Source organism: Rhodococcus aetherivorans (assembly GCF_025722975.1).
GTDB lineage: Bacteria > Actinomycetota > Actinomycetes > Mycobacteriales > Mycobacteriaceae > Rhodococcus > Rhodococcus aetherivorans.
On record NZ_CP106982.1, the window covers coordinates 1,025,348 to 1,083,018 of the forward strand.

The following is a 57,671-nucleotide window of genomic DNA, read 5'->3' on the forward strand; positions in this document are numbered from 1 at the left end:
GTGATTCACGCACGTTTCCTCTGCGGTGCACAGCTCCTACCCGAAGCGCTCGAAGAGCCGGGGTTCGTCATCATGGGGTAGGACAGCCCAAGCGAGAGGTTGCGGTTCGCAACGCGTACCTCCGTTGCCCGGTTCTCGGCCCGGTCGAGAAGACCGTCGCTAACCCACCGCTAACCCAGTACTCCGCCCCAATCGGTTGCGCTCGGCGCCCACGATTGTCACGAGCCCTGCTTGGCGACGCTGCACAGAGGCGCGAGCGCGTTTGGAGCCGATCCTGTCGAGCCCAAGGCCGCTTACGGCGGCTCGGGTTCAGCTGTCTACATGTTCGTGTGCCTGGCGGCGTGATGGTTGACACAGACCGAGTTCCTATAGATGATTTAGAGGGTCTCATCACGTACCGAGTCAGGAAGGATTGTGGTGCCGTGAGCAAGTACAGGGTTATCGACACCGATACTCATCTCATCGAGCCGGCGAATCTGTGGACCGATCGCCTGCCCAAGGCGTGGGGTTCGGACGTTCTGCACGTCAAGTGGGACGACAAGACCCAGTCGGATCTGTGGTTCTTCGGCGACGAGCCGCTCAAGGGCGCATGGACCTGGGCGAACTGGGGGTGGAAGCACTACAACTCCGACGTCCACGACGGCACCGGGCCGGCGCGGCTCGAGGAGGCGAACCCGGCGGCGTACGACGTCGACGCCCGGGTGGCGTTCATGGACGCGCAGGGCTTCGAGATGCAGGTGCTCTACCCCAACCTCGCCGGGTTCGACTGGAAGCCGTTCGTGCAGCATCCCAACCCGCAGCTGGCGATGGCGCACCTGGCCGCGTACAACGATTTCCAGCTCGAATGGGTGCAGAAGTACCCGGGCCGGTTCATTCCCATGATGGTGATCCCGTACTGGGATCTCGAGGCCACCCTCGCCGAGATCGAACGCCTGGCGGACGCGGGTTTCGGTGGCATCGTCACCACCGGCGCCCCGCACGAGCACGGGCAGCCGCCGCTGGGCAGCCGCAAATGGGATCCGCTGTGGAAGGCCTGCGAGGAGGCCGGGCTGTCGGTCAGTTTCCACACCGCCAGTGGCGACTTCCGGGAGCTGCTCAAGCGCAACGAAGAGGACGAGGTCACCGGCGGTGCGCTGATCGCCCGGGACGGGCCGCACATGTACCTCGCCAACGCGGTCATCGTCGGTGACCTGCTGATGTCCGGCATCCTCGCGCGGTTCCCCACGCTGCAGTTCGTCTCGGTGGAGAGCGGGATCGGCTGGGCACCGTTCGTGCTCGAAGCGCTCGACAAGCGTTTCCAGAAGAACGGGGTCTTCCGGTCCCATCCGGAGTTCGGGGACATGCTGCCCAGCGACTTCTTCAAGCGGCAGGTGTCGTTGAACTTCTGGTTCGAAGAGCTCGACGACTACCACCTCGAGACGCTCTCGCTGCGCCCGATCCTGTTCGAGACGGACTTCCCGCATCCGACCGGCTACCACCGGCCGACCCTCGAGGAGAACATCGAACTCGTCCTCGGTCGGCAACCGGAAGAGGTCCGCCGCGCCGTGCTGTGGGACAACGCGGCCCGGCTCTACGCCAAGGCCCTGGAAAAGCAGGGCGTCAACCCCCACCAGGCCGTCACCGTCTGACACCACGCCACTGCGGCAACACACCCCCGCGGCGCTCTGGGGCCCCCACCCCACACCCCAGAGCGCCGTGCCTGCTGGCACATCCATCTCCCAGCTGTGTCACCGCCAGCGCATCACCGCAAAGAGCCATTCAACGATCGCCGTCAGACGCAGGAGCGTTCGACAGTCGGGAAGGGGAGCCAGATGCATTATAGGCAAAACAAGCTACTCCACTTACTGCGTGTGGGCCAGCTTGCGATCGGATGTAGCCTCAACGAATCACGTGACCCCGGAACGATTTACGCGATGGCATCCGCGGGTGCGGATGTCGTGTTCATCGATCAGGAGCACAACCTCCGCAATTCCGAGACCGTGTTCGATCTCGTGGCGCACGCGCACGGAGCTGGAATCACCCCATTGGTCAGGCCGCCGCACATCGACTATGCGTGGATCACGCGATTGCTCGATGCCGGCTGCCAATCCCTGCTCATTCCGCATGTCCGACAGCCCTCAGAAGTGCGTGACCTGCTCGAGCTTGCGTACTACCACCCACAAGGCCGGCGTGGAGTTGCGATCGTAGGCGGTGCGAATGTCAACTATCAGGCGATAGACGATCCGGTCGAGGCGATGCGACAGGCGAACGACAACCTACTGCTTTCACTCGTAATCGAGACGCCGGAAGCGGTCGATTCCCTCGACGAGCTTCTAGTTCCCGGCATCGGAATGGCGTTGGTCGGGAACGGAGACCTGGCCCAGCTCTACGGGGTTCCCGGAACTACGAACCATCGACTCGTCGTCGAAGCGCAGGAGCAGGTCCGAAAGATGTGCGCCGAAAAAGGTATCGCGTATGGAGTGTTCCAACCGGACCCGAACGCGATTACCGATGAGATCGCGCAAGGTGCACAGTTCATTGTGCACGGCGGAGTACTTCTGTTCATCCGCCAGGCCGTACGACACCTCCGCGAGACGGCGAACAAGGCCGCCTTGGAGAGTCGAGGTGCAGGTGTGCCCGACACCGTACTTCCCATAAGCCGAGCAACATTGAGATCTTCCTAGGGTAGTCCCCATGCCAAGCGAAGTCGTCATCATCGAGGCCGTCAGAACCTCCCTCTTTCAGCAAACTGCACCCATGCCCGGCTCGCCTCCGCCGGATATGCGCCGGTTACGAGCTGAGGTAGTTTCCGGCCTACTCGAAAGAGCGAAGATCGACCATTCATACATCACATCGGTTATCGAAGTCACCGAGCGCCGAACACACCACTGCCGACGAGCGCCCAACAACTTGCGGCCCCACGGCAACCGTAGGATTATCCGCGTCCGGTCCTCCATTGCTGCGGTTCAACACGCACAGAGTCTCGTTCAGCGAAAACCCGAGACAGTGGCTGTGATCAGCGGCGTCTCTGCCGGATGGGGCACGACGTCCGAGGCAGTCCTTGATAGGTCGCAAACGGTGCCACAACTTTGCCGAGAGCAGGTGGCGAATCGATGGGGAATCACCCGCGATGACCAATGGGACTATGCCTTGAATTCTGTTCAGCGCGCGGACGAGTGCGCTCGATCCGGAGACTTCCTGCGAGAGACCATTGGGCAAGACATCGTGCCGATGCTGGGAAGCTCCGGGCGCATTGCCGGCCAGCGTACCCGACGCTCGAACACGGTAGCCGGTAGTCGATTGATCGAGCCGACACCTATGCGATGCATGTCCGAGTATTCCTATGCCGCGCCGGCACAAGACAACCCTATGCCGAATGATGCGTGCGGTGCTGTAGCGCTGTTGATTATGACTGCTGAGCGCGCTGACGAGTTGGGTGTCCACCCTCGGGCTCGGCTTGTCGGAGTTGAAACTCCGAGGGAAGCAACATTGCCGGGTGATCCTGCAGCAGGATTTCATAGTGTGCGCGCCTTCCTCCATTCGAACGAACTCACGGTCGATCGAATCGACCACTTCGAAGTTCCCGAGACGGGGGCTGTCTCGCCGCTGATGTGGTTGAGGGAATTCGGTGTAAGTCCCTACATGCTCAACCCTCGCGGCGGCGCGCTCGCATTCGGTCTGTTGGGTGCGGCGGAGGAACTGCGCTGCTTGGCCACGATGATCACAGCGCTTAAGGACACCGGCGGAGCGTATGGCCTGGTGGCTTCGTCCAGATTGGAAGGGCCCGGAACGCTACTCATCGAGTGCCTGCACAACGTGTGACACAGATGCCGTACCGGAGTATCGATAACACGCGCGTCCAATGAACGCGGAGGCCGTCAAGCCGCGGGTAGCGAAATTCTCTCCAGAATCTGGCTCAGTGTGCGCTCGGTACGCGGTCTGGTGCTTGCGGCTCCGCGCCAATCCAGTCGGTCTTCTCCTGAAACATGTAATGAGAGAGAGCTCAAGTGAAAGCCATAGTCATCGACCATAACTCGGGCGGATCGATTACGTTCGCGCACCTTCCCGAGCCAACGTTGAAGCCAGGCCAGGTGAGGATCCGGGTGCACGCCGCATCCGTGAATCGTGCGGATTTGCTCCAGCGGAACGGCGCCTATCATTCGACCACCAGCGCCCCAGCGCTGCAGCCCCTCGGTTTGGATGTTGCCGGGGAAATCATCGAGGTCTCGTCGGATGTGGGCGGTTTCGTTCCGGGAGACCGAGTAATGACGATGGTGGGTGGCGGGTACGCAGAGCAGGTGGTCGTAGACGCCTCGATGCTACTTTCACTTCCGAGAAACTGGTCGTACGTCGAAGGCGCCGCCGCAGTAGTCGGCTTCATGACGTCACACAACGCGTTGATCACTGCGGCGCGCATGGCCAGTGGTGAGACAGTGTGCGTTCATGCCGCCACCTCGGCTGTCGGTCTTCAATCCGTCCAACTCGCCAGATACCTGGGAGCCTCCCAGATCATCGGAACCTCGCGGTCAGGACGCGGCAGAGACCTGCTGAAACGCGTCGGGGTAGACGAACTGGTCGATACCAGCGTCAGCGACTTCGCATCCAGGGCTTTGGAGGTCACTCGGGGGCAGGGACTCGATGTAATTCTCGACTACGTCGGGGGTGGCCTGCTTCCCGATAACGTGGCAGCCGCAGCGATTCAAGGGAGGATCATCGGGATCGGTAGACTCGGCGGCTCCGAAGGGACGCTGGATATGGAGGCACTGGCGTTCAAACGTCTGGAAATAGTCGGAGTCACTTTCCGTACCAGATCCGCAGCTGAAAAGTCTGACGTAGTTCAAGCGCTACGCAGAGATATTCCCACATTCCGGCCCGACACGGTTGATAATCAGGCTCCCGAAGAGTTGAGGCCCATAATTTATCGGGCGTTACCCTGGTCCCGTATCGATTTCGCACACGAGCTCATGGAAGAGAATAAAGCCTTAGGCAAGCTCGTGCTCGAGGTGGAACAGTGACCCGCATGGCCGCGAAAGTCATGAATATTTGCGATATCGCCCCTTACAGCCCGATAGCCGGCATGACCGGGCGGGGGATCCTCGGCGAGAATCTGCAGCTGACATACGTGCTTTTCGACCCGGGCACGGAGGTCCCGATCCACACGCATCCGCAAGAACAGATCGGAATGCTCTTGCGGGGCGAGGCCACGCTGCTGGTCGAGGGGGAGCAGCGCCAACTGACTGGACTATCCGGATACGTAATCCCGAGTGGCGTTGAGCACGGATTACGGGTCGGCTCCGAGGGAGCAATATTTGTGGAAGGGTTTCACCCGCTGCGTCAGGACTACGTGGACTTCGACCGTGGAGTTACCGGCGTGCCGTTCCAATGAAACGGTGTCCAATGGCGCAGGAGGGCCGACTGTGCCTTGGCGACAGTAACGCTACCGATCGCATGCCGTCGCCGCGCCACCTGCGTTGGAAGCACCGCAAAGAAGTGAAGTAGTCCAAATTCATTCAAGGAGCAGATCATGGTATCGAAAATATTTATTACGCCGGTGTCTTGGGCGTTGGCTGTCGCAGTAGTCCTTGTCGACAAAGCGCTGTCAACCGCTGTGCACGACGCTCCCGATTTCGACGATAGATATTGAGTCTGAAATGCTCTGAGAGCCAGACGCTTGCAGCTGAGCCCTCCGCGCCTGGTCACCGTCGCTCTGCCCCGGGTGGTGGCACGTCGACCAAACGGCGATCCGAGGTCGGGCCCGTTGATTCGGTCCGCTCCGACCTGGTGAGGTGGGTATCGAGCTAGCGCGGACCGGTGGCGTGCTGGCTCGGGCAATGAACGACTCCTAGGCCGGCCATCGGTTTCGGTGGTTGTTCGACCGGGCTGTCGGTCGCGCTCTATGTACATTCAACCTACGGTGTGGCGGTTTGCGGACGAGAAGGTGGAATCCGTGCGCTCCTGTGCGGTTAACGGCCATCTTGATGTGGAATCTTGCCCACATTCGGTGAAGGCAATGGGCGTCGTTGGCCAGCACTGACATCGGTGGTTGAGGATCGTGCGGGTGCGCTGCAGACGGCGGGATGGATTCGTCCCCGCATTTGGAGAGTGTCGATGTTTTCGACGTCCGGTGGGTTGGCGCGACCATCCGCGTCGAGGCTCTGCCGCGGGGTGAGCGGGCGGTATGCCCGCGTTGTGACGACAGAAGCGCGTCGAGTGCATTCTCGATATCGTCGCGAGCGTGCCGATACCGCAATCGGCGGGTATCCGGTTCGGATCGACATTGGGGATCCGGGGATTCTTCTGCCATACCCTCGACTGCGCCACAAAGGTCTTCGCTGAGCAGATCCCCTCAGTTTTACGTAGTCGTTGAGCCGACGCACCCCGCATCGGCGGCCATGATCGAGGTCCCTAGGTCTGCACGGGCCGGTGCCCGGCTCGCGGACCAGCTCTGAGGGCACGGTGGGTCGCGCCAGCGTGCTGCGGGAAGTACGTGCGATCCCCGACGGGCCCATCGACCAGGTCCCGGTCCTGGGTATCGATGACTTCGCGCTCCGTCGAGGCCACGGCTCGTCCGCCGCGCCAAGGGCACGGTCGCGACGTGGCTGCGAGAGCGTCTGGGGGTAAGGTCGTGTGCCGGGATCGGGCTGGAGCGTACGCTGACAGCACCGGTACCGGTCCTCCCGAGGCCGTCCAAGTCGCCGATCGCTGGCACTTGTGGCGTGACCTGGTCGGTGCGGTGAAGAAGACGGTGGTCCGCCACCGCGCCGACCTGAACACACCGACCGGCACCCTCACCGTCGACCGGAGCGAGACGGCACCGGCCCGCCCGGTGGACAGACGACCGGAGTGGTCGAGGGCTGCATTGCCACCCGCACCAGCGAACGTCACTTCGCTGTACACGAGTTGCTCGCCCAGAGACGGACGATTTTCGACATTCCCCGCATCCTGGGCCTGGATTGCAGGAGGATCTGCTTTCCGCCCGCGCTCCCGATGCGCACGACCTGGTCGCCAATGTGCGGACGGGCCGCAGCTGTTTTACCGCGAAGGCGGTGTGAGTGTGTTTCGGTCGCCTCGCTCGTACGGCAGGATCCTCGTGCGTATCGCCGCCAGGTGCCTTTGAACCTCGTGAGGTCATTCATCTTGATGTGGGACCACCGGCTTGAGGAGCTGGGCGTACGGATTGCGCCTTCTGTCCAGAGATCAGGAGGCGCAGTCACTCGGAAAAAGGTCGTCCCTAATGTGAGTCGGCACTAGGGACGACCTTTTCGCGCTCGTCATTGGCAGGGGGCAGTGAGAGCGCGGTGTCGCCTGGCGAGGTGACACTCCGGACCGCCCGCGACGGCTGCAGGATCCGAGCGTGCAGACATCTGTCGCAAATACCTGGGCGGGTGCCAAAAGCGTACCGCCGTCCTCCCCGGCAGCGGCCTTTTGGCCGGTTTGATTATATCAGATTGCTTTTGTACCCAACGTATTTGCTGATTCGGTTGGGTCCTTCGGTGGACCGTTGCCTGGGTTTGGGATGGCCACCTCGCGGGCTCGACGCGATGTGAAGACCCCGTGCTGGTAGTTGATGGATCGCTGGCACCAGAGAAATAGAGCGTTGCCCGCACCCAGCGCCGCACAGTGCCTTTTCGGCGTTCATCGAGGCCTGGATGAACGCCGACAACGGCCGCTGCCGCAAACCAGGCTGGCAGTGGTGCCGAGGCGCGAGCCAAGTTCGGTCCGGACCGGCCGATCCGGTTCGGGACCGAGTCTCGGCTTCTTGCCTGGACCAAAGGTGGCCCTGCTGAGACTAGATGGTCCAGGGCTTGCCGTAGGTGGTCACGTTGTCGCCGTTCGCGGTGATGGCGCGAACGAACGGACGGACCTGGACGGCGCCGATGACGCCGGAGGCGGCGCCGTGAACGTTGGAGACCTGCACGGACTTGAAGTCACCGTCGAACTCGCCCTCGGCGACGACGAGCTCCTCGATGCCCGGAGCCGGGGTCAGCTCGAGCTCGGCGTAGGCCTGCGGGAGGATGTCGGTAATGGTGGCGGTCGGACCGTCCGCAGCCGAGAGCTCCAGTTCGAGGCCCGGGGTGGAGTAGGTGACGCCGATGGCGCCGTCGATGCTGCCGGCCCACGCGAACTGGTAGCCGAACTGGAACGTGGTGCCCTCGGCGTCGGCAGCGTCCTCGCCGATCAGGTTCGCGGTGCCGCGGCCGTTGTGGAAGAACTCGCGGTTGAACGGGCTGCCACCCAGGGCCGGAACACCCTGGATGAAGGTGTCCTCCTGGGTCACCACGACCTCGTAGCCGTCCGTGGAGACGATCCGGTTCTGATCGTCGACCGCAGCCTGCGCGGAGCCGGTCGCACCGAGGACCAGGCCCAGGACGGCGGCACCGGACACCGCGGCGTTACGTGCGGCCTTGAAGCCACGCGACTTGATTCCCATGATTTCTCCGTATTTCTTGGTGGGGATTACTGCGGGGTGGGGCGAGCAGGACTAGATCGTCCAGACCTTGCCGTAGGTGGTGACGTTGTCGCCGTTCGCGGTGATCACGCGGACGAAGGGGCGGACCGAGATCGCGCCGATGACGCCGGTGGCGGCGCCGTAGACGTTGGCGAATCGCACGTGCTTGTAGTCGCCGTCGACGACGACGAGGTCTTCTCTGTAGCTGGTCAGGATCGCGCGACACGGTGGACAGTCCGCGGTTGCAGGATGAGAAAGCGGCAGCTCTGGCGAGGCGCGGTCACTTAGGGTTTGTGCTCCGCTAGCAGCTGGCCTTCAAGGGCTGATGTCGACAGCTGTGGCAGGCTCTGTTTGCGCTGCGGACCAGATGTTCTGTAGCGCGACTAACCCGATTTGAGGGGATACGTGAGGGCAAGCAAGTTCACGCTTGACATGTCGAGTCCCAACTCATCAATATGACGCCAAAGTTGCTGTATGAAACGACCTCTCGTCATTCCGTACCTGACGAATATTTCCTCGTCGGGTGCGCCGCCATAGGAGATCCAGGCCTCGGCGAACTCAAGCATTCGCGCGCCCTCCTCGCAATGATTGAGGGGCGTCCGAGGTCGTTTGGTCGACCTGACTTTTTGCTCTCGGGGTGGCTGAGCCCCTGTAATCCAGAAGTCGATATCAGGGGACTGATTGTCTTTTCGGTGTAGACGTGAATTCATAAGATTATAGCGGTTCGAAGGTTGCGCTCAATATCGATGTGGAGGCGGTTGCCAATCCGTTGTTTAAACAAATATTTCAAGTGGCACAGGTGTCTCGTCAGTTGCGGAGTCGCACTCGCCGGTCCAGGCGTCGAGTGCGACCCCGCAGCGGGTCAGGAGGTAGTCGATTGCTCCACTGGGGCTTGCCCGACTGGTTCCTTCACGTCGGAGCGTTTTGCCGGCTCGAACACGCCTGTGGGTTTTGCGGGAAGAAGCAGGCAACTCATCGCTACAAGAACGCTCACGCCGATGCCCATAACAAACACAATGGTGAACGAGCCCCAGCTCGGTGCGTTTTCGGTCGACCCGGTGGCGAGGATACTTCCGGCAAGCTGGACGCCGAGCGTTCCACCCACAGCTTTCACCACAAACGCTAGGCCACTGAATGCCCCGATTCGGCTGGCCGGGGATGTAAGGGCTACTGTATTCATTGCCTGAGTGAGTGTGATACCACCCGATGCGCCGATGAGAATTGTTGCGCAAAGGACCACAATGAAATTGCCGTTGGCCACGAGGAGCAAGGCAAACGCGACACCTGTCAGCAGTACGCCACCGATCATCGTGAGCCGTCCGCCGATCCGCCCGTCAAGCCACCCGGTAATCGGCGCTGCTACGGCCCCGACCAGCCCGATCGGCAGAAGGAGCAGGCTGGTTGCGAATTCGGTGGCTCCTAATCCATATCCAGTGATTGCGGGCTGCTGAACCAACATCGGCACCGCAAGAAACAGAGCGTTGGTGCCGAAGCCGACCAACATATAGGTTAGGCAGCTAACAGCAAGCGGTCGGGTCGCGAGCAACCTCAGTTCGATAAGTGGCTCAGGCGAGCGCAACTCCACAATGGCGAAAGCCGAGAAAAACGCAACGCAAATCAACAGTGCTGCCCCGAACTCGACAGACAGCCACCCCCAGTCAGGAGCTTTCGTAATCCCGACAAGGATGACCGCCATGCCAGTGCCGAGAAGTGCCGCCCCGCTGTAGTCGACGCGCCCATGGTTTGCGGGCGGACAGGGCGGGACGAAGCGCGTAGCAGCAAAGAAAATGATGACAAGGATTGCAAATGGGATGGAGAAGAGCCACCTCCAAGGGAGGATGCTCACCATCAGTCCCGATCCCACAAGCGCGAAGGCGGTGCCGGCATAGATAAATCCGATCACAGCCCCATTTCCGGACTTAATCCGTTGCTCGGTCTGTGTATCGCGGATGATGCCGAAAGTAAGGGGAACGACTGCGAGCCCCACGCCCTGCAATAATTGACCGATTGTGAGCATCAGAACCGACACGGAGAGCCCTGAGACGGCAGTCCCGAGAGCGACAATGCCCAGCACCCACAATAGAATTGTCTTCTTGTCTCGAATATCTGACAGCCTGCCGACCAGCGGGGTGGCCACAGCGCCCACCAGTAGCACGCCAGTAATGACCCATGCGATTTGTGCTTCACTGGCTCCAAGCGAGGTTTGGATCAAGGGTAGTGCAGGGGAAAGAATAGTTTCGAGGCCCTTGTAGGCAAACACTGATGCAATAACGACTGCCAGTGTCAGCGTGGGGCTGATGCTGGGCCGACACGATTGGTCGGATCTCGTCACTTTGGTCCTCCGATACGTGATGGCGCTCGTCGATGCACCTTGGCGGCACTACCGATGATGGCCGAGTAGGTCATGGTGCCCGCGGCTTCTGCTGTACTTGTATTCGAGTCCTGTCAGGCGCATGGCGGGCGTACCCGCTGTTGAATGCCTGTTGCGTGGGTCGGACTCGGATGTGCAGATCGGAATGGTGATCCGCAGCACATAGCTGACAGTATGCCTACAGCGGTCACCAACAAATGTCCATGGAGGACACACTCTTCTGTCTGTCATATCCTCCGAGGACCGTGGTGTGGAAGGGGGCCTTGGCCGGTGTCGAGGAAGGGTTGTATGGCGACGGACGGTCCCCGAGGTTGACTACACCGGGCTTCGCGGTGAGGTGGAACGGTGAGGTGGAAAGAGGTGCGGATGTTCCCCCGCTTCCGGTGGCCGATCCTCGACGAGATGTCGGCTCCCGACCACGATCTCGCGCACGTCATCGCGCAGCCCGTCACAGTCCCACGCACAAAAGTTCAGCAGCCGCTGCATGCCCTCCCGGGCCCGCATCACCGGCCGTCTCGGCCATCGCTCACTGCGGCGCACGTTGCAGACCATCACGCGACCGGGCCGGCCACGATGGGAATCGATAGTCGTCTGCTTCCGCTCGCCGGCTGCGTCGACGCCGCGGTGGCCGCCGGGTTCATCCCGCACCCCGTGACCGTGGCCGGAGCGACCGGAATGCCGAACTACGGCCGAATCGCCGTGCGCGAGAACACCGCCGTGGTCGAGATTTCGAACAGCTGCGGGCTGACCACCTTACCGGGCGGTCGGAAAGCGCCACTGGATGCGTCGAGCCTCGGACTGGGCCAGGCCATCGGGCACGCCCTCCGCCACGACCCGAACCGACTGGTGCTCGCATTGAGTGGCAGCGCCAGCAACGACGGTGGCGTTGGAATGCTGGCGGCCTCGGGCTTCACCTTTCACGACGCCGACGGCCGGCAGCTCCGGGCCTGCGGGCGTACCCTGCCTCTGATCCACACGATCGACTCCACACGGACGGTGAACCTGGCGGGTATCGAGATCATCGTCGCCGGTGACGTCACCCACCCACTGGTCGGACCCACCGGAGCGGCAGCGGTGAACGGACCGCAAAAGGGAGCCACCCGAGCCGACGTGCGGTTCCTCGACGCCGGCCTCGACAACCTCGTCGAAGCATTCGTCCGCAGCGGGTACCCCCACGCCAGGGACATCGCGAACGCCCCGGGTGCGGGCAACGCCGGCGGCATCGGCTTCGCAGCGATGCTGCTCGGTGCCCAGATGATCTGCGGAGCCGAGTACTTCATCGATCTTGCCGCCTTCGACTGATCCCTCACCGATGTCGGCCGAGACATCGCACTGGCTCTCGATGCGGCCGCGACCGAGTTCTACACCGAAGGCATCGGCTACCTATCCGTCAGTGACGACCTGTTTGTCACCAATCCTGAGCCTCTGGAGAAGTAAATCGTCGAAGGTGCCGCCAACGCGCTACTGGCGAAAGTGAACTAGTGCCGCATCAGGCTACGTTTGCCCTGTCGACGATCTCGCGTAGCCGCTCGTCCTCGGCGTGCTTGTTGCGCCAGATGATGTAGCGGCGAATCATCGACGCCTGCTCCCGGTGACTGCCGTGGTCGGTACCGTCGAGCGCGAAGTACCGCAGCGCCGTGAACTGCGCCTCGATCCGGTTCAACCACGAACTGTTCGTCGGGGTGTACGCGAACTCGACATTGTTCGCCTCCGCCCACTCCGCCACCCGCCGGCACTTACTGGTGGTCAGATGCGGGGCGAAGTTGTCGCACACGATCGCCACGCGCACCGCGGCTGGATACAGACTGCGCAGATAGCGGCAGAACTCGAGGAACTTCGTGCGGTTCTTCGTCGCCTTCACATGCCCGTACAGCTTGTCCTTACCGAGGTCGTATGCGGCGAACAGATGCCGCACCCCGTGCGGACGGGTGTAGGTCGCCCGCCGGCGGCGCCTCGGCTCCCGGTCCGGGTCCTTGTGCTTGCCGCCACGCTCGGCCCACTGCCGACCCGGATGGGGCTGCAGGTTCAGCGGACCGAACTCGTCGAGACAGAAGATCACCTGCGGCTCACCGGGATCGGAGACGACCTCGCCGTCGGCGATCGCGTACAGGTGCTCGACCCGAGCCTTCTTGACCGCATACTCCGGGTCCTTGGATCGCTTCCACGTTTTCACTTTTTGAAACGAGACACCCTCCTCGCGGAGCAGCACGCGCAGACCTTCGTGACTGATGTCGACGGGTCACCCCCTCGGCGACCAGGAACTCGGCGAGTTTGGTCAGACTCCAGGTCGAGAACGGCAGACCGTGCTCGACGGGGGCGGACTTGGCGATCTTCTTGATCTCCCGCCGTTCCGGGAGGGTGAACTTCTTCGGCCGACCACCGGCATACTTCGGATACAGCGACTCGAACCCGTCGGCATTGAAGTTGTGGATCACGTCGCGGACCCGGTCGGCGCTGGTGAAACTGACCTCGGCGATCTTCGGCACCGCCATGCCCTGCGCCGAGAGCAGGACCATCTGCGCCCGTCGCCAGGTCACCACCGACCCGGTGCCGCGGCGGATGACCCGCACCAGGCGTCTGCCCTCGTCGTCGTCGATCTCCCGCACCCGTACTCGTTCAACCACCCGACCAGCGTGTCACACCATATCGAGGCGAAGGTTCACTGACGCGGCACTAGAGCGGCACGCTCACCGAGACTCTCGACGCGATCGACCTCGCCCACCGCCACGGCTACAAGATGATGACGAGTCACCGGTCCGGCGAGACCGAGGACACCACCATCGCCGACCTCGCAGTGGCTGTCGGCAGCGACCAGATCAAGACCGGAGCTCCTACTCGCAGCGAGCGTGTTGCCAAGTACAACCAGCTAATGCGCATCGACGAGAACCTCGCTGTCAGCGGTCATGTAATTCCCCAGGTTGAGGGGTTCGTCCGTCACGTAATTCCCCACCCGGCCGTCACGTAATTCCCCACCCTGGGGCGTGTCGGCCGGGGTTCCGGCGCTGCTGCAGGTTCGCTCCTGACTGGGCCACCGACAAGGCCCGGGAAGGGGCCTGACGGTGGCAAGGAGAACGTGGACGATGATCGATCTGATGGAGTTGTTCCGGCATTGGCATGCCGGCCGGTCTCAGGTGCAGATCTCGACGGCCCTGGGGATCGACCGCAAGACGATCCGGAAATACCTGGCACCCGCGTTGGCGGCCGGGTTGGCGCCCGGCGAGGGCGGCAAGTTCGACGACGCGCTCTGGCGGGAGCTGATCTCGGGATGGTTTCCCGAGGTCGGCGACCCGGCAGCGCGGGCGGTGACGTGGCCGGCGATCGCCGCGCACCACGACTGGATCGACGCACAGTTGAAGGCGTCGGTGACGGTCGCGACGATCGCGCAACGCCTGCGGGACGACCACGGTACCGCGGTGTCCGAGTCGACGGTACGTCGTTATGTGGCAGCGCAATTCGCCGACCAGATCGCGGAGACGAAGGTGACGGTGCCTCGTGGCCCGGTCCCGCCGGGCGACGAGGCCCAGGTCGACTACGGCAAGCTCGGCATGTGGCGCGATCCCGCCACCGACCGGCGGGTGGCGGTGTGGGCGTTCGCGATGATCCTGACCTGCTCGCGGATGCTGTTCGTCCAGCCGGTGCTGCGGATGGACCAGTCCTCGTGGTGCGCCTCGCACGTCGCGGCGTTCGAGTTCTTCGGCGGTGTCCCGGCCCGGATGGTGTGCGACAACCTCAAAACCGGGGTGGACCGGCCGGACCTGTACGACCCGAAGATCAACCGCGCCTATGCCGAGCTCGCCCTGTTCTACGGGCTGTTGATCGATCCGGCCCGCGCCGGCAAGCCGAAGGACAAACCGCGGATCGAGCGTCCGATGCCCTATATCCGCGACTCGTTCTTCAAGGGCCGCGAGTTCACCGGCCTGGCGCAGATGCAGGACGCCGCCCTGACCTGGTGCACCGACGTCTACGGCCGGCACCAGCACCGCGGTCTCGACGGAGCACAACCGACAGCGGTGTTCGAAGCCGCCGAAAAGCACCGTCTCACAAAGCTGCCACCGCGACCATTCGAACCGGGTCTCTACCAGGTCGGGAAGGTCGCCCCGGACTGCCATGTCAAGGCCGGTAAGGCCCTGTATTCGGTGCCCTGGCGGCTGATCGGCCAGCAGGTGCTGGTCCGCACCAGCGGCGACGTGGTGCAGATCTTCCACGCCGAGCAGGTGGTCGCCACCCACGTGCTGCACCTGTCGGGGCGGTCGACGAACCCTGAGCACTATCCGCCGCACAAGATCGCCTACACGCTGCAGACCGTGTCCTGGTGCCGGGCGCAGGCCGAGCAGATCGGCCCGGCGGCGGTCGCAGTGGTCGCCGAGTTGTCGCAGGTCAACGCGTTGCACCGGCTACGGGCGATCCAGGGCATTGTCCGGCTGCGGGATCGCTACGAGGATCGGCGCCTGGATGCGGCGTGCGCCCGCGCCCTCGAGGTCGGTGACCCCAGCTACCGCACCGTCAAGGGCATCCTCGCCGCCGGCACCGAGCACGACGGACAGCCTGCCCCGGCCGCCGCGCCGACGTCGGCGTTCCTGCGCGGACCCGACGCCTTCGACGCCGAACGCACCGCCTGACCGTGACCCCGCCCCAAACTGTTCCTGCAATCACGTTGAACCAGTGAGGTTTCTGTGATGACCATTCATGATCCCAGCCTGCGGGCTGCGCTCAAGACGTTGAAGTTGACCGGGATGCTCGACACGCTCGACGCCCGGCTCGCCCAAACCCGGGACGGGAAGCTCGGACACCTCGAATTCCTCCAAGTGCTGTGTGAGGACGAGATCGCCCGCCGGGAAACGGCGGCGCTGGCCCGTCGGTTGCGGCGGGCGAGGTTCGAGCAACAGGCCACCTTCGAGGACTTCGATTTCAGCGCGAACCCGAAACTCCCGGCGGCGATGCTGCGGGATCTGGCCGCCCTGCGCTGGCTCGATGCCGGCGAGTCGGTCATCCTCTACGGACCCGTTGGCGTCGGCAAAACCCATGTGGCACAGGCGCTTGGCCATCATGTCGCCCGCCGCGGCGGGGACGTGCGGTTCGTCAAATGCTCCCGCATGCTCGCCGATCTCGCCGGCGGCCATGCAGACCGCACCATCGGCCAGCGGATGCGCGAATACACCCGGCCGCTGGTGTTGATCATCGATGACTTCGCCATGCGTGAGCACACCACCACTCAGTCCGACGACCTCTACGATCTGGTCTCGGACCGGGCGATCGCCGGCAAACCGCTGATTCTGACGAGCAACCGCGCCCCGAAGGACTGGTATCCACTGTTCCCGAACCCGATCGTCGCCGAGTCCCTCCTCGACCGGCTCATCAACACCAGCCATCAAGCCCTGATGGACGGACCGTCCTACCGACCCCGAAAACGACCCGGCAACCGGGCCGCCAACGCAACCTGATCCGCATGTCCGCCGCTCGGGCTACCCTCGACTCAGCACGCCCGAGCATGGGGAATTACGTGAAGGAAACCCCTGGGGAATTGCGTGACGGTCGACACCTCGCAGACTCCGCCCGCTACGCAGGCGACACCGCGTTTCCGCGCTACTCCCGCAGCACTCTCGCGGTCCTGTAACCGTCACCCTCGATCGCACCTCCAACGCCTGTACCGCACTCCTTCTGGAGGAACTTCATGACTGTCACCGAGCATCGTTCTCGCCAGTTCGCCACCCGACTACCTGCCGGCCCCGGCGCCCTGTTCTCACCGCGGAGAGCAAAGATCGTCTGCACCCTCGGGCCTGCAGTCGCCACCGACAGCACGGTACGTGCACTGATGGAGACCGGGATGGACATCGCTCGGCTGAATTTCAGCCACGGCGAGCACATCGACCACGGGGCGAACTACGACCGGGTCCGCTCGGCAGCAGCGGCCACCGGCCGATCGGTCGGGATTCTCGCCGACCTGCAAGGCCCCAGGATCCGCCTCGGCCGATTCGTCGACGGAGCCACCGTCTGGGCCACCGGAGAGACAGTACGGGTCACCGTCGACGACTGTCCCGGGGACCACGACCGAGTCTCGACCACCTACGCCCGACTGGCCGAAGCCAGTGGCGTTGTCCTTGCGGACCCAGGTCCGCGGGGTCTCGCCGCTGATGCCGAGGTCCGCGGCCACAGCCGCGTGGGTGCGGGCACCGCCGACTGCGCGAGACAACGCGACCGCGTCCCGGCGGAACTCCTCCGTGTGCTGAGACCGACGTCCGCTCCGGCGTCGACCTGACCCCTTCTCACTCCGCCCCGCCGGGTCGTCGGAGCAGAACAAGATCGTCGCCGGCCCCGTCGGGGCGACTTGATCCCGTCCCGGACGACCGAGTGCGGCCACCGTTCGCCACCGCAGGGATCGCTGAGGGAATGGCGTACCCCGGATTCGGGACGGTGAGCCCGGGATCTGGGGACCGGCGCAGCACCTCTGCTCGAGGGCCACCCCCGGCATCGTCGAGCGCGCGACCGGGCCGTCGGCGTTCTCGGACTGTCCCGGTGCCGGCGTCTCAGTCCTGAGGCGGACGCAGCACCGACGGCCGCAGCCGGTGGAAGTCCTTGACCCGCAGCGCCCGCAGGGGACGCAGCCGGAAACGGTCGTCGCCGTCGAGCACGCCGGCGAGGGTCGAATCGACCAGGACCGTTCCCGGCCGCGCGGCACCGGTCAGCCGCGCTGCGATGTTGACCGCCGACCCGAACACGTCCCCGAACCGGGCCAGGACCGGCCCCTGCGCCATTCCCACCCGGAGATCCGGGGCGTCGGGACGGGAGCCGGACGACTCCTGCAGCGCCAGCGCGATCCGCGCGGCGTCCGCCGGATCCTCGGCGGCGAACATCACCTCGTCGCCCACGGTCTTGATCACCCAGCCGCCGCCCTGGGTCACGATCCCCGTCGCGGTCGACTCGAAGTCCTCGAGCAGGTCGTTGAGCTCGTCGGCGTCGATCCGGCGGGTCAGGCGCGTATACCCCACCATGTCGGCGAAGCCTACGACCAGGACCCGGCCGGCCGACTCGCCCCCGGCCCGCACCACGTTGCGTCCCGTCGTTGCCGCCAGGTGCCGTCGCCACACGTACAGCTGTAAGGTCTCGGTCAGGGGCAGGACCCGTTGCAGCAGTTCGTCGACGAACGACCGGATCTCCCGCTCGGAGGGGGTGGTCCCGGTGTACTCGGTCTCGAGCCGATCGAGGATGTGGGTGTTCATCAGGGCCACCTCCCACTCGGCCAGCCGCGACATGGACTGTCCCAGCGACCGGGCGGCCGCCAGTTCCAGGTCGGGGTGCAGGGCGCCGCTCGCCACGATCGCGTCGATGTTCCGCAGCGCCGCGACGTCGCCGTCCGTGAAGGTCCGCGCGTCCGGGTCCGGATCCACGGTGAATCCCAGCGCCTGCCAGAGCCGTTGGGCGCGTTCCGAGTCCACCCCGGCCAGGTCGGCGCTCTCCCGCTGGGTGTAGCGACGCTCGCCGCCGAGCAGGGTCCGCTCGAGTTCGGCCTGCACGGCCTGCAGGAGCTCGGGCTCGAGCTCCGGTTGCTCCGACGCGCTCACGTCGCTCCTTCCCGGCCGCCGAACATGACCGGCCGACCCAGCATGGCCCACCTCGGTTCGGGCGCGCAACGAATCCGCGAGAGTGTCGCACCTGTGTGCGACAGTGATCGCGCCTCCTGCACCACCCAGCCCGAAAGGACGTGGCATGCCGCCCCGCAGACGAGCCGGCACAACCGGCCCGGATCACCTCACCGACGAGCAGCTCGCCGAGCTGTCCACCGCCGTCGCGGACGGTCGCCGCGCCACCGTCTATCTCATCGAGGGCATTCCGAGCCTGGGCATCGCCCCGGGCGCGTCGGCCCGGGCGGTGTCGGTGGCGGGCCGCACGGTCACCGTCCGTCCCAAAGGCGTCGACGACGAGCTGCCCTTCGAGGCCGAGGAGCTGCGTCTGACGAAGGAGCCGTCGAAGCCGATCCGCAAGGCCGCGGATCGATCGACCCCGCGCCCCACCACCCCGCGCCCCACCACCCCGCGCCCCACCACCCCGCGCACGTCCGCGTCGCAGCCCACCGCGTCGGGTCCCTCCCGCGCTCCCGCCCCGAAGAGCTCGTCGTCCCCGGCATCCACCCCCGCCACGAAGGAGACCACCACCGTGCCGCCGACCGCACCCGAACCGCAGACCGGCGCGACCCCGAAGCCGAAGGCGGCGTCGCGCCGGCCCAAGAAGCAGCCCGGCGTGACCGTCACCATCACCATCGACCCCGAGCAGGAGTGGACGGTCGGTGTCGCGCAGGGCACCCGGCGCCTGAGCAAGGCCAATCCCGTCAGCCCCGACGCCGTGGAGCGCGCCGTGCTCGAGCTCGGCGACGAGGCGGCCCTCGAGGCGGTCCGGTCCGTGATCGACGCGGCGCGCCAGGCCGCGGAGGAACGCGTCGCGCAGCTCAGCCGCGAACTCGAGGAGGCCAGAAAGGCGTTGGAGAGCCTGGGATCGGGCCCGACCGGGTAGTCTGATCCGCTGATGCGGCCGGAACCGGCCAGGCGGGAGGGCTCATGTTCAAGCGCGTTGCGATGGCGATCGTCGCGGGGGTCGCACTGCTGACAGGTGGGACGGGGGTCGCGGTGGCGGCGCCGCCGGTTCCGCTCGGGGGCGGGTCGGGCATCACGCTCGGCAACGGATCCGAGGATCTGTTCGACTGCACGCTCGCCACGATCGGCAACGACCGTGGCGGCCGGCTCGTCGGCTTCACCGCCGGCCACTGCGGCGGTCCCGGGACGACCGTGAAGTCCGAGGCGGACCCCGGGGCCGGGGTCGTCGGGCGCATCGTCGGCACCAACGAGGTGCTCGACTACTCGGTGATCGAGTTCGACCGCGGCCGCGTCGCGCCGGTGAACCGGGTCGGCAACGTCACCATCACCGGCGTCGGCACCCCCGTGGGGTTCCCCAACGTGGCGTGCAAGGAAGGCCGCACCACCGGCAACACCTGTGGTGTCGTGTGGGGCGACGTGTTCAACTCCCAGGAGACCTGGACGCAGGTGTGCGTCGTCGAGGGCGACTCCGGCGCCCCGCTGGTCGTCGGCACGACGCTCGTCGCGATGGTCAACGCCTACCTGCTCACACCGTGCATCGGCCCGGAGGTGGGCACCAACTTCGTCACGATCCTCGGCGACGTCGACGCCCGGGGCGGCGTCGGCGCGGGTTACCGCCCCATCTGACGTACAGGCGCGGGCTCGTCGGCCGGCTACGGGACCGACAGCGGTAGCGGCCGGCCGACGAGGCTTCGTCTCGGGGCCGGCAGGGCCGCGGCGATCTGCCGGATCTGCGAGACGGAATGGGCGTGCGGCGTCGCCACCATGGCCGGGATGCCGCTGTCGCCCGCCGCGCGCAGGTCGAGGTCGAGGGGCACCTGCCCGAGGAGCGGTGCCGCGATGGCCCGGGCGAGGCACTCGCCGCCTCCGGTACCGAACAACGGTGTGCTCGCGTGGCACGACGAGCACACCAGCGCCGACATGTTCTCCACGACGCCGGCGACCGGCATCCGCAGGTCACGCGCCATGCGGCCCACCCGCTGGGCGACGGTCTGGGCCGCCGGCTGGGGCGTGGTGACGACGAGGAGCGCCGCGTCCGGCACGAGTTCGAGCAGCGAAAGTGTCACATCTCCGGTGCCCGGTGGCAGGTCGATGAGCAGGACGTCGAGTTCACCCCAGTACACGTCGCGCAGGAACTGCTCGATCGCCTTGTGCAGCATGGGGCCGCGCCAGACGACCGGCTCGTCGTCGCGGACGAAGAACCCGACGGACATGAGGGCGACGCCGAACGCCTCGACCGGCAGCATCGTTCCGTGCAGGGCGACCGGTGCGCGGCGCACCCCGAACAGATGCGGAACGGAGTAACCCCAGACGTCGGCGTCGAGAACGCCGACCCGCTTGCCCTGCTGGGCCAGCGCCACCGCGAGGTTGGCCGTGAGCGTCGACTTGCCGACGCCGCCCTTGCCGGAGGCCACGGCGTACACCCGGGTCGCCGAATCGGGACCGAAGGGGGGAGCGTCCTCTGGTCTCGTGCCGCGCAAGCGGGCGGCGAGCCGCCTCCGCTCGGCTTCGCTCATCGCCGTGAAGACGACCTCGACGCCGGTCACGCCGGCGACTGCCCCGGCGGCCGCGGTGACGTCGGCGGAGAGGGAGGCCTGCATCGGACACGAGGAGGTGGTGAGCCGGACGGTCACCCGGACGAGTCCGGAGCGATCGATCCTCACCTCGCCGAGCATGCCGGCCTGCTCGAGCGGCAGATGCAGCTCGGGATCCTCGACCCGGGCCAGCGCGGCACGCACCGCAGCCGCGGAGACCGCCGGGCCGGACGTCCTCCGCGACAGCAGGCTCATGTTCGCTCCTCCGTCCCGGGCGCGCGGAAGGCACGCCGGCGGGGTTTGACCGGGCGCATCAGGAACTCCGGGCGGCGCAGCCCGGACCGGCTGGGGCCGGGCCGGGTGTACGCCAGCCAGGCGCGGTAGACCTCGCGGGACCGCCGGGTGTCCACCACCACGTCGCCGTACCGGTCGTCGGCGTGGGCCTTCTCCACGCGCACCTTCTGGTGCCAGCAGTGCATGCCCGACAGCGGGTCGGGGTGCACGGCGAAGGCGAGGTTCTGATGCACGCCGGGGTCGTTCCAGTAGATCCGCTCGCTGTCCGGGTCGTCGCTGCGGAACGGCTGCACGCCCTGCTTGTAGCGCAACCGCCACACCCCGTCTCCGTCGTTGTCGAGATCGACGAGGCCCATCGCCCAACGGGATCCGGCGTTCTCGGACGTGCGCCAGCGGCCCATGTGGTGCGAGAGCGCGAGGACGCCGGGGCGGATCGACTCGGTCGCCCACACACGGGCCACGAAGTACCCGATCTCGGTGTTGACCCGGACCAGGTCACCCGTGCCGACGCCGAAGCGCGCGGCGTCCGAGGGATTCGTCCACAGCGGATGCGTGTTGCTGATCTCGTTGAGGTACTTCGCGTTCGCGGACCGGGTGTGGACCAGGGTCGGCAGGCGGAAGGTCGGCACGAGCACGATCTCGTTGTTCGCCGGGTCGATCGAGCGGTGCCCGACGTGGGACTCGATGTAGCCGGGCGTGGCGTACTCCTCCCACCCGAAGTCGACCATGGTCTCGCTGAACAGCTCGAGTTTGCGCGACGGGGTGAGCCACCCGGCGGTCCTGCTGCCGTCCTCGTGGACGACACCGACGGCACCCGCCTCGCCGACGAGCGGCGGGGTCGTGTCCAGGGTGACGGGTTTGCGCAGCACCCCGTGCTCGTCCGGGTCCGCCCCCTCGGTCTCGGCGACCGTCAGCGGCCGCTCGTCGAGCCGGTAGGTGTCCTTGGCGACCTCGAAGACGCCGTATCTGCGCATGTACTCCAGCGGGGTGAGCCCTTGGTCGGCCGCGGCCTTCGGCAGGCCCGGCACGCTGTTCTCGAACACCCACCGGTAGTACTCGTCGACGGTGACCTTCTGCCCGGGCCGGTAGGGGGATTCGAAGAACTTGCGGATGCCGAGGCTGCCGTCGGGGTCGATGCGCCAGGACAGCTCGAACCAGAACTCGTTCTCCTCCCACACCTCTCCGGGATTGGACTCGCGGGAGTCGGACACGCTCCGGCCCATGCGCTCGAGCGCCACCCGGGTGACGGGCTGGCGGAATCCGAGCCACTTGCCGGCGTACTGCTCGTAGGACTGGGTGTCGTGCCGCTCGGTGCTGTGCCCCATGGGCAGGACGTAGTCGGCGAAGGTTGCCGTCTCGGACCACGTGGGGGTGAGTGCGACGTGGCAGCCCACGAGCGATTCGTCGGTCAGGGCCTCCAGCCAGCTGAAGCCGTCGGGGTTGGTCCACACCGGGTTGTAGACGCGCGAGAAGTACATCGACAGCGTGCCGCGGCCGTCCTGGAGCAGATGCGGCAGCAGGATCGACATCTCGTTGGTCGACAGGGGGAACTCGGGGGGCCAGAGCAGCTCGTTCCAGGACTCGTGTCCCTGGGGCAGGTTCGGGCCGTGGGCGATGATCTTGTCCCAGCCGTTGGGGCTGGTGCCGCCCTTGGTGCCGACGCTGCCGGTGAGCACGTTGAGGAAGAACAGGGCCCGCGAGACCTGCCACCCGCCGAGGTTGCCGGCGGTCGCCGCCCGCCACACGTGCGCCGACAGGGCCGAGCCGGCGGTGGCGACGATCCGGGCGAGTTCGGCGATCTGCTTCTCGGGTACCTGCGCCTCCTGCGCGGCGAAGGCGAAGGTGAAGCAGGCGTAGTCCTCGGTCAGTGCGCCGACGAACACGTCGAAGTCGTCGGCGGGCAGGTCGGGGTGGCGGTGCTTCATGTAGGTGGGCCAGTTCACCCAGCGGCGCAGGAATGCCCGGTCGATGTGGCCGGTGCGCAGCAGGTACGACGCGACGGACAGCAGGATCGCCGCCTCGCTGCCGGGCCACGGGGCGATCCACAGGTCGGCGTGGGACGCGGTGTTCGACAGCCGCGGATCGAGCACGACGACCTTGGCGCCGCCCTCAACCTTGCCCTCCATGATCCGCTGCGCGTGCGGGTTGAAGTAGTGCCCGGTCTCGAGGTGGCTCGAGATCAGCAGGATGACCTTGGCGTTCGCGTAGTCCGGTGAGGGCCGGTCGTAGCCACCCCACAGGGCGTAGCCCAGGCGGGCGCCGGCGGAGCAGATGTTGGTGTGGCTGTTGTGTCCGTCCACCCCCCACGCCAGCAGGAACCGCTCGGCGAAGCCGTCCTCGCCGGGTCGGCCCACGTGGTAGACGACCTCGTCCCGGCGGTCCTCGACGATGGCGGCCCGGATCCGGGCGGCGATGTCGTCGAGGGCCTCGTCCCAGCCGATGCGCTCCCACTGCCCACTGCCGCGGGCACCGACGCGCTTGAGCGGGTACAGGATGCGCTCGGGGTCCTTGATCTGGTTGATGGTCGCGGGACCCTTGGCGCAGTTGCGTCCGCGTGAGCCCGGATGCGCCGGGTTCCCCTCGAGCCGCTTGATGGACAGGTCGGACTTGTCCACGTACGCGAGCAGGCCGCACGCCGATTCGCAGTTGAAGCAGGTGGTGGGCACCAGCATGTATTCGTGCGGCACCTTACGAGGGTGGGCCTTGGCGTCGTATTCGACGTGGTGGTCCCAGTTTTCGACCGGAGGAAAGTTCCGCAGCCGCTCGTGCGTGCGCTGACCGGGCAGCGCCGCCCCGGTCGGGGTGTGCTCCGTCTCGGCAGTCATGGGGTTCCCTTCGGGTGGGTGGTCGGGTGCCGGTCGGGCCGCTCACGACAGGGGTGGGTCCTGGCCCGCCCGGACGAACGCAGTCTCGTAGGCCAGCAGTGAGATCTGCGTCAGCAGGCCGGCCGCGACGAGGAGGACGGCACCGGCGGAGCCGTTCCACGACGGGGCGGCCAGTGCGGCCGCCACCACTGCCGGGACGATCGCCCCCAGCCAGAACAGCCGGGCGTAGCGGCCGCGGGTGATGATGTGCGCGGCCAGGGTCGCCTGCCGGCTGGCGTGCCGGCCGGAGTACTCGATGACCAGCATCAGCAGGTGCAGTCCGGTCGAGAGCACGAAGACGCGCACGAGGAAGCCGACCGCCCCGTCGGAGAGACCCGCGAACGGCGCGACGACGAGCAGCGCCCCGGTCCCGACCATGGCGGCCTGAACCAGCAGGTGCCAGAACAACAACGGTGACTGCCACAGGTCGCGGCCCTCGGCCTGCCCGAAGAGGAATCCGGTGTAGCCGGCGACCAGCGCGCCGGAGACCAGGGCGGCCCAGGCGAGCACGGTTGCGCCCCAATCCGATCCGAGGAAGGCGGCGAGGACCCACAGGGCGGCCACCCCGCCGAATGCGGCCAGCGCGTAGGCGCCCCACACGAGCCACGAGGACCAGTTGGATCTCAGGAAGATGTAGAGAAAACGCTCCGGCCGCTTCAGGTCCCAGATCAGCAGGACTCCGGTGAGGGCCGCGCCCGCCATGGCCACTGCGGGCGCCGCGTAGTCGCCCAGCCACCCCAGGTCGATGCCGAGGAGGTGGGCCAGCCCCGCGACGGCGAGGGCGCCGGCGGCGACGGCCTTGGTCCACAGGTAGGTCGTCACGCGCCATCCCCACGGCCGGGGATGCGCGGTGTTCAGCGTGGTGCGCGCCTTCGTGGTGCGATCCCCGGGCAGGTCGGCCGCGGTCTCGCGGCGGTGCGCGTCCGGCTCGGCCCAGATGTAGGTGTCGGCGACCGGGGCGACCAGCGGATCGAGGACCGCCCGGTCGGCACCGAGATAGAAGACGTTCGGCCCGGTGTTCTGTTCCGGCGAGCGCACGGCGGTCTGCTGCGTGCTGACCAGGGTGGCGATGCCGCTGGTCGGGTCGTCGAGGTCGCCGACCCAGATCGAGTGGGTGGGGCACACCACGACGCAGGCAGGCTCCATGTCGTTGTCGACGCGGTGCGCGCACATGTTGCACTTCGCCGCGGTGTGGGTGTCCTGATCGATGTAGATGGCGTCGTAGGGGCACGCCTGCATGCAGCTCTTGCAGCCGATGCAGCGCTCGTTGTCGAAGTCGACGATTCCGTCGTCGCGCTTGAACAGCGCGCCGGTGGGGCAGATCTTCACGCACGGTGCGTCGGTGCAGTGGTTGCAGCGCATCACACCGAAAGATCTTGTGGTGTTCGGAAACTCACCCGCGTCGACGTACTTCACCCACGTGCGGAACTGGCCGAGCGGCACCTCGTGCTCGGTCTTGCAGGCGACCGTGCAGGCGTGGCAGCCGATGCACGTGCGCTGATCGATCGCGAAGCCGTAGCGCACCGTCTCACTTCTTCCGGATGAGGTAGCGGTGGACGCCGTCCTCGCTGTTGTTCTCCAGCAGTTCGTTTCCCGTGTCGGTCGCCCACGACGGGATGTCGCGTTTCGATCCGCCGTCGGTGGCCTCGACGAGCAGGATCTGCCCGGCCTCGAGCTTCTTGATCGCACGCGAGGCGAGCAGCACGGGCATCGGGCATTTCTGTCCCTTGGCGTCGACGACGACGTCGATCTGGTAGTCCACGGTCCGCTCCTGGGTTCCGAAGGGTCAGATGAAGAGGCTGATCTGGGACCTGCTCATCGCGGACAGGGCGGTGGCGGCACCGACGGGCTCGCCCACTCCCTCGAGGAGCTGGTCGCGGCGAAGGCCCAGCAGGTCCATGGTCATCTCGCACGGCCACAGGTTCACGCCCAGCTCGGTGCACATCTCGACCAGCTCGGCGGGGTGGGCCACGTTCTTCTGGCGCGCAAGTCTTTTCATCATCCAGGGCCCGGCGCCGGCCAGGTGGAGCTTCGACAGCTTCATGTGCCGCATGCCCGGCCGGTTCATGCCGGCCAGCGCCTTGGTCATCGCGTCGGTGCCGGTGATCCGGACGTCGTCGCGCACCAGGGGGAACAGTCCCCAGAAGGTGAAGAAGATCGTCGTGGACATGCCGTAGGCGGCGCCGGTGGAGCCGAGAATCAGGGTCGGCCACATTCTGTCCAGATCGCCGCTCCACGCCACGATCGTCATGCTCTCCGGGGCGTCGTCGACGTCACGCTGCGGGTTGTCCGACATGCGCCGGCCCCTTTCGTGGTTGCCGGGGAGGCCTCGTGCGGCCTTCGCGCGGAGTGTTGCGATATGTGATCCAGAACACTACATTCGTGTATGCGCATACCGCAAGATGGTTCGGAAAGTCGCCCTCCCGGTGTGCGGACCACCCGCCCGTTTCGTCCCTGGGAGGACACGTGGCCGATACCGTCACAGCGTTGGAACTGTTTCGCGAGCTCCAGGCGGGCACCGTTCCCGAGATCCTCGACATCCGCAGCACCGAGGATTTCCGGGCCGGCCGGATCGAAGGACCCCGGCCCGTTCCCACTCGCCACGTCCCGGTCTATCGGGTGATGGAAGAACTCGAGGAACAGGCCGCCGTCACGCGGGCGGGCGCCGTCGTCGTCTGCGGACAGGGCAACGGCTCCGAACTGGTCGCCGAGGAGTTCGAGACGCTGGGCCTGCGCACCCGCTCCCTCGAGGGCGGTACCGACGCGTGGAACCGGCTCCTCGTTCCCGTCGAGATCACCGGACTCCCCGGCGACGTGCGCATCTGGCAGTTCCAGCGCCCGGCGAAGGCCTGCCTGTCGTACCTCGTCGGCGTGCCCGGCGGCCGCGGCATCGTCGTCGACCCCGCCAGATCGACCGAGGCATACCTGGAACTCGCTCGAATGCAAGATGTTTCGATCGTGCACGTCGTGGACACCCACGTGCACGCGGACCATGTCAGTGGAGGCCCGGCACTGGCCGCCCGGCTCGATGCGGAGTATCACCTGCCGCCGGAGGACGCCGGCGGCATCGTCCCGTTCCCCAACCGGCCGCTGAAGGAGGGCGACGCACTCGACCTGGGGTCCACCGTCGTCCGGGCCATGACCATGCACCTGCCGGGCCACACCCCCGGCACGACGGCACTGCTGGTCAGCGATTCGGTCCTGCTCGTCGGCGACACCGTCTTCGTCCGGGGACTCGGCCGGCCCGACCTGACCGGCCGGGCCGAGGAGCTGGCGCGGGATCTGTTCCGCAGCGTGCACGACAGGCTGCGGCCCCTCGACCCGCGAACGATGATCGCCCCGGCCCACTGGTCGAGCAGCGAGGAGATCAACGCCGAAGGACTGGTCGTCACCACATTGGAGGAGGTTTTCACCGCCACACTGCTGAACGAGCACGCCCTCGAACGCTTCGTCGAGCAGATCGTGAACTCGCTGCCCGCAGCCCCGCACACCTACGAGACGATCCGCCGCGTGAACGCCGGACAACTCGCCCCCGCCGAGGACGAGCTCGAGGTCCTCGACGTCGGCCGCAACCAATGCGCGGCAGCCACCTCGCTGAGGGCCGCCCACTGAGCGGTGCGGCCACCGACGGCACCGTCGCGCTCGCCGGGCCGGCGCCCCGCCGCGATCCGCTGCCGCCCGGCCGGCGCACCTATAATCGGCACCCGACGCTCGGTTCGGAGGGGTGATGGAACAGGACATCGCGGCACAGTTGCAGGAACTCCACGCCCGAGTCTGCAAGGCCATCGCCGACCCCAAGCGACTGCTCATCATCAACGAGCTGCGGGACGGCGAACTCAGCGTCGGTGACCTGTGCGAGGCGCTGGGCTTCAGCCAGTCCAACGCCAGCCAGCATCTGTCCGTTCTCCGCGAGCGCGGGATCGTGAACGCGCGACGTTCCGGCAACAACGTCTTCTATTCGCTGCGCAGCCGGAAGATCGTGCAGGCGGTGGACCTGCTCCGGGAATTCCTGGCCGAGGACCTGGCCGACCAGGCGATTCTGCGGGGCGCCCTCGACGGCCGGGACGTCGACCTCGGCCTCGATCTGTAGGGCGCCGTCGCGCAGGCCGATTCTCCACCGCCTCGACGGATCCGCGAATCGGGTCAGCCGCAGACCGCGCCGCTCGACGCCGAACCCACCAGCTTCGTGTACTTGGCCAGCACCCCGCGGGTGTAGCGGGGAGGCAGCGGCTCCCACCCCTGCCGGCGGGACGCGAGTTCGTCCTCGTCGACCAGCACGTCGAGGGTGCCGTTCGCGACGTCGAGGCGGATCGGGTCGCCGTCGCGGACGAAGGCGATCGGGCCACCGTCCACCGCCTCGGGAGCCACGTGCCCGACGCACAGGCCCGTCGTGCCGCCGGAGAACCGCCCGTCGGTGAGCAGCAGCACGTCCTTACCGAGGCCGGCACCCTTGATCGCGCCGGTGATGGCGAGCATCTCCCGCATTCCCGGCCCGCCCTTCGGGCCCTCGTACCGGATCACCACCACGTCTCCCGCGGTGATCGTGCCGTCCTCGAGCGCGTCCATCGCGGCACGCTCGCGCTCGAAGACCCGGGCGGTGCCCTCGAACACCGACTCGTCGAACCCGGCGGACTTCACCACCGCGCCGCCCGGGGCGAGGCTGCCCTTCAGGATCGTGATGCCCCCCGTGGGATGGATGGGTTCGCTCAGTGCGCGCAACACCTTCCCGTCCGGGTCGGGCGGGGCGATCTCGGCCAGGTTCTCGGCGACGGTCCGCCCGGTGACGGTGAGGCAGTCGCCGTGCAGCAGGCCCGCGTCGAGCAGGGTCTTCATGATCACCGGCACGCCGCCGATGCGGTCGACGTCCTGCATCACGTGCCGGCCGAACGGCTTGACGTCGGCCAGGTGCGGGACGCGCGCACCGATGCGGGAGAAGTCGTCCAGGCTCAGCTCGACCTGCGTCTCGTGCGCGATCGCGAGCAGATGCAGCACCGCGTTGGTCGACCCACCGAACGCCATCACCACGGCGATCGCGTTCTCGAACGCCTCCTTCGTGAGGATGTCGGAGGCGGTGATGCCGCGGCGCAGCAGGTTCACCACGGCCTGCCCGCTGCGGCGGGCGTACCCGTCGCGGCGGCGGTCCGTCGCCGGCGGCGCCGCGCTTCCCGGCAGCGACATGCCGAGCGCCTCGGCCGCGCTGGCCATCGTGTTCGCCGTGTACATGCCGCCGCACGCGCCCTCGCCGGGGCAGATGGCCCGCTCGATCGCGTCGACGTCCTCCCGGCTCATCAGCCCGCGGGCGCAGGCGCCGACCGCCTCGAAGGCGTCGATGATCGTCACGTCGCGTTCGGATCCGTCGGACAGCTTCGCGACGCCCGGCAGGATCGACCCCGCATACAGGAACACGGCCGCCAGGTCGAGACGCGCGGCGGCCATCAGCATTCCGGGCAGGGACTTGTCGCATCCTGCGAGCAGTACCGACCCGTCGAGCCGCTCCGCCTGCATGACCGTCTCCACGCTGTCGGCGATCACCTCCCGCGACACCAGCGAGAAGTGCATCCCCTCGTGGCCCATCGAGATGCCGTCGGAGACGGAGATCGTGCCGAACTCGAGTGGATACCCGCCGGCGGCGTGCACGCCGTCCTTGACCGCCTGCGCCAGCCGGTCCAGCGACAGGTTGCACGGGGTGATCTCGTTCCACGACGAGGCCACCCCGATCTGCGGCTTGCCCCAGTCGTCGTCGCCCATGCCGACCGCGCGGAGCATGCCGCGCGCCGCGGTCTTCTCGAGGCCGTCGGTGACGTCGCGGCTGCGGGGCTTGATGTCCGGCTCGGTCGCGCTGCTCGCCTCCGGCTCGGTCGGCGTGCTCGCCTCCGGCGCGGTCGCGCTGCTCGCCTCCGGCTCGGTCGGCGTGCTCATCGCGTTCCTCCCGGTCGGGGATCACGCCCGGTCAGCGCCAGCAACCGGTCCTGCACGGCCGCGTCGTCGGGCACCGGCACGGGCGGCGCGAACAGCCCGCTCGCGGCCAGCATGTCCCGCTGCGGTTGTATGTCCTCCCACACGGCCGCCACCAGGTCGGGATCGAGGCGCTCGTCGGCCCCCACGGCCCGGGCCAGGTCCCACGTGTGGATCGCGATGTCCGCGACCTGCTGCCGCAGATAGTCGCGGACGGGCACCATCCCGTAGGACAGGTGCACCTGCTTGTCCGGGTCGGTGGACGCCCACGCGACGGAGGCGTCGACGGCGTGCCGGTCCCATTCGGCGGACAGGTCGTCGCCGAGCGGGTCGAGTTCGGCCTCCGCCTCGGCGATCGTCCTGCCGGCGAGCAGCGGCGGCACCCACCGTTGCTCGTCCACGACGTGCCGGACCAGGGTGGCGACGTCCCATTCGGTGTCGGGGGTGGGGGCGGACCAGTCGGTGACCGCCGAGAGCCGGCTCTCGAAACCTTGCCGGGCGATGTGCTGCAGTTCGAGCCAGTCGTACGACATGGATTCAGACTAGGCGGGCCGTGGCGGCGGCACCGGGTTTCCCGGCGTGCGGCGGCCCGCGATGTTCGGAAGGATCGGTGTCGCCGCACCTGGTGCGGTCCCCCGATCGTCCGGACAGTACTGGAGAAGTCATGCCCGTCCCCACCGTCGAGCTCGCCCCCGGCCTGACCGTCAGCGCACAGGGATACGGCGCGATGTCGGTCTCGCCCGCCTACGGCCCCGTCGATCTCGACGAGGCCTTGGCGACGCTGCATCACGCCGTCGACCTGGGGGTCACGTTCGTCGATACCGCGAACGTCTACGGCGACGGCACCAGCGAACGGGTCGTCGGGAAGCTGCTGCAGGACCGCGGCGACGAGGTGCAGGTGGCCACGAAGTTCGGGCTCGTCGGCGCGCTGGGCAGCGGTAATCGCGGCATCGACGGCCGTCCCGAGTACGCGAAGAAGGCCCTCGACGAGTCCCTCGGCCGGCTCGGGGTGGACCGCGTCGACCTGTACTACCTGCACCGCGTGGACCCGGACGTGCCCATCGAGGACACGGTCGGCGCGTTGGCCGAGCTGGTGCAGGCCGGCAAGATCCGGCACATCGGGTTGTCCGAGGCCACCGGCGACGAGCTGCGCCGCGCGCACGCCGTGCACCCGATCGCCGCGATCCAGTCCGAGTGGAGCATCGTCTCCCGGGACGTCGAGAAGAACGTCGTGCCGACCGCCGCCGAGCTGGGCATCGGCTTCGTGCCGTACTCGCCGGTCAGCCGAGGTCTGCTCACCGACGCCTTCGATGCCGCCCGGATCGGGGAGAAGGACCTGCGCCGGCGCTTCCCCCGATTCGACGCCGACGCGCTGCCCGCGAACCTGCAGGTGCGTGCCGCGGTGCGCGCGGTGGCCGACGAGGTGGGCGCGACGATCGCGCAGCTGGCGCTGGCGTGGCTCGACGCCAAGGCGCGGCAGTTCGGGCTGCCGTCGGTGGCGATCCCGGGCAGCCGCTCCGCCGCGCGGGTCACCGAGAATGCCGGCGCGCTCGACGTGCGTCTCACCGACGAGCACGTCGCCAGGCTCGACACCCTCGCCGACGCGGTCGTGGGTGGGCGGGCCGCGGACCCGACCTGGGTGTCGTGGGGCCGGGAGTGACTACCGGCGGGTAGTCGCGTCGCCGCGTAGGGTCGTTTCATCATGAAACGGGTTTGGTGGGTGTGGGGCGTGGGTGTCCTCGCCTATGTCGTGGCCGTCATGCATCGCACGTCGTTCGGCGTTTCCGGACTCGCCGCGACCGAACGCTTCGACATCACCCCGGCCGTGCTGTCGGGCTTCGTGGTCCTGCAGATCGTGGTGTACGCGAGCATGCAGATCCCGGCCGGGGTGCTGCTCGACCGGTTCGGTTCCCGGGTGATGATCGCCTCGGGTGCGGCGATCATGGCGGTGGCGCAGCTGGTGCTGGCGTTCACCGAGTCCCTGCCCGCCGCCTATGCGGCCCGCGTCTTCGTCGGGGCGGGCGACGCGCTGACCTTCATCTCGGTGCTGCGGCTGGTGCCGGTGTGGTTCGACACGCGGCGGGTGCCGCTGGTGTCGCAGCTGACCGGCATCCTGGGGCAGCTGGGTCAGGTGCTCTCGGCGCTGCCCTTCGTGCTGATCCTGGGCGGAGCGGGGTGGAGCGCGGCGTTCGCGAGCGCCGCGGCGCTCGGCGTGCTCGCCTGCGTGCTCGCGGTCGCAGTGGTGCGCGACGCGCCGCCGGGGGTGGTCGTGCGGACCGAGGCTGCCGGGATGCGGCAGGTGCTCGGGCAGATCGGGGTGGTGTGGCGCAGACCGGGCACACGGCTCGGCTTCTTCACCCACATGGGCACCCAATTCTCCATCACCACGTTCGCGTTGCTGTGGGGCGTGCCGTACCTCCAGTCCGCGCAGGGCCTGTCCGCGGCGGCCGCCGGTTCGCTGCTCACCCTCTCCGTGGTCTCGGCGATCGCGGCCGGCCCGGTGCTCGGGATCCTCAGCGGCCGGTTCCCGCTGCACCGATCGTGGCTGGTGCTGTCGATCATGGTGAGCAACGCCGCGATGTGGACGGTCGTGCTGCTGTTGCCGGCGCCGGCCCCGATGTGGCTGCTCGTCCTCCTGATCGTGACCATCTCGGTGGGCGGACCCGGGTCTATGATCGGATTCGACTATGCGCGGACATTCAACCCGAGCACCGCGCTCGGCACCGCCCAGGGCATGGTCAACATCGGCGGATTCCTGGCGTCCCTGCTGGTGATCCAGGCGATGGGGTTGATCCTGCAGCGTCTCGGCGGCTACACCTTCGAGGCGTTCCGGGTCGCCTGGCTGGCGCAGTATCCCGTGTGGGTCGTGGCGATCATCGGGGTGCTCGTCACCCGCGGCAAGGCCCGCCGCGAGGCGGGCGTGTCGCCGCGGACGCTGCGGCAGGTGCTGCGCGACGGTCGTCGCGCGGGGCCGGCGAATTCGCAGACGCGGATCGAGGAGGCTGGCGATGACGGGGAGCGGACCCGGGCGGACTGACATCCTCCGGCGGGATCTGGCTCGGTTCCTGAAGACCTGCGGGTTCGGTGTCGAAGAGTTGCGGACGAAGATCGACATCGTCCGCAGCGAGTTCGCCGACACCCACGGTTACGATCCCGTCGAGCATGCCGAAACGTGGCTGACCACGCCCGACTCGGTCCTGGACGAGGCCGATCCGCCGCTGCGGGTCGAGGACCTCGGGCGGGACGTCGCCGGGATCCGGCTCACGTGCGCCGTCACCGCCGACGTGTACCGCGTACGGGACCTGCTCGTCGCCCGGCGGGACGTGCGGGTGATCGAGGCGAGGGACTACATCAGGCGCGCCGGCCCGGACGGGTACCGCGGGCTGTGCCTCGTCGTGGAGGTGCCGGTGGCGTCGACCGGCCGGGTGCGGACCGTGTACGTGGAGGTGCAGATCCGCACCGGGGTCATGGAGTCGTGGGAGAGCGTGGCGACGCGGCTGCGCACCGAGTTCGACGGTCACGTCCCGCGGGAGATGCTCGACGAACTGCGCGCCGCCGCGGAGAGCGCCCGGGATCTCGACTCGCGGATCGGCGCGTTGCAGCGGCACGTGGAGGAGCGGTCCGAGGCGGACCGGGACGCACCTCCGGCGTAGGTCCGCTCGCCCGGCGTGGCCGCGCGCGGACGGCACCGATGCGCGCGGGGGATCACGGATACGACGAACCCCGCCGCGAGCGCGTCGCGACGGGGTTCGTGCTGCGGGGCTCAGTTGTAGCTGTAGAAGCCCTGGCCGGTCTTGCGGCCGAGGCGGCCGGCGTCGACCATGCGGCGCAGCAGCGCCGGGGGCGCGTAGTGCGGCTCGGCGAACTCGTCGTACAGCGACTGGGCGGCGTTGAGGGTGACGTCGAGACCGACGGTGTCGATGAGGGTGAGCGGGCCCATCGGGTAGCCGCAGCCGCCCTTCATCGCGGCGTCGATGTCTTCCTTCGTCGCGTAGCCCGACTCGAGCATCCGCACGGCGGACGTCAGGTACGGGATCAGCAGCGCGTTGACGATGAAGCCGGCGCGGTCGCCCGCGCGGACCGTCATCTTGCCGAGGGTGTTCTTGACGTAGTCGAAGACGGCGTTCGCCGTCTCCTCCTCGGTGGTCAGCGCCGAGATGATCTCCACCAGCGGCATCACCGGCACCGGGTTGAAGAAGTGCACACCCACGACCTGTCCCGGGCGCGACGTCGCCTGGGCCATCTTGATCACCGGGAGCGACGACGTGTTGGTCGCCAGGATGCCGGAGGGCTTCACGACCGCGTCGAGCTTGGTGAAGATGTCGACCTTGAGCGACTCGATCTCGGGTGCCGCCTCGATGACGAGATCACGGTCGGCGAGATCGGCGACATCGGTGGTGACCCGAACCCGCGCGATCGCGGCGTCGGCCTCCTCCTGCGTGATCTTGCCGCGGGCGACGCCCTTGCCGATCGAGCCGGAGACGCGCTTGCGGGCCGCGTCGGCGAACTCCTCGCTGGTCTCGAGCACGATCACGTCGCTGCCGGCCTTGGCGCACACCTCGGCGATGCCGGCCCCCATCGTGCCGCCACCGACTACACCGATCAATTCCACTGCCACGGGAGATTCTCCTCGATACGAAGGTTGGACCAGGGTGAACTTACTGCCGCCGCGTCAGCGGAGCAGCGCGCGGGACATGACGACCCGCTGGATCTGGTTGGTGCCCTCGTAGATCTGGGTGATCTTGGCGTCGCGCATCATCCGCTCGACCGGGAAGTCGGTGGTGTAGCCGGCACCGCCGAACAGCTGCACGGCGTCCGTGGTGACCTCCATCGCGACGTCGGAGGCGAAGCACTTGGCGGCGGAGGAGATGAAGCCCAGGTTCGGCTCCCCGCGCTCGGCGCGCGCCGCGGAGGTGTACACCATCAGGCGTGCCGCCTCGACCTTCATGGCCATGTCGGCCAGCATGAACTGCACACCCTGGAAGTCGGAGATCGGCTTGCCGAACTGCTTGCGGTCCTTGGTGTAGGCGATCGCCGCGTCGAGCGCACCCTGCGCGAGGCCGACCGCCTGCGCGCCGATGGTGGGGCGGGTGTGGTCGAGGGTCGCGAGGGCGGTCTTGAAGCCGGTGCCGGGCTCGCCGATGATGCGGTCGCCGGGGATGCGGCAGTTCTCGAAGTACAGCTCGGCGGTCGGGGAGCCCTTGATGCCGAGCTTCTTCTCCTTGGGGCCGACGACGAAGCCCTCGTCGTCCTTGTGGACCATGAAGGCGGAGATGCCGTTGGCGCCCTTGTCGGGGTCGGTGACGGCCATGACGGTGTACCAGCTGGACTTGCCGCCGTTGGTGATCCAGCACTTGGAGCCGTTGAGGATCCAGTCGTCGCCGTCGGCCTTGGCGCGGGTACGCATGCCCGCGGCGTCGGAGCCGGCCTCCCGCTCGGACAGCGCGTAGGACGCCATGTCGCCCTTGACCAGGTCGGGCAGGACCTTCTGCTTGAGTTCCTCGGAGCCGGACAGGATCAGGCCCATGGTGCCGAGCTTGTTCACGGCCGGGATCAGCGAGGACGAACCGCAGACGCGGGCGACCTCCTCGATGACGATGCAGGTGGCGACCGAGTCGGCGCCGTCGCCGCCGTACTCCGTGGGGACGTGGATCGCGTTCAGGCCGGACTTGTTGAGGGCGTCGAGGGCCTCCTGCGGGAAGCGGGAGTTCTCGTCGACGTCCTTGGCGTAGGGCGCGATCTCCTTTTCGGCCAGCGCGCGGATGGCGGCGCGGAGCTCATCGTGCTCCTCGCCCAGCTTGAACAGACCGAACTCCGGGTTGAAGGCCATGACGGCGGACTCCTATCGGCACGCAGTGCCAGTTCTTGTTTGGGTGTCGCATCCATCCTACTGAGTGGAGGGCTCGCGACGTCACGAAATCGGTTCCAGTGAACCACGGCACTCAGTGCCACGTCAATGGGGTGGTGGATCGTCGGCCACCCCATTGACGTCAGTCCGACGCCGCCTCGAGCTGCGCCTGCACCTGGCGGGCGACCTCCGCGGGCGACGTGCCCGGGGGATAGGTCACCACCGTGATCGCGCGCTCGGCGTCCCGCGCCGGACCGACGGCCGGCGCGGCGCTCTGCCCCGGTGCGACACCGAACGAGCGCCGCACCTCGAGCAGCGCGCGGCGCAGTTCCTCAGCCGTCGCGGACTCGTCGCCGCGGATCATCGCGCGCAGCAGGAAGTTGTGCGTCGCGGTCATCGCGGCCGCGAAGCTGACGATCCGCACCCCCGACTCCGACGGCACCGCCGAGCGCAGGTAGTCGGTGAACAGGCGCTCGTAGCGGTACGTCGTGACCAGCTCCCGCTCGCGCAGCGCAGGCACCCGCTGCACCACGCGATACCGCCACACCGCAAGCTCCCGCTTGTCCCGGAAGTGCCCGAACACCAGCTCGGCGGCCTCGGCGGCGGCCGCCCACGGATCGTCGAAGTTCCCCGACAGATAGTGTCCGACCTGCTCGAGCAGCGATTCGTGATCGGCGAAGATCACGTCCTCCTTCGAGCGGAACTGCCGGAAGAAGGTCCGTCGCGACACTCCCGCGGCCGACGCGATCTGCTCGACGGTGGTCGACTCGTAGCCGTACTCGGAGAACAGGCGGATCGCCTGCGTCACCACGTGCACCCGGAACTGGGCGGGATCGGGGCCGGTCGCGTCGATGCGGCGGGCGGAGTCGGGACCGAGTGCCATGGTTCTCAGTATCCAATCCGCGGTATCGAAGTCGAAACGGCCGCGCCGCCGGACCCGGCGGCGCGGCCGGCGTCAGGCCTGCGCCGAGTGCGCGGCCCGCAGCTCGAACTTGAGGATCTTGCCGGTCGGCGTCCGCGGCAGATCCAGCGGGAACACGATCTCCCGCGGCACCTTGTACCCGGCGAGCAACGTGCGCGTGTAGGAGATCAGCTCCTCGGCCGTCACGGTCTCGCCCTTCTTCAGGATCACGAACGCCTTGGGACGCTCGCCCCACTTCTCGTCGGGCACGCCCACCACCGCGACGTCCAGCACGGCCGGGTGGCTGACGATGGCCTGCTCGACCTCCACGGTGGAGATGTTCTCGCCGCCGGAGATGATGATGTCCTTGGCGCGGTCCTTGAGCTGGATGTATCCGTCCGGGTACATCACGCCCAGATCGCCGGTGTGGAACCAGCCGCCCTTGAACGCCTCCGCCGTGGCCTCCGGATCCTTGAAGTACCCGGCCATGACGTTGTTGCCGCGCAGCACGATCTCGCCCATCGTCTGCCCGTCCGCGGGCACGTCGTTCATGTTCGCGTCGACGACCCGTGCGTTCTCCGCCTGCAGCATGCCCACGCCCTGCCGCGACAGGAGCGCCGCGCGTTCCTCGGCGGGCTTGTCGTCCCACGAGTCCTGGTATTCGCAGATCGTGTACGGCCCGTAGACCTCGGTGAGGCCGTACACGTGCACGACGGTCACGCCGATCGCCTCGAGCTGCGCGATCACCGTCGGCGACGGGGGCGCGCCCGCCGTGGTGATCCGCAGCGGCCGGTCCAGCCGGTGGGCCTGCGGGGCCTCGGCGATGGTCGAGCACACCGCCGGGGCGCCGCAGAGGTTGGTCACGCCCAGGTTGTCGATGGCGTCCCAGATCGCGTCCGCCCGCACGGCCCGCAGGCAGATGTGCGTGCCGGCGGCCGCCGTCACGGCCCACGGCGTGCACCAGCCGTTGCAGTGGAACATCGGCAGGGTCCACAGGTACTGCGTCTTCCCGTCGAACCCGTTGTGGAACGTCTCGCCGAAGGAATTGAGGTAGGCGCCGCGGTGCGTGTACATCACGCCCTTCGGCTTGCCGGTGGTGCCCGACGTGTAGTTCAGGGTGATCACCTGCTCCTCGTCGTCGACGCCCCAGTGCAGCGGGGTGTCGTCGAGGTCGTCGGCGGCGGCGAGGAACTCGTCGTACCGGGTGGTGACGATCCCGGCCGGCACGTCGGGGTACGGGACCGTCGAATCCGGCACCTCCACGACCGCCGTCAGCGACGGCACGCCGGCCGTGACACCGGCGACCGACCCCACGAACTCCGAGTCGACGAACAGCAGCGACGCCTCGGCGTGCCCGAGGATGTACTCGAGCTCAGGCCCGGCGAGCCGGGAGTTCAGCGCGATCAGCACGCCCCCGGCGAGCGGCACCGCGAAGTGCGCGATGAGCAGTTCCGGCACGTTCGGCGCCAGGAAGGCCACCCGGTCACCCGGCTGGATCCGGCTGCGCAGGACCCGGGCCAGGCGCTGCGCCTCGTCGGCGAACTGCGCGTACGTGTATCGGCGGTCGCCGTGGACGATCGCGGTGCGGTCGGGGAACACGGACGACGAACGCTCGAGGAACCGCAGGGGGCTGAGCGGGGTGTGGTTCGCCGTTCGGGCGGTGGGGACGGACGTGGGGGTGGGCACGGATACCTCCGGGACTTCGGCACTCGGTCGGTGTACGCCATTGTGATCGCTGCAACACCGGAACGGGTGGAGGTTATGAGTCACGACAGATTCCCCGCTACCCTCCGAAGTGGGTATTCGCGGTCTCGGAGGTGGTTCCGGTGAGGTCTGTGTCGACGAACCCAGCGTCGACGAGCACGGCGTCGACGAACCCGGCGTCGGCAAGGGTCGGGACGCCGAATGTTGCGGCGACGCGCCAGGGCCCGCACGCGCACCTGCGGCCGAGCGACGAGGACGCCCTGCGCGCCGAGCTGCGGCAGCTGCAGATCTCGACCGGGATGCCCGTGCTGTTCGGTGGCACCGTGCACGGCGGGGACATGCTGCTGTCCGGTTTCGTCGGCACCCGCAGCGGCATCCTCCGCGACCTGGTGATCAGCTCCGAGTGCGGGCTCGGCGGCAAGGTGGTCGCCGAGCAGCGGCCCGGTGCGGTGTCGGACTACTTCAACTCCCCCCAGATCTCCCACGAGTACGACCGGGAGGTCGCGGGGGAGGGCATCGAGTCGCTGCTCGCCGTGCCGGTGGTGGTGCGCCGCCGCACCCGCGCCGCCCTGTACGGGGGCCTGCGGACCAGCCTGCCGATCGGCGACGTGGTCGTCGAGCAGGTGATGCGGTCGGCCCGCAGGCTCGCCCGCGAGATCGAGATCCGGGACGAGGTGGACCGGCGGGTCGCCCTCATCGACAACGCCCGCGCCGCCGCCCCGTCCGCAGTGTCCGCGTCGGTGTCGGAGGGCATCACCGAGAGCTACCTGGCCCTGCGGGAGATCGCGGCACAGACGTCCGACCCGGGGATCGAAGCGCGCCTGCGGGAGGTCGAGGAGAAGCTGCGGACGCTGACCGGCGGGGCGGCCACACCGACGGTGCGGCTCTCGGCGCGGGAACGGGATGTGCTGGCGTACGTGGCGCTCGGGTGCCGCAACGCCGAGATCGCCGAGCGGCTGTCGCTGAGCGTGGAGACCGTCAAGAGCTACATGCGCAATCTGATGGGCAAGCTCGAGGTGGGCAGCCGGCACGAGGCGGTCGTCGAGGCCCGTCGGCAGGGCCTGCTGCCCTAGCAGGGCTTTGTCACAGCCCACCTGCGGAGCGGACCGGGGCGGATTCCCGGCTCGGCGCCAGCCGGTAGCGGTGGGCAGCGCCGACATCGGATGGGTTTCTTCAGCAGATCTTCACCGGATCTCGTGCTGGGCTACAGCGGTGGGCACCTACGGTGAGTGCGCCCGCCACAACCGCGGTGGAAGAAGGCGCCGGTGGCGCGTGCACGCCTTCGAGTGTCCGAGGTGAGAGATGGCTGCATCCGAGTCCGGTTCCCCGGAGTCCACGGCCGATTCGGCGCAGTCGTCGTTGCTGGCGGCTGATGGGATCGAGAAGAGCTTCGGTCGCGGCTGGTGGCCGCGACGGCACCGCACCCCGGTGTTGCGCGGGGCGGACCTGGTGCTGCGCCCCGGGGAGGTTGTCGGGCTGGCGGGGGAGAACGGCTCGGGCAAGTCGACGCTGATGAAGATTCTCGTCGGGGACCTGCGGGCCGATGCCGGCAGTGTGCGCCGTCCGCGGCGGCTGGGCTACTGCCCGCAACAGCCGGTGGTCTACGAACGGCTCACGTGCGACGAGCACTTCGAGTTGTTCGGTCGGGCGTACCGGATGAGCCCGGAGGTTGCGCACCGCTCCCGCGGCCACCTGTACGCCACGTTGGGGTTCGACCGCTACGCCGGCACCCGTGCCGACCGGTTGTCGGGCGGGACGCTGGCGAAATTGAACCTGGGGCTGGCGCTGCTGGCCGATCCGGAGGTGTTGCTGCTGGACGAGCCGTATGCCGGGTTCGACTGGGATACCTATCTGCGGTTCTGGGAGATCGTGGCGCAGCGTCGGCAGGCGGGCCGCTCGGTGTTGATCATCAGTCATTTCGTGGCGGACGAGCAGCGGTTCGATCGCATCGTCGATCTGCGGGAGGGCCGGACGGTGCCGCGATGAGCCTCGCCCCCACGATGAGCCTCGCCCCCACCGTGCGGTCGGCGGTCGGCGACGTCCGGGCGCTGATCGGCCGGTTCCTGGCCGACTATGTCCGCAACCCGGTGAACCTGCTGGTGCTGGTGATTGTGCCTGTGGTGTTCGTGATCGTCGCGGCTGGAGCGATGGCCGATGCGGCCAGGCTGCTCGGTGGCGCGGGTGGACCGGCGGTGGAAACGGCGACGGCCGGGTGGGCGGCGGGTTTCCTGGCCGGGATCGCGATGTACTTCCAGATCAATGCCGCCCGGGCGGCGGACCGGCGGCTGGTGTCGGCGGGCCTGGCGACAGGGCGGCTGGTGCTGGCCCGGCTCGGCACCGGCCTGGTGTTGGCGGTGCTGGTCTCGGCGGTGGCGTTGCTGGCGCTGGCGATGCGTGTCGGCATCGATGCTCCGGTGCGGGTGACGGTGGGCACGGTGATGTTCGCGATGATCTACCTGGCGATCGGGGCGGTGGTCGGCGCACTGGTGCCCAATCCGGTCAACGGCACCGTGCTGATCCTGTTCGTCTGGATCGTCGACGTGTTCTTCGGGCCGGCGATCGGTTCGGCGGAGCGGGTGGCCACCCGCGGGTTTCCCACCCATTTCGTGACGCTGTGGATGGTGGATGTGCCCTCCCGCCACGGCGGAAAGGTCGGGGACCTGGGATGGGCACTGGTGTGGATGGCCGGGGCTCTCCTCGTCGGGGCGGTGGTGGTCACCGCCACGGTCGGCGGGGTGCGCCGCAGCGGTGGGCTCAGCGGCCGGGCCGGGCGGGCGGATCGGTTCGCGGTGGGGCTGGACATGGGGTTGCGGGACTGGCGCCGCAACCCGGTGCTGTGGGTGCTGCTGGTGGTGGTGCCGATCGTGTTCATCGCGTTGTCGAAGGCGATGACCGTCCCCGAGTTCGGGATGTTCTCCCTGGTCGAGGACGGACGAACGGTGACGGAGGTGTTCTGGCTGCCGGACGTGCATGCCGGGACCATGACTCCGATCGCCATTGCGTCGCTGTCGGCGCTGGCCGGGTTGTTCGTGGTACTCGATGCGCGCAGCGGTGATCGGCGACTGTCGCTGGCCGGCTTCGGTGCCGGGGTGCTGCTGGCGGTCCGGTTGACGGTGATCGCGGTGGCGGCGGTGGTGGTGACCGCCTCGTCGTTGCTGGTCACCGCCACGGTGTTCGATGCGCGTCAGTGGGGCCTGTACGCGGCCGGGAACCTGCTGCTGGCGTTGACCTACGGGCTGGTGGGGGTGTGTCTGGGACCGTTGTTCGGGCGGGTGGGCGGGGTATTCATCGCGTTCTTGGTGCCGTTCGTGGATCTGGGAATCGGGCAGAGCCCGATGCTGCGGCCGCAGCCGTCGCAGTGGGCGCAGACGCTCCCCGGCTACGGCGCGACCCGGATGATCCTCGACGGCGGGCTGACCGACAGTTTCGACGCCGCCGGGCCGTTGCTGGCTGCGCTGGGGTGGCTGGTCGGGCTCACTGCGGTGGCGGCCTGGTTGTTCCACCGGGCCCCGGCGAGCCCGCCGCGGCCCGGCGCCGGGCTCTGAACCACCCGGAGGTCAGTACTTGGCGACGGTGAGCAGCGCGACCGTGTCGGCGACGGCGTCGATCCGGTGCCGGGTGCGGGGTAAGGCGATCAGGTCCCCGCTGCGTCCGTCCCAGCTCGTCCGGTCGGCGACGACACGGATGCGCCCGCGCAGGATGTACACCGTGGCCTCACCGGGACTGACGTGCTCGGCCATGGACTGTCCGGCCTGCAACGCCACGAGAGTCTGCCGCAGCACGTGTTCGTGCCCGCCGTAGACGGTCTCGGCGCTGCGGCCGCTGGGCGCGGCGGCGGCATGCGCGGCCAGGTGCCGGGCGAGCGCATCGAGCGCAAGCTTCTTCATCGCCGCTCCCGGGGACCGGTGCCGGCGTGCACGGCACCCCGCGGAGGGGTGGTGCGCGCGCTGCTGCGGGCGCCTGCGGCGGTGGGCAGGTGCACGGTGAATCGGGCGCCGGTTCCGGCTCCGCCGCTGGAGGCGGTCAGCGTACCGCCGTGGGCTTCGACCAGGGCGCGGGCGATGGTCAATCCGATGCCGCTGCCGCCTTCTTGCCGTCGGCGGGCGGGGTCGGCACGGTAGAACCGGTCGAACAGATGACTCAGGTGCTCGGCGGCGATGCCGTCGCCGGTGTCGGTGACGGTGATCCCGGCTTCTCCGTCGACGGCGGTGGTGGCGACGGTGACCGTGCCCCCGGCGGGGGTGTGCCGCAGGGCGTTGTCGAGCAGATTGCCCAGCACCTGCCCGATCCGGTCCGGGTCGACCGTGACCGCGGCGGGGTGCTCGACGTCTTCGACCAGGGCGACGCCCTTGGCGGCGTAGCGGTCGGCGGCGACGCGGACCGCGGCGTCGACGAGGGTGCGGGTGTCGGTGGGCACGGGCGTGACGGACAGCCGGCCCTCTTCGGCGCGCGAGACCGCGCCCATGTCCTCGGCGAGCCGCCCGAGCCGGGCGGTGCTCGACCGCAGGACCGCGAGGGTCTCGGCGTCGGGAACCCGGATGCCGTCTTCGAGGGCCTCGAGGTGGGCATCGAGAGTGGCCAGCGGGGTGCGCATCTCGTGCGCGAGATCCGAGAGCATGCGCCGCCGGGTGGTTTCGACCGAGTCCAGCCGATCGGCGAGCTGGTTGAACGTCTCGGCGAGCTGGTCGAATTCGTGCCCGAGACCGGGTCCGGGCAGACGCACGCCGTAGTGGCCGCCGGCGATCTCGGTGGCCGAGGCGGCCACGCCGGTGACCGAGCGCTGCACCCTGCGGGTGAAGTACCAGCTCACCGCCAGCGCCATCAGCGCCGAGACCACCAGCGCGATGGCCAGCGAGATGATCATCGCCGAAGTGAACGCCTCCTCCACATGCGCCGCCTCGGTCGAGACGTGCTCGATACCTGCCTGCTCGAGGTGGTTGTGGAACAGTCCCGGGGCGACGGCGGCGGCCACCAGCCAGGCGCTGATCGCGCCGCCGACGACGACGATCGCCTGCGCGGCCAGTAGCCGGCTGCCGAATCCGACACTGCGGCGCCCGGGCCTCCGCCCTGCTGCCGCCCGTGGGGGTGGTGTGGTCACTGCCCGGCTCCCATGCGGTATCCGACCCCGCGCACGGTGCGCACGAAGACCCCGCGGGTGGCGTCGTCGCCGAGTTTGCGGCGCAGGTGCCCGATGTGCACGTCGACCAGGTGTTCGTCGCCGACCCAGCTCGGGCCCCACACCGCGGTGATGAGCTGCGCCCGGGTGAACACCATGTTGGGGTGTGCGGACAGCGCGGCGAGGAGGTCGAATTCGGTGCGGGTCAAGGCGATCGGGGTACCGTCGACCCACACCTCGCGGCCGGCCGCATCGAGGGTCAACGACCCGAACGTACGGCGGCCGGTATCGGTGCCGGACTGCGCGGGGGTGCGGCCGTCCCCGGTCGAGGGTCGGGGGCGCCGCAACATGGCCTGGATGCGGGCGATGAGTTCACGCGGACTGAAGGGTTTGGTCATGTAGTCGTCGGCGCCGACCGACAGGCCGACCAGGGTGTCGATCTCGTCGGCGCGGGCGGTGAGCATGACGACGTAGGCGTCGGAGAACGTGCGCAGCTGCCGGCACACCTCGATCCCGTCCAGGTGCGGCAACCCCAGATCGAGCACCACGACATCCGGATCGACCTGCCGGGCGCGCTCGACGGCGTCGAGCCCGTCGTGCACGAGCGTGACCTCGCAGCCGGCGCGTTCGAGGTAGGTGCCCACAACCCGGGCCAGCGCCACTTCGTCTTCGACCACCAGCGCCCGCAGGCCGCTCGGGGGGACCGCTGCGCTCGAGGCAGAGGCGGGGACGAGCTGATCGGAACCGGAGGCCATGTCCCATCGTGACCGCCGCGGCGGGCCGGTGGCGACGTTCTTCAGCGAACCTTCATCGAACGCCAACCCGCGGCGTCGGGTAACGGGCCCAGACTCGGATCCGGGCCTTTCGAGGAAAGGAGCGGCCGTGATGTGGGGATCGGGCGCAGTGGGCTGGGCCGGCTGGATGGTGATGGCGCTGACGATGATCGGTTTCTGGGCGTTGGTGGCCTTCGGCATCGCCGCGCTGTTCCGCACCGGTCACCGCACCGGCACCCCGCCACCGCCGGCCGATCCGCTGCGCGTCCTCGACGACCGTTTCGCACGGGGCGAGATCGACGCCGACGAGTACCAAGCCCGGCGGCGGGCGCTGCGTCCCTATCGGTGAGCGGCGCCGACCTCGTGTCGTCCGTTGTCGTCCCAACGTTTCCAGGAGATGTGTGTGGTGCAGATGTCCCGCCGTATGTTTCTGCTCGGTGCGTCCGCGGCCGCCGGGGCGATGGCCCTCGGTGGGCCGGTCGGCTGCGCCCGCCCCGGTGTAGCGGGAAATCCGGTCGGGCCGGGCGCCGAGGCGGTGCGCCGGCTCGAGGCCCAACGCCGTACCACCGGGCAGGCGGTGGTCGCCGCGCAGGTGACGGCGCGGCCTGTGCAGGTCGACCTCGGCGGTACGGTGGTCTCGACCTGGGGCTATGGTGACACGCTGCCCGGTCCGCTGCTGCGGGCCCGGGCCGGGGATCTGCTGCAGGTGCGGGTCGACAACCGACTCGAGGCCGACACCAGCATCCACTTCCACGGCATCGCGATGAGCAACGACATGGACGGGGTACCGGGGCTCACGCAGGAGCCCATCGTCGCCGGGGAGTCGTTCACCTACGAATTCACGCCCCCGCATCCGGGCACCTACTTCTACCACTCGCATACCGGGCTGCAGCTCGACCGCGGCCTGTACGGGGTGGTGGTGATCGACGACCCGGCCGAGCCCGGCGGCTACGACGACGAATGGGTCGTCGTGCTCGACGACTGGGTCGACGGCACCGGCCGCACCCCCGACGATGTCGCCCGCGAACTCGGCATGCCGGCCCCCGGCCGGCTCGCCCCCCGCGCGGGTGGGATGGGCTCGATGATGGACCACGGCGCGATGGGCGGCATGGGCTCGATGATGGGTGCAGAGAGCATGCGCTCGGACCTGCTCGGCGGTGCCGGCGACGTGAACTACCCGTACTACCTGCTCAACGGCCGCACCCCCGTCGACCCGGTGACCCTGACCGCCGCCCCGGGGCAGCGGGTGCGGATCCGGCTGGTCAATGCCGCCTCGGACACCGCCTTCCGCGTCGGGCTCGGTGGACATGCGATGACGGTCACCCACAGTGACGGTTTCCCCGTGTCCCCCCGGAACACCGACGCGGTGCTGATCGGTATGGGCGAACGGTTCGATGTGCTGGTCACCCTCGCCGACGGGGTGTTCCCGCTCTACGCCGCCGCCGAAGGCAAACCCGGCCACGCGGTGGCCGTCGTGCGCACCGCCGCCGGGACGGCCACCACCGATACCCGGCCCGGCGAGCTGGATCGGCGGGTGCTGCTCGGCACCGCCCTGTCCCCGGCCGAGCAGGTGCGGTTGCCCCGACGATCCCACGACAACTACCTGAGCGTCGACATGGGCGGCACGATGGCCCCGTACCGGTGGATGCTCAACGGCGCCACCTTCCCCGACACCGCGCCGCTGACCGTCGCCCAGGGACAACGGGTACGGATGCGGCTGCGGAACATGTCGGCCATGTTCCACCCGATGCACGTGCACGGACACACCTTCGCCCTGGTCGACGGCGGAGCCCGCAAGGACACCGTGACGGTGCGTCCGATGCAGACTGTGGAAATCGAGTTCGACGCCGACAACCCGGGCCAGTGGGCCCTGCACTGCCACAACGCCTACCACCAGGAAGCCGGAATGATGACGACCCTGTCCTACCGCGCCTGAGAAGACGGAGCCTGCGTGTGACGACTCCTCCCGGCGAGCACCCCGCCACCGCCGAAGCCATGAGCACCCCACCGGCGGCCGTGCCGGCCCGCAAGGGCCCGCTGGCCGCGACCTGGAACGCCGTGTCCGCGGCCCTCGGCGCGGTGATGGGGCTGGCGCCGCACGTGCTGCACCACGTCGGCCTGATCGCCGGGGCCGCGCTGGTCACCGGCGCCGGGGGCAACCTGTTGTTCTTCGCCCTCGGGGTGGTGTTCTCGATTCCGCTGCTGCGCCGGCTGTTCCGGCGGTTCCACACCTGGAAGGCCCCGGCGTTCGCCCTGGTGGTGTTCGCGGCGATGTTCTCGCTCTCGGCGTTCGTGCTCGGACCGGCTCTGACCGGCCCCTCGGCCCCGAACCCTGCGCCGGCGCCGGGACCGAGCTCGGTGCCGACCACCACCGTCCCGGCCGACCACGGCGAACACCACAGCGGCTGAGGGACTGTCACCGCAGGGCTCGGCGGTACCCGTTTCGGGGGATGCAGAGTCTTCAACAGATCTTCACCGAACCACCAGCCGAAACCCCCACCGCGGCGGGAAGAGTCATCGGCGCACGGCTCCGGTACCAACCGACCCGCACATCCGGAATCCGAGGAGGCGAGATGGCTGATCATCGCCGGGGCACTGGTACCGACGAGCACGGACCCTGACCGAGACCCGGACTTCTTCAACGGATCTTCATCCAACCACCAGAAGATGCCGGGGCGGGGCGGGGCAGACTCGGACTCGATCAGCGATGACCGTTCACCGGTGTCGGCTACCGGTACTGCGGTTCGGCGGAACCGCACTGCGTACGGGGGCGAGTAATGCGTCCCCGCTATCAGAGGGAGGGACCGGATCGAATGAACCGAACCACCGTTCTCGAAGTAGGCGGCCTGCACTGGGCGACGTCGACGCCGGTCATCGAATCGGCCCTGCTGCGCCGACCGGGAGTGACCGCGGTGGAGGCCAACGCGGTGAACCAGACCGCCACCGTCACCTACGATCCGGACCGCACGTCGGTGGCGGAGCTGTCGAAATGGGTGCGGGACTGCGGCTATCACTGCGCCGGCCGCTCGGTGCCCGAGCACGTGTGCGACCCGATGAGCGAACCGGCTCCGGGCCCGGGCACACCCGCACATCCCCCGCAGCCGGCGGCGCACGAGATGCCTGGCGGGCACACCGCGCAGGAGCTGATGGGTCACGGCGGTCACGCCGGGATGTCGATGGACGCCATGGTCCGCGACATGCGCAATCGGTTCCTGGTGGCGCTGGTGCTGTCGATCCCGATCATGTTGTGGTCGCCGATGGGTCGCGAGATGTTCGGGTTCACCGTCCCGGCGCCGTTCGGCCTGCGCGACGACGTGTTCACCTTGTTGCTGAGCCTGCCGGTGATCTTCTACTCGTCGTGGATCTTCTTCGACGGTGCCTACCGGGCCTTGAAGGCGCGGACCCTGGACATGATGGTGCTCGTCGCCGTCGCGATCGGCACCGGCTGGCTCTACAGCGTGGGCGTGACACTGACGGGCGGCGGCGAGGTGTTCTACGAGGCCGCCTCCGTGCTGGCGAGCTTCGTGCTGCTCGGGCACTGGTTCGAGATGCGCGCCCGCGGCGGCGCCAACGATGCCATCCGGACCCTGCTCGAACTCGCCCCGCCGATGGCGGTGGTACTGCGCGACGGGCAGCCGGTGGAGATCCCCACCGCCGAGGTCGTGGTCGGGGACCTGCTCCTGATCCGACCGGGGGCGAAGATCCCGGTCGACGGCACCGTCGAGACCGGCAGTTCCGAGGTCGACGAATCCATGGTCACCGGGGAGTCCCTGCCGGTGACCAAGGCCGAAGGATCCGAGGTGATCGGTGCGTCGATCAACACCACCGGCACTCTGCGGGTACGGGCGACCAAGGTCGGCTCCGACACCGCGCTCGCGCAGATCGTCGCGCTGGTGCAGGAGGCCCAGAACTCCAAGGCACCCGGCCAGCGCCTGGCCGATCGCGCCGCATTCTGGCTGGTGCTCGTCGCCCTGATCGGGGGGCTGGGCACGTTCGTGGTGTGGTGGGCGGTCGACGGGGATGTGCAGCGGGCGCTGCTGTTTGCCATCACCGTCGTGGTGATCACCTGCCCCGACGCGCTCGGGTTGGCCACCCCGACCGCGATCATGGTCGGCACCGGTCTCGGCGCCCAGCGCGGCGTGCTGTTCAAGAACGCCACCGCCCTCGAGACCTCGGCCCGCATCGACACCGTGGTGATGGACAAGACCGGCACCTTGACCAAGGGCGAGCCGGAGGTCACCGACGTCGTCGTCGACGGGCTCACCGAGGACGAGCTGCTGACCCTGGTGACGGCGGTCGAACGCGAATCCGAACATCCTCTCGCCGGTGCGATCGTGCGCTATGCCGCCGCCCGCGGCCTTCCCGCGGTGTCGTTGGAGAACTTCCGCAACGTGCCCGGACACGGTGCGGTTGCCGAGGTGGCGGGCCGGCGGGTGGCCGTCGGCAACCGCAAACTCATGGTCGCCGAGAATGTCGACTTCGGCGCGTTGATGGACCGGCGCGACGAGCTGGCTTCGACCGGCCGCACCGCGGTCCTCGTCGCTGTCGACGGCCGCGGCGTCGGGGCGATTGCCCTGGCCGACGCCGCCCGGGAGACCTCGGCCGAGGCGGTGGCGTCGCTGCACGAACTCGGCATCGAGGTGGTCATGCTCTCCGGCGACAACGTGGCCACAGCCCGCCGCATCGCCGGACAACTGGGCATCGACACCGTCATCGCCGAGGTGCTGCCCGGCGACAAGGCCGACAAGATCGCCGAACTGCAAAGAGCCGGGAAGAAGGTCGCCATGGTCGGCGACGGCGTCAACGACGCACCCGCCCTCGCGCAGGCGGATCTGGGGATCGCCATCGGTGCCGGCACCGACGTCGCGATCGAAACCGCCGATCTGGTGCTGATGCGCTCGGACCCGCTGGATGTGCCGATTGCGCTGCGCATCGGCCGGGGCACCTTGCGCAAGATGCGGCAGAATCTCGGCTGGGCGGTCGGTTACAACGTCATCGCGCTGCCGATCGCCGCCGGCGTGTTCGAGCCCGCCTTCGGGCTGGTGCTGCGCCCGGAGATCGCGGCGTTGTCGATGTCCGGCTCGAGCCTGATCGTCGCGGTCAATGCGCTGATGCTCAAGCGGCTGCGGTTGCCGTCCCCACCGCAGGAGCAGCCGGCGCCGCGCCCGGCACCGGAGCCGATCCCTACCAGCCCGCACCGCTGACCTCACCGCGGTGTCGGCGCATCCAGGGGTCGACGCCAGGGTGGGATCGGGTGGCCGGCGCGGCCGTAGGATCGGTGGTGTGGTCCTCGTGTACGAGATCGCGCTCGTGCTGGTGTCCGTGCTGATCGTCTGGTTCTCGGTCTACGTGCTGTACCGCCTGGTCACCGACGACTCCGACGGTCGCCACTACCGCCGCTGACACCGCCGCTCCTGAACCCGGCGCACCTGAGGTGGGCAGGGCGATTCGACCTGACTGCGGTCTTCACGCCCCCGGGCCGGGCCGATGGGTGTGCAGGGCGTCGAGACGGCGCCGGTACTCGTCCTCGTCGATCTCGCCGCGGGCGAAGCGCATGGCCACAATCTCTTCCGGCGTCGGGGCATAGGGCGCCGGCGGTGGTGTCGACCGGGGAGTCGCGGCGCGCACCAGCATCACGATGCCGACGATCACCAACGCCCAGAACGCCACCATCCCGACGGTCATGAGCACATAACCCCAACCGTTCATGCCGTTGCCGTACCAGAACATCATCGAAACCACCCTTCCTCGCCCTCGGTCGGCGCTACCGGACACCGGCTGTCCGACCCGGTCGGCCGCAGCACCGGCACCCCGCGTGGGGCAGCGGTGCGCGGTCCCGGTGTGTTCGCTGTCCACGGTGCCCGGCCTCGATGAGCTCTTCGCCGTCGTTTCCGTGAAGATCTGCTCAAGAACAGCGGCGATGGTCGCCCAGGCGTCCGGGTCGGTCGCCGATTGCCGGAGGGGCCGGGGCGGGAAGGGGCCGCAGCGTCCACGGTCCGGGCACGGAGCGCCGTGTGACCCCGGCTCCGGGCTCGGCGCGGTGGTTCTTCAGGAAATCTTCACCGAAAGGTCCGAGTTGTCGCCGGGTGCGGCTGCCAGGCTCGGATCCGGACGAGGTGCGGCCGGCCGGTCGGCCGCACCGCAGAGGGCGTATCACACCCGCAGTGGTCCGCGTCCCCCGCCGAGGGGTGAGGCGGGCCGGGTTTGCCGCAGCCGCTGTGGGGGATGCCTTCGCTATCGCGACCGTGGTGTCGGCCCGGTGCGTGTACACGACGGAAAGGAATGTTCTTGTGAGGAAGAAGTCTCTGGCCACCGGCGCAGTGGCGGTCGCTGCGGCGCTCACCCTGGCCGCCTGCAGCGACTCGGGCAACGATCAGGCCTCGCAGGCGAGCCCGTCGGCGACGGCGACCACCAGCGCCTCCGCCGAGACGGCCGCCGACCACAACCAGGCGGATGTGACCTTCGCCCAGCAGATGATCCCGCACCACAGCCAGGCCATCGAGATGAGCGACGTCATCCTGGCCAAGGAGGGCATCGACCCGCGGGTCACCGAACTGGCCCAGCAGATCAAGGCCGCCCAGGGCCCGGAGATCGAGCAGCTGCAGAGCTGGCTCACCGACTGGGGGCAGCCCACCATGCCCATGGGCACGACCAGCATGCCGATGGCCACTCCGAACATGCCCATGTCGTCCCCCGGGATGGAGATGCCCGGACACGACATGCCGATGCAGTCCACCACGATGCCCGGCGGCGGACAGATGGGTGGCGGCATGAGCGGGATGATGTCGGCCGAGGACATGACCGCCCTGCGCGACGCACAGGGTGTCGACGCGTCCCGCCTGTTCCTGACCCAGATGATCGAACATCACCGCGGCGCGATCGCGATGGCGCAGACCGAGGTCGACTCCGGGCAGAATTCCGACGCGGTGGCCATGGCGCGCACCATCGCCGAGACGCAGCAGCAGGAGATCACCACGATGGAGAACATTTTGTCCTCGTTGTGACCGCGAGAAAGCCGCCGCGCTCGCGCGGTCGACACGGTGGGGCCCGGCACGCGGACGTGCCGGGCCCCACCGGTCAGCGGGGAGCACCGCCCGGTCCGACCGCGTCAGTTCAGTGTGTACAAGACCTCGGCCGTGGCGGCGTAGGCGGTGTCGAACCCGGTGGCGGTCAGCGCCTCCACCTGCCCGACGAAGGCCCGCTGCTCCCAGGCGGCGCCGTCCCGGCTGCGCCAGGCGTAGCCGTCGGCATCGATGCCCCACAGCCCGTCGCCGGTGCCGGCCAGCAGCACGAGGGCGGGTGCGTCCTCGACCGGGGTGAAGGTGCGTGCCAGGTCGGTGCTGCGCTCGAGCCCGGCCGGCGTGATCGCCCACACCGCGCCCGGGGTCAGGGCCAGGGCCGCGGCCGCCACGGTGGCACCGGCGCTCCAGGTGGCGCCGGCGTCGGTGGACACCCGGATGCCGCGGGTGCCGTCGAAACCGACCACCACGGTGCCGTCCGTGGCCAGGGCGTGGAAATCCACCTCTCCGAGCAGGGACCGGTCGGTCCAGGTGCGCCCGCCGTCGTCGCTGCGGCGCAAACCCAGCGGGTTGGGGCCGGGGTTCGACGGACCCGGATGGCCCGAGGCGACCAGCACGTCGCTGCCGGACACCCCGGCCAGCCCCATCAGATCGTCGTCGGAGGTGCCGACCTCGGTGGTGGCGCCGGACGGCGCGACCGCGACCAGTCCGCTGTGGGTGCCGGCCAGGATCGTGCCGGCGGAATCGACGCTCATCCCGTGCACGTGATCGAGCGCCGGGGACAACGCAACGCGCGGTGCGGTGGCGGCGCCGGAGGGTACGGTCGCCGCGCGAGGGGTGTCGGGGGACGAGCATCCGGCCACGAGCAGGGCAGCTGCGGCCAACGCCGACACCGCGCCCGGCAGGCTCGTCCAGGTGCGCGCACGCGCCTTGAGGTCCATGGAGAACTGGTCGCGATTCATGCAGCTCGCTGCCGGAGCTGTTCGCGCACCCGCAGGCGCTCCTGCTCGGTCAGCACGATCGTCAGCGGCGACAGGTTCCGCATCTCCGCTCCTCTCACACTCGACAGACCGAGTGCCCTCAGTGTAGGGGGACGGTAGCGGTCGAGAGCACGCGAGATTCGGGCAACCCCCGGCACCGGAGCCTGGGGCGCCGCCCGGCGGCGACGACGCGCCTGCTGCGGGCACACCCGATACGGCCCCGGCAACAAGAGCGCCACCGGAGGGGAAGACCCCGGCGCCGCACCCGCAAGCCCCACCCTGCCGCGCCCGGCCGACGGCGGGCACTGGGGCGGGACCGGGCGGTCCGTCGCCCCGACCGCCGGGGTGATCACCTCCACCTTCGGGGACGGGCGGGGACACGGAGGCATCGACATCGCCAATACCATGGGCGCACCGATCGTCGCCGTCGCCGACGGGGAGGTCATCAGCGCCGGACCGGCACAGGGCTACGGGCTGTGGGTACGCATCCGGCACGACGACGGCACGGTGACCACCTACGGCCACAACAACACCAACCTGGTGACGGCCGGGCAACGAGTCGAAGCCGGGCAGAAGATCGCCACCGTCGGAGATCGCGGCAACTCCACCGGACCCCACTTGCACTTCGAGGTCGAAGACCGCTCCGGCGCCAAGACCGACCCGGCGCAGTGGCTGGCCGACCGCGGCACCCCCATCATCGCTGCGGACTGACCTCCGAGCGGGCAACCGCACCGCCCCACTGGCACAGCCGCAGCGCACCCACGCCGGGCGGCGCACGACAGCTCGAATGAACCGGTGCCACGCCATGCGCGCCGGCAGGTTCCGAAGTGCGGGGGTGCTGCGGCCCACTCCTGCCGTGTCCGGACACCGAAAGTCGAGATCTCGTGAAGATCTGTTGAAGAAGACGGATCTCGCAGGCGAGGTGGCACATCGGGGAACAACAGAGCGCCATAGTGGGACGATCCCGCCCCCGAGGGTTACTCGGCTCCAGAAAGGTCACGGCCGTGAACATGATGGGCATGATGGACCAGGCGCACACCCTGCTGCACCAGCTGATGATGTGGCTCCACCAGATGGGCGGGATGCCCATGATGAACATGCCGATGTAGCGCCGCCGCTCGCCGACCACCCGGGTCTCGGCCCCGGCAACGGGCACCGGCCCGGCAGGCAATCCCGGCCATCTACAGCGGAAAGTCACAACGGCGAGGGCGCCCACACGGTCGCCTGCGCTCGGCGTGCCGCGACCGGTACTGCGGCGCTCGTCGCCGGTTCACACGTCCAGCGTCACCGAGCACGACCACCCTTCCGGTCCTCGGTCGAGGCGCAGCTCGTGGAGCGACACCGCCTTCGGGACCGCACCGATCTGGGGCACCGCGGCGGCGTCGACCATCGAGAACCGCGCCTCCGCTGTGCCGCCGCCGGATTCGACGACCACGTCGATCGGGATCTCCCCGGCCGTGTCGAGCAGATAGATCACCTCGTCGAGCACCGCGACGAGCAGGTCCTCGTCGCCGTCGGCCGTCAACGGGCGGTTGCGGACCCGGCCGGGTCCCGCGGACGAGATGTCGGCGAAGCTCGCGACGGCGCCGCGCACCGCCTGCGCGATGCACTCGTCACGGGTCGGTGCCCACGCCTCGATGCGCAGATCCGCCGTGTGCGGCACCGACCGGTACCCGCTTCCGTTCATGATTCGCTCCCGGGCCTGTGCAGCAGGCACTGCAGATCTTATGGTGGAACGAGGCCGCCGACGTCGCGTTCCCGCCCCCGGATCGGACAGTGATGAGGATCGTCGAGGAGACCCCGTACCGGTTCCGGATCGATCGGGCCGGCGCGATGCGCGTACCCGGGATCGTCTTCGCCGCCCGGTCCCTGCTCCCCGTCGCGGAGGGGGACGAGGCGCTCACCCAGGTCGCCAACGTCGCGACGCTGCCCGGCATCGTCACCGCGTCGTTCGCCATGCCGGACGTGCACTGGGGTTACGGCTTTCCCATCGGCGGGGTCGCGGCGACGGACATCGACGACGGCGGCGTCGTCTCCCCCGGCGGCGTGGGCTTCGACATCTCGTGCGGCGTACGGCTCCTGATCGCACGCGACGCGGACCGGTCCGCCCTCGCGTCGCGCCTGGGTGTGTTGATGGACCGGCTCGGTCGCGTCGTACCGCGCGGCATGGAGACCCGGGGCGTGTGGGAACTCCCGGACCGTACCGTGCTGCGGCAGGTGCTCGCGGGCGGCGCCCGCTTCGCGGTGGAGCAGGGGCACGGCGTCGCCCGCGACCTCGAGCGGTGTGAGGACCGTGGCGTGTTGGACGGCGCCGACCCGGACTCGGTGAGCGACCGTGCCGTCGAGCGGGGCCTCGGTCAGCTCGGCAGCCTCGGGTCGGGAAACCACTTCCTCGAGGTCCAGGCCGTCGAGCGGGTCTTCGATCCGGACACCGCGCGGCTGATGGGGCTCGACGTGGGCACGGTGTGCGTGATGATCCACTGCGGATCCCGCGGCCTGGGCCACCAGATTTGCACCGACCATGTACGTGAGATGGGTAAGGCAATGGGCCGCTATGGGATTCACGTCCCCGACCGGCAGCTGGCGTGCGTTCCGGTCCGGTCGCCGGAGGGGGAGGCCTATCTCGGGGCCATGGTGGCGGCGGCCAACTACGGCCGGGCCAACCGGCAGTTGCTCACCGAGGCGGCCCGCCGGGTCTTCGAGGAAACGGCCGGCACGACCCTCGACCTCCTCTACGACATCTCGCACAACCTGGCGAAAATCGAGCGGCACGAGGTCGGCGGCCGGGTCCGCGCGCTGTGCGTGCACCGCAAGGGCGCGACGCGGTCCCTGCCGCCGGACCACCCCGACGTGCCCGCCGACCTCACCGATGCAGGGCAGCCCGTGCTCATCCCCGGCACGATGGGCACCGCGTCGTACGTGCTGGCCGGTGTCGCCGGGAACCCGGCGTTCTACTCCACCGCGCACGGGGCCGGTCGGGTGCAGAGCCGGCACCGTGCTGCCCGGCACACCGACGGCCGGGCGGTGCGCGACGCACTCGAGACGCACGGGGTGCTCGTGCGGGGAAGCTCGTGGCGGGGACTCGCCGAGGAGAAGCCGGAGGCGTACAAGGACATCGACGCGGTGGCGGAGGTGAGCGAACGTGCGGGCCTGGCCCGCCGGATCGCCCGGCTCGTGCCGCTCGGCGTCGTCAAGGGGTGAGCGCCGAGCGGCCGGACCGAATGTCACATGCGTTCGATTCGATCGAACGCATGTGACATTCGGTCGCCCACGGACGGTGTCGAGAGTTTCTGCATTGGAAACCGCTGCCCGGCAACTTCTCTCAGGCGATACCGCGGATGGGCCATTGCGGGTCCACGTCCGACGCGTCGCGGCCGAGGCCCGAGAGGTACTCGGCGAAATTGCGTTGCCGCTCCGCGTGCCAGGCCGCCTGGTCCGTCATGATGTCCAGGTCGGCGAGCTGCGGGAAGCGGGTGCACAGCGCCCGCGCCAGTTGCCCGGCCGCGAGTGCGTCCGCCTCGGCCTGATGGGCGGCGGTCAGCGTGACGCCGTACGCAGCGCAGACCGCCTGCAGGGTGCGGCCGCCCTCGCGGCCGCGGTCCATCTCGCGGTCGACGACGTACGGGTCGAACACCAGGCCCGTGGCGAGTCCCGGCAGGCCCAGCCGGCGGCCCTCGGCGTCGATGACCGTCAGGTCGTAACTGGCGTTGAACGCCACGACGATGTGATCGCGGACCCAGGCCTCGCACAGTGCCTCGCGGATCTGGGCGTAGCCGGCCGTGTACTCGAGGCCCTCGGCGCGCGCCCGCTCCGTGGTCACGCCGTGGATCGCCGACGTCTCCTCCGGGATCTCGATGCCCGGATCGAGCAGCCACGTCCGCGACGCGACGGTGTCACCGTCGAGGACGACGACGGACGCGGTCACGATGCGCGCGATCCGCGGATCGCGGTCGGTGGTCTCGAGGTCGAACGCGCAGATCGGTCGATCGGGCCAGTGCGTCATCGGGGGTCCTGTCGTCGGTCGTGCGGGCGGTGAGGGCGGTCACGGCGATTGTGGCCGCAGCCACCGACACCGTCCGCCGGGCGGCGCGACGTCGTGCGCCGGACCGGCCGAAATGGCTCCGTGCGGCACGAAGGCGTACGCTGCTGGTGTTTCGTCAGGCCCCCGGAGCGGTTCCGGGTGATGTGGAGGAGGTGGGACTCGCGATGCGCAGTCGACCTCCGAGTACCGGCTGACGGCAGCCCGTACGCGTCCTTTCGGTGCGCGACGGTTGCCGCCGCGTGTACGTCCCACGGCGAATGCCGTCGCCGTCGTCCCCCGTGCCCCCCGAAAGGCCGTGCCGACATGCTGCCGAACCGTTCCGTCCGTGCCCTGCTGCCGCGTCGCTCCGCGGCGGCGACCGCCGACCCGTCCGCCGGGTTCGGTGCGTCCCTGCACCCCGCCGTCGCGTCGAGTCCCGGCCGTGACGCCGCGGGGGCGGAGAGCAGCATCGTCGACAGCGCGGTCTACCGTGACGGCCGCCGCGTCGCGTCGCCGGCGACACTCGCGCAGGCCCTCGACTGCCTGCCCGAGCCCGGCTCGATGGCGTGGATCGGGATGTACCGGCCCACCGACGCTCAACTCAACGCCGCCGCAGAGCAATTCGGGCTGCACGAACTCGCGGTCGAGGATGCCATCGTCGCGCATCAGCGCCCGAAGCTCGAGCGGTACGGCGACACGCTGTTCGTCGTGCTGCGGGCCGCCCGCTACGTCGACGAATCCGAGCGGGTCGACTTCGGTGAGGTGCACGTCTTCGTCGGCCCGACGTTCGTGCTGACCGTCCGGCACAGCGAATCGCCCGACCTGTCGGCGGTGCGGGACCGGATGGAGAGCGAGCCGGATCTGCTGCGGCTCGGCCCCGAGGCGGTGCTCTACGCGATCCTCGACGCCGTCGTCGACGGGTACGCGCCGGTCGTCGCGGGCCTGCAGAACGACATCGACGAGATCGAGACCGAGGTGTTCAGCGGCGATCCGCGGGTCTCGCGCCGCATCTACGAACTGTCCCGCGAGGTCATCGAGTTCCAGCGGGCGGCCAAGCCGCTGCTCACCGTGCTGTCCGGTCTGTCGTCGGGATTCGCCAAGTACCGCACCGACGACGAACTGCAGCGCTACCTGCGGGACGTCACCGACCACGCCACGACGGTCGTCGAGCAGGTCGACAGCTTCCGTCAGCTGCTCGGCAACATCCTCACGGTCAACGCGACGCTGGTCTCGCAGATGCAGAACGAGGAGATGCGCAATCTCAGCCGGGCGAGCAT

The 57,671-nt window shown here is 68.5% G+C and carries 46 protein-coding genes and 7 pseudogenes (1 of these 53 cut by a window edge); 29 read left to right on the forward strand and 24 right to left on the reverse strand.

All coding sequences use genetic code 11. The features are described 5' to 3' along the window. Positions 1-422 precede the first annotated feature (422 nt). The 5 genes from OCS65_RS04820 to OCS65_RS04845 all read left to right on the forward strand — a co-directional run bounded on the left by OCS65_RS04820 (position 423) and on the right by OCS65_RS04845 (position 5,365). Positions 423-1,628, forward strand: coding sequence for an amidohydrolase family protein (locus OCS65_RS04820; RefSeq protein WP_168580174.1), 1,206 nt, complete (start codon positions 423-425; stop codon positions 1,626-1,628). Positions 1,629-1,850: 222 nt separating this feature from the next. Then, positions 1,851-2,663 carry an HpcH/HpaI aldolase family protein gene (locus tag OCS65_RS04825; protein WP_263509023.1) on the forward strand — a complete coding sequence of 271 codons (813 nt, stop codon included), beginning with the start codon at positions 1,851-1,853 and terminating at the stop codon, positions 2,661-2,663. A gap of 10 nt (positions 2,664-2,673) precedes the next feature. Then, on the forward strand, positions 2,674-3,801 hold the full coding sequence (locus tag OCS65_RS04830) for a hypothetical protein (RefSeq protein ID WP_263509025.1): 1,128 nt from the start codon (positions 2,674-2,676) through the stop codon (positions 3,799-3,801). Positions 3,802-4,070: 269 nt separating this feature from the next. After that, on the forward strand, positions 4,071-4,994 hold the full coding sequence (locus OCS65_RS04840; protein ID WP_420833245.1) for a zinc-binding dehydrogenase: 924 nt from the start codon (positions 4,071-4,073) through the stop codon (positions 4,992-4,994). Positions 4,995-4,999: 5 nt separating this feature from the next. Then, positions 5,000-5,365: a cupin domain-containing protein gene (locus OCS65_RS04845; RefSeq protein ID WP_168580172.1), complete on the forward strand. Its 366-nt coding sequence runs from the start codon at positions 5,000-5,002 to the stop codon at positions 5,363-5,365. A 2,403-nt stretch (positions 5,366-7,768) separates the two neighbouring features. On the opposite strand, the gene OCS65_RS04850 is transcribed toward OCS65_RS04845, so the two are convergent. The 3 genes and pseudogenes from OCS65_RS04850 to OCS65_RS04860 all read right to left on the reverse strand — a co-directional run bounded on the left by OCS65_RS04850 (position 7,769) and on the right by OCS65_RS04860 (position 10,760). Further along, the gene (locus OCS65_RS04850) at positions 7,769-8,410 is read right to left on the reverse strand and encodes an MspA family porin (protein WP_263509027.1); all 642 of its coding nucleotides are present in this window, start codon (positions 8,408-8,410) and stop codon (positions 7,769-7,771) included. A gap of 51 nt (positions 8,411-8,461) precedes the next feature. Next, a pseudogene (locus tag OCS65_RS04855) lies at positions 8,462-8,608 on the reverse strand (MspA family porin); the annotation flags it as partial. Positions 8,609-9,290: 682 nt separating this feature from the next. After that, entirely contained in the window at positions 9,291-10,760 is a 1,470-nt protein-coding gene (locus OCS65_RS04860) for an MFS transporter (RefSeq protein WP_168580169.1), read from the reverse strand. A gap of 612 nt (positions 10,761-11,372) precedes the next feature. Here OCS65_RS04860 and OCS65_RS04865 point away from each other — a divergent pair. Further along, positions 11,373-12,101 carry a glycerate kinase gene (locus OCS65_RS04865; RefSeq protein WP_420833231.1) on the forward strand — a complete coding sequence of 243 codons (729 nt, stop codon included), beginning with the start codon at positions 11,373-11,375 and terminating at the stop codon, positions 12,099-12,101. Between the two features lie 12 nt (positions 12,102-12,113). Further along, a pseudogene (locus tag OCS65_RS29915) lies at positions 12,114-12,233 on the forward strand (hypothetical protein); the annotation flags it as partial. A 55-nt stretch (positions 12,234-12,288) separates the two neighbouring features. Here OCS65_RS29915 and OCS65_RS29840 read toward each other — a convergent pair. Further along, positions 12,289-13,423, reverse strand: a pseudogene (locus OCS65_RS29840) (IS630 family transposase). A gap of 56 nt (positions 13,424-13,479) precedes the next feature. Between OCS65_RS29840 and OCS65_RS04880 the strand changes: the two are divergent. The 4 genes and pseudogenes from OCS65_RS04880 to OCS65_RS04895 form a co-directional block, all read left to right on the forward strand. After that, a pseudogene (locus OCS65_RS04880) lies at positions 13,480-13,764 on the forward strand (hypothetical protein); the annotation flags it as partial. 115 nt (positions 13,765-13,879) lie between these two features. Next, complete coding sequence (istA, locus tag OCS65_RS04885) at positions 13,880-15,418, forward strand: IS21 family transposase (RefSeq protein WP_006938289.1); 1,539 nt, start codon at positions 13,880-13,882, stop codon at positions 15,416-15,418. Between the two features lie 57 nt (positions 15,419-15,475). Beyond that, positions 15,476-16,240 (forward strand): IS21-like element helper ATPase IstB, encoded by a 765-nt coding sequence (gene istB / locus OCS65_RS04890; protein WP_263507379.1) that lies wholly within the window; start codon positions 15,476-15,478, stop codon positions 16,238-16,240. 230 nt (positions 16,241-16,470) lie between these two features. Beyond that, positions 16,471-16,941: pseudogene (locus OCS65_RS04895) on the forward strand (pyruvate kinase); the annotation flags it as partial. On the opposite strand, the pseudogene OCS65_RS04900 reads toward OCS65_RS04895, so the two are convergent. Together OCS65_RS04900 and OCS65_RS04905 are read right to left on the reverse strand one after the other, a co-directional pair. Beyond that, positions 16,888-17,097, reverse strand: a pseudogene (locus OCS65_RS04900) (transposase); the annotation flags it as partial. The pseudogenes OCS65_RS04895 and OCS65_RS04900 overlap by 54 nt on opposite strands. Positions 17,098-17,323: 226 nt before the next feature. Next, positions 17,324-18,358, reverse strand: a complete 1,035-nt coding sequence (locus OCS65_RS04905) for an adenylate/guanylate cyclase domain-containing protein (protein WP_029546367.1) — start codon at positions 18,356-18,358, stop codon at positions 17,324-17,326. 145 nt (positions 18,359-18,503) lie between these two features. Between OCS65_RS04905 and OCS65_RS04910 the strand changes: the two genes are divergently transcribed. Both OCS65_RS04910 and OCS65_RS04915 read left to right on the forward strand, forming a co-directional pair. Beyond that, positions 18,504-19,304 carry a DUF6319 family protein gene (locus OCS65_RS04910; RefSeq protein WP_263509035.1) on the forward strand — a complete coding sequence of 267 codons (801 nt, stop codon included), beginning with the start codon at positions 18,504-18,506 and terminating at the stop codon, positions 19,302-19,304. A 44-nt stretch (positions 19,305-19,348) separates the two neighbouring features. Further along, positions 19,349-20,011: a chymotrypsin family serine protease gene (locus OCS65_RS04915; RefSeq protein WP_043802893.1), complete on the forward strand. Its 663-nt coding sequence runs from the start codon at positions 19,349-19,351 to the stop codon at positions 20,009-20,011. A 26-nt stretch (positions 20,012-20,037) separates the two neighbouring features. Here the strand turns inward: OCS65_RS04915 and OCS65_RS04920 are convergent, their stop codons facing one another. The 5 genes from OCS65_RS04920 to OCS65_RS04940 are packed head-to-tail and all read right to left on the reverse strand — an operon-like array spanning position 20,038 to position 26,373. Further along, on the reverse strand, positions 20,038-21,174 hold the full coding sequence (locus OCS65_RS04920; protein WP_051446183.1) for an Mrp/NBP35 family ATP-binding protein: 1,137 nt from the start codon (positions 21,172-21,174) through the stop codon (positions 20,038-20,040). Then, entirely contained in the window at positions 21,171-24,038 is a 2,868-nt protein-coding gene (locus tag OCS65_RS04925) for a molybdopterin-dependent oxidoreductase (protein WP_065922026.1), read from the reverse strand. The genes OCS65_RS04920 and OCS65_RS04925 overlap by 4 nt, the downstream gene beginning before the upstream one ends. A gap of 42 nt (positions 24,039-24,080) precedes the next feature. Further along, entirely contained in the window at positions 24,081-25,601 is a 1,521-nt protein-coding gene (locus tag OCS65_RS04930) for a 4Fe-4S dicluster domain-containing protein (protein WP_065922027.1), read from the reverse strand. A gap of 4 nt (positions 25,602-25,605) precedes the next feature. Beyond that, a complete protein-coding gene (locus OCS65_RS04935) occupies positions 25,606-25,839 on the reverse strand; it encodes a sulfurtransferase TusA family protein (RefSeq protein WP_006930338.1) in 234 nt (77 codons plus the stop codon). Between the two features lie 24 nt (positions 25,840-25,863). Then, positions 25,864-26,373, reverse strand: coding sequence for a DsrE/DsrF/DrsH-like family protein (locus OCS65_RS04940; RefSeq protein ID WP_006930336.1), 510 nt, complete (start codon positions 26,371-26,373; stop codon positions 25,864-25,866). A 191-nt stretch (positions 26,374-26,564) separates the two neighbouring features. Here OCS65_RS04940 and OCS65_RS04945 point away from each other — a divergent pair, with 191 nt between their 5' ends. Continuing rightward, positions 26,565-27,689, forward strand: a complete 1,125-nt coding sequence (locus tag OCS65_RS04945) for an MBL fold metallo-hydrolase (protein ID WP_232334144.1) — start codon at positions 26,565-26,567, stop codon at positions 27,687-27,689. Positions 27,690-27,804: 115 nt separating this feature from the next. After that, positions 27,805-28,167: an ArsR/SmtB family transcription factor gene (locus OCS65_RS04950; protein ID WP_006930324.1), complete on the forward strand. Its 363-nt coding sequence runs from the start codon at positions 27,805-27,807 to the stop codon at positions 28,165-28,167. Positions 28,168-28,220: 53 nt separating this feature from the next. Here OCS65_RS04950 and ilvD read toward each other — a convergent pair whose 3' ends face one another. Together ilvD and OCS65_RS04960 are read right to left on the reverse strand one after the other, a co-directional pair. Next, positions 28,221-29,996, reverse strand: a complete 1,776-nt coding sequence (gene ilvD / locus OCS65_RS04955) for a dihydroxy-acid dehydratase (RefSeq protein ID WP_232334145.1) — start codon at positions 29,994-29,996, stop codon at positions 28,221-28,223. Then, positions 29,993-30,565: a TIGR03086 family metal-binding protein gene (locus tag OCS65_RS04960; RefSeq protein WP_006930322.1), complete on the reverse strand. Its 573-nt coding sequence runs from the start codon at positions 30,563-30,565 to the stop codon at positions 29,993-29,995. Before OCS65_RS04960 ends, ilvD begins: the two co-directional genes overlap by 4 nt. A gap of 131 nt (positions 30,566-30,696) precedes the next feature. On the opposite strand from OCS65_RS04960, the gene OCS65_RS04965 reads away from it, so the two are divergent. The 3 genes from OCS65_RS04965 to OCS65_RS04975 are packed head-to-tail and all read left to right on the forward strand — an operon-like array spanning position 30,697 to position 33,685. Further along, a complete protein-coding gene (locus OCS65_RS04965) occupies positions 30,697-31,692 on the forward strand; it encodes an aldo/keto reductase (RefSeq protein WP_065922029.1) in 996 nt (331 codons plus the stop codon). Positions 31,693-31,734: 42 nt separating this feature from the next. Then, on the forward strand, positions 31,735-33,069 hold the full coding sequence (locus OCS65_RS04970) for an MFS transporter (RefSeq protein ID WP_006930320.1): 1,335 nt from the start codon (positions 31,735-31,737) through the stop codon (positions 33,067-33,069). Further along, positions 33,041-33,685 carry a GTP pyrophosphokinase gene (locus OCS65_RS04975; protein ID WP_065922030.1) on the forward strand — a complete coding sequence of 215 codons (645 nt, stop codon included), beginning with the start codon at positions 33,041-33,043 and terminating at the stop codon, positions 33,683-33,685. The genes OCS65_RS04970 and OCS65_RS04975 overlap by 29 nt, the downstream gene beginning before the upstream one ends. A 110-nt stretch (positions 33,686-33,795) precedes the next feature. Here the strand turns inward: OCS65_RS04975 and OCS65_RS04980 are convergent, their stop codons facing one another. The 4 genes from OCS65_RS04980 to OCS65_RS04995 form a co-directional block, all read right to left on the reverse strand. Then, positions 33,796-34,644 carry a 3-hydroxybutyryl-CoA dehydrogenase gene (locus tag OCS65_RS04980; RefSeq protein ID WP_029546354.1) on the reverse strand — a complete coding sequence of 283 codons (849 nt, stop codon included), beginning with the start codon at positions 34,642-34,644 and terminating at the stop codon, positions 33,796-33,798. A 60-nt stretch (positions 34,645-34,704) separates the two neighbouring features. Further along, positions 34,705-35,862, reverse strand: a complete 1,158-nt coding sequence (locus OCS65_RS04985) for an acyl-CoA dehydrogenase (protein ID WP_006930317.1) — start codon at positions 35,860-35,862, stop codon at positions 34,705-34,707. A 160-nt stretch (positions 35,863-36,022) separates the two neighbouring features. Then, positions 36,023-36,763, reverse strand: a complete 741-nt coding sequence (locus OCS65_RS04990; RefSeq protein WP_006930316.1) for a TetR family transcriptional regulator — start codon at positions 36,761-36,763, stop codon at positions 36,023-36,025. Between the two features lie 72 nt (positions 36,764-36,835). Continuing rightward, positions 36,836-38,467 (reverse strand): acyl--CoA ligase family protein, encoded by a 1,632-nt coding sequence (locus tag OCS65_RS04995; protein WP_065922031.1) that lies wholly within the window; start codon positions 38,465-38,467, stop codon positions 36,836-36,838. Between the two features lie 254 nt (positions 38,468-38,721). Between OCS65_RS04995 and OCS65_RS05000 the strand changes: the two genes are divergently transcribed. The 3 genes from OCS65_RS05000 (at position 38,722) to OCS65_RS05010 (ending at position 42,030) form a co-directional block, all read left to right on the forward strand. Next, positions 38,722-39,558 carry a helix-turn-helix transcriptional regulator gene (locus tag OCS65_RS05000; protein ID WP_037202046.1) on the forward strand — a complete coding sequence of 279 codons (837 nt, stop codon included), beginning with the start codon at positions 38,722-38,724 and terminating at the stop codon, positions 39,556-39,558. Between the two features lie 355 nt (positions 39,559-39,913). After that, positions 39,914-40,471, forward strand: coding sequence for an ATP-binding cassette domain-containing protein (locus tag OCS65_RS05005; RefSeq protein WP_065923378.1), 558 nt, complete (start codon positions 39,914-39,916; stop codon positions 40,469-40,471). 14 nt (positions 40,472-40,485) lie between these two features. Beyond that, entirely contained in the window at positions 40,486-42,030 is a 1,545-nt protein-coding gene (locus OCS65_RS05010) for an ABC transporter permease (protein WP_065923379.1), read from the forward strand. 12 nt (positions 42,031-42,042) lie between these two features. On the opposite strand, the gene OCS65_RS05015 is transcribed toward OCS65_RS05010, so the two are convergent. Genes OCS65_RS05015 through OCS65_RS05025 form a run of 3 tightly spaced genes read right to left on the reverse strand, consistent with a single transcriptional unit; the run spans position 42,043 to position 44,281 of the window. Then, complete coding sequence (locus OCS65_RS05015) at positions 42,043-42,372, reverse strand: cupin domain-containing protein (RefSeq protein WP_029546350.1); 330 nt, start codon at positions 42,370-42,372, stop codon at positions 42,043-42,045. Further along, on the reverse strand, positions 42,369-43,583 hold the full coding sequence (locus OCS65_RS05020; protein ID WP_065922032.1) for a sensor histidine kinase: 1,215 nt from the start codon (positions 43,581-43,583) through the stop codon (positions 42,369-42,371). Before OCS65_RS05020 ends, OCS65_RS05015 begins: the two co-directional genes overlap by 4 nt. Next, positions 43,580-44,281, reverse strand: a complete 702-nt coding sequence (locus tag OCS65_RS05025) for a response regulator transcription factor (RefSeq protein WP_029546345.1) — start codon at positions 44,279-44,281, stop codon at positions 43,580-43,582. Before OCS65_RS05025 ends, OCS65_RS05020 begins: the two co-directional genes overlap by 4 nt. 205 nt (positions 44,282-44,486) lie before the next feature. Between OCS65_RS05025 and OCS65_RS05030 the strand changes: the two genes are divergently transcribed. The 4 genes from OCS65_RS05030 (at position 44,487) to OCS65_RS05045 (ending at position 49,578) form a co-directional block, all read left to right on the forward strand. Next, positions 44,487-44,723 carry an SHOCT domain-containing protein gene (locus tag OCS65_RS05030; protein WP_037201187.1) on the forward strand — a complete coding sequence of 79 codons (237 nt, stop codon included), beginning with the start codon at positions 44,487-44,489 and terminating at the stop codon, positions 44,721-44,723. Positions 44,724-44,771: 48 nt separating this feature from the next. After that, positions 44,772-46,310 (forward strand): multicopper oxidase family protein, encoded by a 1,539-nt coding sequence (locus OCS65_RS05035; RefSeq protein ID WP_164528082.1) that lies wholly within the window; start codon positions 44,772-44,774, stop codon positions 46,308-46,310. A gap of 17 nt (positions 46,311-46,327) precedes the next feature. Then, on the forward strand, positions 46,328-46,783 hold the full coding sequence (locus OCS65_RS05040) for a hypothetical protein (RefSeq protein ID WP_065922033.1): 456 nt from the start codon (positions 46,328-46,330) through the stop codon (positions 46,781-46,783). Positions 46,784-47,187: 404 nt separating this feature from the next. Continuing rightward, positions 47,188-49,578, forward strand: a complete 2,391-nt coding sequence (locus tag OCS65_RS05045) for a heavy metal translocating P-type ATPase (protein ID WP_065922034.1) — start codon at positions 47,188-47,190, stop codon at positions 49,576-49,578. A gap of 262 nt (positions 49,579-49,840) precedes the next feature. On the opposite strand, the gene OCS65_RS05050 is transcribed toward OCS65_RS05045, so the two are convergent. Next, complete coding sequence (locus tag OCS65_RS05050; RefSeq protein WP_006945984.1) at positions 49,841-50,107, reverse strand: SHOCT domain-containing protein; 267 nt, start codon at positions 50,105-50,107, stop codon at positions 49,841-49,843. Positions 50,108-50,664: 557 nt separating this feature from the next. On the opposite strand from OCS65_RS05050, the gene OCS65_RS05055 reads away from it, so the two are divergent. Beyond that, positions 50,665-51,378: a DUF305 domain-containing protein gene (locus OCS65_RS05055; RefSeq protein ID WP_029546334.1), complete on the forward strand. Its 714-nt coding sequence runs from the start codon at positions 50,665-50,667 to the stop codon at positions 51,376-51,378. A gap of 104 nt (positions 51,379-51,482) precedes the next feature. On the opposite strand, the gene OCS65_RS05060 is transcribed toward OCS65_RS05055, so the two are convergent. After that, positions 51,483-52,355, reverse strand: coding sequence for a F510_1955 family glycosylhydrolase (locus OCS65_RS05060; protein WP_373867484.1), 873 nt, complete (start codon positions 52,353-52,355; stop codon positions 51,483-51,485). A 264-nt stretch (positions 52,356-52,619) separates the two neighbouring features. Between OCS65_RS05060 and OCS65_RS05065 the strand changes: the two are divergent. Further along, positions 52,620-53,084 (forward strand): annotated as a pseudogene (locus OCS65_RS05065) (M23 family metallopeptidase); the annotation flags it as partial. Positions 53,085-53,643: 559 nt separating this feature from the next. Here OCS65_RS05065 and OCS65_RS05070 read toward each other — a convergent pair. Further along, complete coding sequence (locus OCS65_RS05070; protein ID WP_006931695.1) at positions 53,644-54,060, reverse strand: archease; 417 nt, start codon at positions 54,058-54,060, stop codon at positions 53,644-53,646. A 92-nt stretch (positions 54,061-54,152) separates the two neighbouring features. On the opposite strand from OCS65_RS05070, the gene OCS65_RS05075 reads away from it, so the two are divergent. Continuing rightward, positions 54,153-55,574, forward strand: a complete 1,422-nt coding sequence (locus OCS65_RS05075) for an RtcB family protein (RefSeq protein WP_029546328.1) — start codon at positions 54,153-54,155, stop codon at positions 55,572-55,574. A 121-nt stretch (positions 55,575-55,695) separates the two neighbouring features. Here the strand turns inward: OCS65_RS05075 and OCS65_RS05080 are convergent, their stop codons facing one another. Then, complete coding sequence (locus OCS65_RS05080; RefSeq protein WP_006931704.1) at positions 55,696-56,376, reverse strand: 3'-5' exonuclease; 681 nt, start codon at positions 56,374-56,376, stop codon at positions 55,696-55,698. A 342-nt stretch (positions 56,377-56,718) separates the two neighbouring features. Between OCS65_RS05080 and corA the strand changes: the two genes are divergently transcribed. Next, positions 56,719-57,671, forward strand: partial view of a magnesium/cobalt transporter CorA gene (gene corA / locus OCS65_RS05085; RefSeq protein ID WP_006931706.1) — the 5' portion only. It continues 202 nt past the right edge of the window; 953 of the gene's 1,155 nt are visible here — the first part of the coding sequence; the start codon lies at positions 56,719-56,721; its stop codon lies beyond the right edge, outside the window.

Coding starts and splice junctions, on each gene's coding strand:
- OCS65_RS04830 (WP_263509025.1), top strand. CDS start 2,674: ATGCCAAGCGAAGTCGTCATCATCGAGGCCGTCAGAACCTCCCTCTTT.
- OCS65_RS04845 (WP_168580172.1), top strand. CDS start 5,000: ATGGCCGCGAAAGTCATGAATATTTGCGATATCGCCCCTTACAGCCCG.
- OCS65_RS04850 (WP_263509027.1), bottom strand. CDS start 8,410: ATGGGAATCAAGTCGCGTGGCTTCAAGGCCGCACGTAACGCCGCGGTG.
- OCS65_RS04865 (WP_420833231.1), top strand. CDS start 11,373: ATGGGAATCGATAGTCGTCTGCTTCCGCTCGCCGGCTGCGTCGACGCC.
- istA (WP_006938289.1), top strand. CDS start 13,880: ATGATCGATCTGATGGAGTTGTTCCGGCATTGGCATGCCGGCCGGTCT.
- istB (WP_263507379.1), top strand. CDS start 15,476: ATGACCATTCATGATCCCAGCCTGCGGGCTGCGCTCAAGACGTTGAAG.
- OCS65_RS04910 (WP_263509035.1), top strand. CDS start 18,504: ATGCCGCCCCGCAGACGAGCCGGCACAACCGGCCCGGATCACCTCACC.
- OCS65_RS04915 (WP_043802893.1), top strand. CDS start 19,349: ATGTTCAAGCGCGTTGCGATGGCGATCGTCGCGGGGGTCGCACTGCTG.
- OCS65_RS04920 (WP_051446183.1), bottom strand. CDS start 21,174: ATGAGCCTGCTGTCGCGGAGGACGTCCGGCCCGGCGGTCTCCGCGGCT.
- OCS65_RS04925 (WP_065922026.1), bottom strand. CDS start 24,038: ATGACTGCCGAGACGGAGCACACCCCGACCGGGGCGGCGCTGCCCGGT.
- OCS65_RS04940 (WP_006930336.1), bottom strand. CDS start 26,373: ATGTCGGACAACCCGCAGCGTGACGTCGACGACGCCCCGGAGAGCATG.
- OCS65_RS04950 (WP_006930324.1), top strand. CDS start 27,805: ATGGAACAGGACATCGCGGCACAGTTGCAGGAACTCCACGCCCGAGTC.
- ilvD (WP_232334145.1), bottom strand. CDS start 29,996: ATGAGCACGCCGACCGAGCCGGAGGCGAGCAGCGCGACCGCGCCGGAG.
- OCS65_RS04960 (WP_006930322.1), bottom strand. CDS start 30,565: ATGTCGTACGACTGGCTCGAACTGCAGCACATCGCCCGGCAAGGTTTC.
- OCS65_RS04965 (WP_065922029.1), top strand. CDS start 30,697: ATGCCCGTCCCCACCGTCGAGCTCGCCCCCGGCCTGACCGTCAGCGCA.
- OCS65_RS04970 (WP_006930320.1), top strand. CDS start 31,735: ATGAAACGGGTTTGGTGGGTGTGGGGCGTGGGTGTCCTCGCCTATGTC.
- OCS65_RS04975 (WP_065922030.1), top strand. CDS start 33,041: ATGACGGGGAGCGGACCCGGGCGGACTGACATCCTCCGGCGGGATCTG.
- OCS65_RS04985 (WP_006930317.1), bottom strand. CDS start 35,862: ATGGCCTTCAACCCGGAGTTCGGTCTGTTCAAGCTGGGCGAGGAGCAC.
- OCS65_RS04990 (WP_006930316.1), bottom strand. CDS start 36,763: ATGGCACTCGGTCCCGACTCCGCCCGCCGCATCGACGCGACCGGCCCC.
- OCS65_RS05010 (WP_065923379.1), top strand. CDS start 40,486: ATGAGCCTCGCCCCCACCGTGCGGTCGGCGGTCGGCGACGTCCGGGCG.
- OCS65_RS05015 (WP_029546350.1), bottom strand. CDS start 42,372: ATGAAGAAGCTTGCGCTCGATGCGCTCGCCCGGCACCTGGCCGCGCAT.
- OCS65_RS05030 (WP_037201187.1), top strand. CDS start 44,487: ATGTGGGGATCGGGCGCAGTGGGCTGGGCCGGCTGGATGGTGATGGCG.
- OCS65_RS05035 (WP_164528082.1), top strand. CDS start 44,772: ATGTGTGTGGTGCAGATGTCCCGCCGTATGTTTCTGCTCGGTGCGTCC.
- OCS65_RS05045 (WP_065922034.1), top strand. CDS start 47,188: ATGAACCGAACCACCGTTCTCGAAGTAGGCGGCCTGCACTGGGCGACG.
- OCS65_RS05050 (WP_006945984.1), bottom strand. CDS start 50,107: ATGATGTTCTGGTACGGCAACGGCATGAACGGTTGGGGTTATGTGCTC.
- OCS65_RS05060 (WP_373867484.1), bottom strand. CDS start 52,355: ATGAATCGCGACCAGTTCTCCATGGACCTCAAGGCGCGTGCGCGCACC.
- OCS65_RS05070 (WP_006931695.1), bottom strand. CDS start 54,060: ATGAACGGAAGCGGGTACCGGTCGGTGCCGCACACGGCGGATCTGCGC.
- OCS65_RS05075 (WP_029546328.1), top strand. CDS start 54,153: ATGAGGATCGTCGAGGAGACCCCGTACCGGTTCCGGATCGATCGGGCC.
- OCS65_RS05080 (WP_006931704.1), bottom strand. CDS start 56,376: ATGACGCACTGGCCCGATCGACCGATCTGCGCGTTCGACCTCGAGACC.